Raw genomic sequence first — 56,170 nt, 5'->3', positions numbered from 1 at the left:
CGCCCAGCCACCGGACTCGAGACCGCGTTCCTCGGCCAGTTCCGGCGACACCTCGCAGAAGAACTCCGGCTGCAGTTCCGACAGGTAGGGCAGGAAGCGGCTCATCCCACCGGCGGTGTGGTGCTCGGTGAGCCGATAGGTGGTGAACACATACGGGAACACCTCCACCGCCCGCCGGTTGTTCACGAACTGGTTGTCGGGTCGCTTGAAGACCTCCTTGGCCGGGTTGCTCTGCTGGCCGTAGAGAGGGTTCTGCACCGGCGACTCGGCCGCCTCGTAGTGGGTCGGCAGCGGGCCGTCCACCAGGCCCTTCGGCGCGAACAGCCAGGCCTTTCCATCGGCCTGCATGATGAACGGGTCGTCACCGTCCAGTGCCTCCGGGCCGCCCCGGCCCTCGCCCTTGGTGCCGGGCGCCAGGGTGGCCGGGAAGTCGGGCACGTCGGGCCCGACCCAGCGTCCCTGCTCCGCATCCCACCAGATCAGCTTCTTCCGTTCGCTCCAAGGATTTCCGTCCGGATCGGCGGAGGCCCGGTTGTAGAGGATGCGGCGGTTCGCCGGCCACGCCCAACCCCATTCGGAGGCGATCTCGTCCTGCTCCCGACCGGGCTTGCGCCGGTTCGCCTGGTTCACGTCGTCGGCGAACACCCCGGTGTAGATCCAGCAGCCACCCATGGTGGAACCGTCGGCCTTCATCTCGGTGTACGCCGAGAGCAGCTGTCCGGCCTTCTCCCCGCTCAGGTGCCGACCGTTGATCTCCTGCAGCACCGCCTCGGGGATGATCTCGCCGTGCTCGTCGACCGGGTAGTCCCAGGTCAGCTCCAGCAGGCCGCGGTCGCGGGGATCGGTGGAGCCGGCCAGCTTCTCCCGGATCCGCTGTCCGAGCAGGTGGAAGAACTGCAGTTCGCTCTGCGCGTCACCCGGTGGTTCGACCGCCTTTTCCCGCCACTGCAGCAATCGCTGGGTCTGGGTGAAGGTGCCGGCCTTCTCCACATGGCTCGCCGCGGGCAGGAAGAACACCTCGGTGCCGATGTCCTCGGTGACCAGTTCACCGGTGGCGATCTCGGGGCCGTCGGCCCAGAAGGTGGCGGTCTCGATCAACCGCAGATCGCGCACCACCAACCACTTCAGATGTGCGAGCGCCTTGCGCTGGATCCGGCTGTGCGCCGATCCGACCGCCGGGTTCTGGCCCATCACGAAGTAGCCGTCGACCTTGTCATCGAGCATCGACAAGGTGGTCTGGTAGGTGCCGTGCGCACCGGTCAGCCGCGGCAAATGGTCGTAGCCGAAGTCGTTGTCGGCGGTCGCGTGATCGCCCCACCAGGCCTTCAACAGGTTGATCGCGTACGCGTCGGCGTTCGCCCAGTATCCCTTCTGCACCTTGGATCCCGCGGCCTGCAGGTATTCCTCCAGGGTGTCCTGCTTGCCGGCGAACGGCATCGGCAGGTAACCGGGCAGCAGGTTGTAGAGGGTGGGGATGTCGGTGGAGCCCTGGATCGAGGCGTGCCCGCGCAGCGCCATCACCCCGCCGCCGGGGCGGCCCATGTTGCCGAGCAGCAGCTGCAGGATGCAGGCGGTCCGGATGATCTGGGCACCGTCGCTGTGCTGGGTCCAGCCCACCGCATAGCAGAACGACGCCGTGCGCTCCCGACCCGAGTTGCTGGTGAGCGCGTCGGCGAGATAGCGGAAGTCCTCGACGCTGATGCCGGCGACCTCGGCGACCATCTCCGGGGTGTAGCGCTGGTAGTGCCGCTTGAGCCGCTGCAGCACGCACCGCGGATCGGTCATCGTCTCGTCGCGGATCACCTGGGTGTGATCGAGGGCGGGGCCACCCGAACCGTGCGACTCGCCGTGCGAGGCGTCGCCGATGCTGTCCCCGTGATCGGCCCAGGCGTCCCCGGTCTGCACCCCGTCGTCGGCCGGTTTTGCGGCATCCTCGGGAGAGGCGTACGCCCAGGTGGTCGGGTCGTAGGCCTTCAGCTCCTCATCGAAGCCGGAGAACAACCCGTCCAGATCCTCGGTGTCCTGATAGGCCTCGTTCACCAGGGCCGCCGCGTTGGTGTAGTGCTGCACGTAGTCGTGGAAGTACAGCTCGTTGCTGAGCACATGGTTGATCAGTCCGCCGAGCAGGGCGATGTCGGAACCGACCCGGATCGGGATGTGCCGATCCGCCTGCGCCGAGGTGCGGGTGAACCGCGGGTCGACGTGGATCAACCGGGCGCCGCGCTGCTGCGCCTCGGTCACCCACTGGAAACCGACCGGATGGCACTCCGCCATGTTGGAGCCCATCACGACGATGCAGTCAGAGTTCTTCAGATCCTGCAGCGATTGGGTGGCGCCGCCGCGCCCGAACGAGGTCCCCAGACTGGGAACCGTGGCGGAGTGTCATATCCGGGCCTGGTTCTCGATCTGGATCGCCCCGGCAGCGGTGAACAACTTCTTGATGAGGTAGTTCTCCTCATTGTCCAGCGTCGCGCCGCCCAGTCCGGCGATGCCCATGGTGCGGTTCAACCGGCGACCGGAATCGTCGGTGTCCTGCCAGTTGTTGCGCCGGGCCTCCAGGAACCGGTCGGCGACCATGTCGATCGCCCGCTCCAACGGCAGCGGCTCCCACTCGGTGCCGTGCGGGCGGCGGTAGAGGACGGTGGTCTGCCGGTTGGGCGCGTTCACCAACTGCTCGCTGGCAGAACCCTTCGGGCACAACCGACCGCGGCTGATCGGCGAGTCGGGGTCACCCTCGATCTGGGTCACCTGACCGTCGCGGACGAACACCCGCTGTCCGCAACCGACCGCGCAGTAGGGGCAGACGCTGCGCGCGACGTGGTCGGCGGTCTCGGTCCGCGGGGTGAGTTCGCGGGTGTGCGGGCTCGTCACCGCGGCACCGCGACCCAGGGGATCACCGCTGGCGAACTGGCGCAGCACCGGCCAGCTCAGCATCACCTTGCCCAGCTTCATCCGCACACCTCCTTCTGTCCGTCAGACCTTACGCAATACCCGAGCGGTGCGGCACACCCGGTCCGGGCGCGCCGCGTGGGGCGTACGCCCGCCGGGCCAGCAGCACGACCACGACGAGCGCCGGGACGAACCAGCCGGACCAGCCGAGCAGGGTCCCCTGGAGGGTGTCGACCGGCCTGCCGGGAGCGGCGAAGACGATGATCGCCGAACCGAGCAGGGCGTTCATCACCCCGTGTCCGTAGGCCGCGGGCCATACCGATCCCGAGCGTTGGCATACCCACGCCAGGGCGCCGTTAATCAGCACGCACATGCCGCACATGGCGATCAGGCCCAGCACCGGATGCAGCGGATAGTTGTAACCCAGCAGGACGATCGGGGCGTGCCACAGCCCCCAGATCACCCCGCCGAGCAGCACCGCGCCAGTCGCGCCGACACGTTCCTGCAGGCGCGGGAAGAGGAAGCCGCGCCAGCCGATCTCCTCCCCCGCCGCCGGGACCGTGTTGATCGCCCCGTTCAGCAGTGCCGAGAGCAGCGTGATCACCCCGAGCAGGTACACCGGCAGGCCGGGTGGCAGACCGGGCAGCCCGGCGATCCCGCCCATCGATGGATCGAACGGGAACCGGCCGAGCAGCGTCGAGGTGGCCAGGCTGGCGAAGACGAACAGATAGATGACCGCCGCGGCGAGCCCGAGCCAGACCAGGAATCGGGTCGGTGGCTGGACCAGCCGGAGCCGCAGCACGTCCAGCAGTTCGCGCCAATTGCGGCGCTCGACCAGCTTCAGCATCAGCACCGCCGCGATCGCCGGGGTGAACATCATCGCGACCACGCAGACCAGCGCATAGGGCGCACCGAGCTGCCGGGGGTCGAGCCACAACGGGAGGCAGATCAACCAGGCCAGGGCGTACGCCAGGGCGACGAAGACACCGATCGACAGCCAGCCGCGGTTCACCGCTCCTCCCGGGAGATCCGGGCCAGCCCGCTGCGCACCGGCAGCACGGTGGCGGCGAGCTCGGTCACCACCGGCGCGGCGAACACCAGCGGCCCCAGCCAGACGCGGGCTGCCGTGGGTTCCCGGTGCGCACGCAACCCGACCCACAGCACGGTGTCCGTGGTGGCGGCCACCGAGGCGGCCAGGGCCGGGCGGACCAGTACCGCGTCCTCGTCGGTGCCCGGGAGCCAGGCCCAGCCGGCCGCGGCGACGGCCACCGCGGAAGGGGCCAGCAGCCAGCGACGGTCGACCCAGCCGGTGACCCGACCGGCCGGGTCGAAGCGCGCGGGGACCCGATCCCCGACCCGCCAGGATCGCGCGGCGGCGACCACCGTGACCGTGGCCAACACGCCCGGCATCGTCTGCTGGAGCAGGCGGACACCGGCGGGGATCGCTGCCAGCACGTCGCGATCCGCGTCATCGGGTCGCAGCCAGCCGAGCCGGACCGCGAGCGCACCGACGTTGAGCCGCCACCCCAACCCGAGGGCGCGGGGCACGAACAGTCGAGGATCGGCCGGATTCCACACCCGGGCCAGCGTGGCCCGGCCCAGGCCGAAACCGCCCCAGCGACGGGATCGGCGGCCGAGTTGCTCGCTCAGGTTGGCGGCGTACACCTCGGGGGGACCCAGCTCGTCGGCGGTGACCGCACCGTCGCCGAGCAGGTCATCGAGATCGCTGAGCGCCTGTCGGCGATCCGCCGCGCGGATGCCCCGAAGGTGCCCGGAAACGGCACGGGTGTAGGGATTCATCGCTCCTCCAGGAGTTCATCGACCGAGCGGACCAGGGTCGCCCAGGACCGTTCCAGGCGGGCCAACTGCTGCCGGCCGGCGCGGGTGAGGGTGTAGTACTTGCGCGGCGGGCCGCTGGGTGATTCCTGCCAGCTGGTGTCCACCCAACCGGCGGTACGCAGCCTGGTCAGCAGCGGATAGAGGGTGCCCGCGCTGGCGGCCAGCCCCTCGCTGTCGGCCAGCGCCTCGGCGAGCTCACCGCCGTAGTGCGGTCGCCTACGCAGCAGCGCCAGCACCGCGAGCTCCAGCACTCCCTTGCGGAGCTGGGACAGATCCGCGGATCCATCGTTCGACCTGGCGGTCATCGCGCCACCTTTGTCCGACCTAGTACCTTGTCATGCAAGGTACTAGGCGATGCATCATCACGCAAGGGTACGGATCGGGCCTCAGAGCGCGGCGTACCCCGGGTCGATCTGGGTGCTGCGGATCTCCTCGGCGACCTGCCAGGGCAGGAAGGCCGCCTCGATGGAGTTCCGGGTGACGGCGTACAGCTCGCCTGCACCCCAGCCGAAAGCCTGTGCCAGTTGGAAAAGCTCGTTGCTGAGCGTGGTGCGGCTCATCAACCGGTTGTCGCAGGAGACGGTGATCGTGAAACCGAGATCGGCGAGCGGTTTGATCGGGTGGTCGGCGTACGCCTCGGCGATCCCGGTCTGCAGGTTGGAGGTCGGGCAGACCTCGAGCGGGATCCGGCGGTCCCGGACGTAGGCGGCGACCGGGCCGAGCACCGCCTCGTCACCGGTGCGGTCGATGTCCTCGATGATCCGGACGCCGTGGCCGAGCCGCTGCGCACCCTGCACCAGCGCATCGCGCACCGAGTCCACCCCGGCCGCTTCGCCGGCATGGATGGTGACCCGGCCCAGCTGCTCGCGGATCAGGTCGAAGGCGGCGGCATGGTTGCGCGGCGGGAAACCGTCCTCGGGGCCCGCGATGTCGAAGCCGGCGACCAGATCATCGGCATGCTCGAGGCCGAGCTCGGCGACCTCGGTGGAGGTGTTCGCCTGCCGCATCCCGGTGACCAGCTGCCGCACGGTGATCTGCCGGCCGGCCGCGGCCGCCTCGGCGACCCCCTCGCGCAGCCCCTCGCCGACCGCGTGGATCGCCTCGGTCATGGACATCCCGGCCTTCGTGTGCTGCTCCGGCGCCCAGCGCGCCTCGGCGTACACCACCCCGTCGGCGGCCTGGTCGACGACGAACTCGCGGGCCACCCGGCGCAGATCCTCGGGACGCTGCAGCACCGCGATGGTGTGGTCGAAGGTCTCCAGGTAGCGGACCAGCGTCCCGGAGTCGGCGGCCTCGAAGAACCAGTCGGCGAGTGCGTCGGCACTGTCGGCGGGCAGCGGGTGCCCGATCTCGGCGGCGATCTCCAGCACGGTCTGGGCGCGCAGGCCGCCGTCGAGATGGTCGTGCAGGGCCACCTTGGGCAGCGCGCGGATGGTTTCCAGATCAAGCTGAGCCATGTCCGACATTCTTCCGCGCCGCTGCCCGCCGCGCGAATCGGTGCGGCACGCCGAGGCGGAACTGCTGTTCGTGTTCCGTGGCGCGACCAAAGCGCCCAGCAACAACCGTCATCCCTGGCCAGCCGAGCAACCCGCGCTCCCGCCTGCCGCGCGAATCCGCTCAGCGCTCGGCGCGCCCCGCGACCCGGTCCAGATCGGCGACGCCGAAGGCCTGCGGCAGCACCACGGTCATCGGCTGTACGCCCTCAGGGGTGTCCACCAGCAACTCCGGGCCACCGTGCTCCCAGAGCAGCTGCCGGCAGCGCCCACAGGGCATCAGCAACTCCCCCTGCCCGTCGGTGCAGCTGAACGCGACGAGCCGGCCGCCGCCGCCGGCGATGAGCTCCGAGATCAGTCCGCACTCGGCGCACAGGGTCACCCCGTAGGCGGCGTTCTCCACATTGCAACCAACCACGATCCGGCCGTCGTCGACCAGCGCGGCCGCGCCGACCGGGAAACTCGAATAGGGGGCGTACGCCCGCTGCGCGACCTCACGCGCCCGGCGGCGCAATTCGGCCCAGTCGGGCTCATTTGTCATAGGGCACCCCATCGGCGGCGGGTGCGCGGACCCGGCCGATCAGCCCGGCGACAGCGATCACCGTCGCCACATAGGGCAGCAGCTCCAGGAACTGGCTCGGTACCGGGGTGCTCAGCGACTGCATCTGGGAGGCCATCTGGGTGACGAAGCCGAAGAACAGCGCCATCACCGCCGCCCAGACCGGGTGCCAGCGGCCCATGATCAGCGCGGCCAGGGCGATGAAGCCCTTGCCCACGGTGAAATCCTTGGCGAACGAACCGGTCGAGCCGATGGTGAAGAAGGCACCGCCCAGGCCGGCGAAGATGCCGCCGACGATGACCGCCTGGTAGCGCATCGCGCGCACCTTGATGCCGACGGTGTCGGCGGCCTCGGGGTGCTCACCGACGGCCCGCACCCGTAGCCCCCAGCGGGTGCGGTAGAGCAGGAACCAGACCAGGATCACCGAGGCGACGGCGAGATAGGCCAGCACCGTCTGCCGGAACAGGATCGGCCCGAGGAACGGGATCTGGGCCAGCCCGGGGATCTCGATCGGGGTCATGATCGGGGCGCTGTTCAGCGACCCGGAATCGGGTTGCACCAGCTGGTCGAACAGGAAGCCGGTCAACCCCGCGGCGAGCAGGTTGATCACCACACCGAGGACCACCTGATCGACCAGGTATTTGATCGAGAAGATCGCCAGCAGCGCGGCCATCAGCATCCCGGCGAGCACCGCACCGACCATCGCGGCGGGGATCGACTGGGTGATCGAGCCGACCACCCCGGCGGCGAACGCGGCGGTCAGGAACTGGCCCTCGATCGCCACGTTGACCACCCCGGCGCGTTCACAGAGCACACCCGCCAGGGCGCCCAGGATCAGCGGGGTGGCCAGGTTCAGGGTGCCGTTGAACTGGTTGCTCATCGGGAACGGCAGATCCCGCCCGGAGGCGGCCCAGGTGATGAACCCCAGCACCACAGCGATCCCGGCGACCGCGCCGAGCAACCGGCGTACCCGCACCGGCATCCGCCCGCCGAACAGCAGCACCGCGGCGATCAGACAGAGCAGCGCGCAGACCAGCACCACCGGCATCCCGGGCAGCGAGATCTCCGGCAGCTGGACCTCGTCGAAGGCGTCGCTGAGGGCGAAGCGGGCGGTGCCCGAGGCGTTGAACGCCAGCCCGAGCAGCAGCAGCCCGACGACCGCGATCAGCACACTGGTGGAGATCCGCTGGGCGCGGGCCTGCCGCGACTCGCCCCGGTGCGGGGCCTCGGTCGGCTGGGTCTCGATGCTGGTGCTCACTGCAGCGCTCCTGCCTGCGCGGCCCCGGCGACCGGGCGGGTACGCCGCCCCTTCAGCCAGGGGAAGACGGTTCGGACCAGGCCCGGTGCGGCGACGAACAGCACGATCAGCGCCTGCAGCAGGGTGGTCAGGGTGAGGGGGGTGCCCGCCATCGACTGCATCGCCAACCCGCCGGCGTGCAGACCGCCGAACAGCAATCCGGCGAGCACGATGCCGAGCGGGCGCGAGCGGCCCAGCAGGGCGACGGTGATCGCGTCGAAGCCGACGGTGCCGACCAGGCCCGCGGACAGCGGCACCGGCGTGCCCGCGACACCCGGGGCGAGGGCATACATCACCCCGGCCAGACCGGCCAGCGCACCGGCCAGGGTCATGGTGATCGTGGTGGTGCGGGCGACGCTCATCCCGGCGGTGGCGGCGGCGTGCGGGTTCTGCCCGACGGCCCGGATCGCGAAGCCGGTGGTGGAGCGGTCCAGCAGCCACCAGACGGCGACGGCGGCCAGCAGGGCGATGAAGAATCCCAGGTGCAGTTGGGATCCCTCGAGCCTGGGCATGGTGGCGTTCCAGTCGACGATCGGTGAGATCGGGTCGGTCCGGCCGGGTCGCTGGAAGGCCGGGGTGGTCAGCAGCCACTCCAGCATCTTGGCGGCGATGTAGTTCATCATGATCGTCACGATCACCTCGTGCGCACCGGTCCGCGCCTTGAGGACGCCGACGATGCCGCCCCAGATCGCGCCACCGAGCATGCCGAAGGCGATCGCCACGACCAGATGGATGACCGGTGGCAGGTGCCAGCCGAAACCGGCGTACGCCCCGAGCGTGGCACCCCAGATGGCCTGGCCCTGGGCGCCGATGTTGAACAGGCCGGCGCGGAAGGCGAGCCCGACACCGAGGCCGGCGCAGATCAGCGGCGCGGCCTGGGCGGTGGTCTCGGTGATCGGACCCCAGCCACCGAGGGCACCGACGAAGAGGGCACCGTAGGCGCCGGAGACCTTCTCCCAGGAGGCGGCGAGCGCGTCACCGGGGCGATAGATCAGGTAGCTCCACTTCGTCATCACCTCCGCATCGGAGACGATCATCACGATCGCACCGACCACGAAGGCCATCACGAAGGCGACCGCGGTGGTGATGATCTCGGTCCAGGCGGTCCGGGTGCTGCGGCGCCTCGCCGGCTGGTTCGGCCGCTTCCCCTGGTCCGGCGTCGTTTCGGGGGCAGTGGTGCTCACCGCAGCTCCTTCTCTCCCTGGCTCTGTGCGACGGCCTGTTCCGGTGGCGCCCCGGCCATCATCAGGCCGAGGGTCTCGCGGCTGGTCCACGGCGGCACGATGCCGACGATCCGGCCGCGATACATCACCGCGATCCGGTCGGCCAGTGCGGCGACCTCGTCGAGTTCGGTGGAGACGATGATCACCGCGGTGCCGTTGTCCCGCTCCTCGACGATCCGCTGGTGCAGGAACTCGATCGCGCCGACATCGACACCGCGGGTGGGCTGGGAGGCGATCAGCAGCGACAGCGGCCGGGACAGTTCGCGGGCCAGCACCACCTTCTGCTGGTTGCCGCCGGACAGCGAACCGACCGGGGTGTCGATCGACTGGGTGCGGATGTCGAACTCCGCCACCCGCTCGTCGGCGTTGCTGCGGATCTTCTTCAGCTGCAGGGAAAGCCCACGGGCGAAGGGTTTCTCGTCGAAGCTGTTCAGCACCAGGTTCTCGGCGACACTGAAGGAGGACACGAAGCCGTCGTGCTTGCGGTCCTCGGGGACGAATCCCATGCCCGCGTCGATGGTCTGCCTGGGAGTGGCCCGGGTGATGTCGCGGCCGTCCAGCCGGACGCTGCCTCCGGTGACCGGCACCGTACCGATGAGGGCCTCGGCCAGCTCGGTCTGCCCGTTGCCCTGGACCCCGGCGATGCAGAGGATCTCCCCACCGCGGACGTCGAAGCTGATGTCGTCGACCATCACCTGACCGCTCGGGCTGAGCACCTGCAGGTCCTGCACCTGCAGGCGCACCTCGGTCTCCTGGGGCGGTTCCTTGTCCACGGTGAGCTGCACCGCGCGGCCGACCATCAGTTCGGCCAGCTCGGCCTCGGAGGCGTCCGGGGCGGCCTCGCCGACGACCTTGCCGCGCCGGATCACGGTGATCCGGTCGGCGACCGCGCGGACCTCGCGGAGCTTGTGGGTGATGAACACGATCGCCCGGCCCTCACTCTTCAGCCGCTGCATCACCGCCATCAGTTCGTCGATCTCCTGCGGGGTGAGCACGGCGGTGGGTTCGTCGAAGACCAGGTACTTGGCGTCGTTGGCCAGGGCCTTGAGGATCTCCACGCGCTGCTGCACACCGACCGGCAGGTCCTCGACGACGGCGTCGGGGTCGACGTCGAAGCGGTACTCATCGGCGAGTTCGCGGACCTGGGAGCGCGCGGCCCGCATGTCCAGGGTGCCGAAGCCGCCCTGTTCGCGGCCCAGCGCGAGATTCTCGGCGACGGTGAAGACGTCGACGAGCATGAAGTGCTGGTGCACCATGCCGATCCCGGCGGCCATCGCCTGGCGCGGGTTGCTGAACGAGTGCGCGGTGCCGTCGACGAGGATCTCACCCTCATCGGGTTGCAGCAGCCCGTAGAGCACGTTCATCAGGGTGGATTTGCCCGCGCCGTTCTCCCCGAGCAGGCAGTGGATCTCACCGGGGCGGATGGTCAGGTCGACGGAGTCGTTGGCGACCAGGTCACCGAATCGTTTGGTGATGCCGACCAGTTGCAGGCCCTCACCGGGGCCGGTGGTCGGGTCAGTGTCCTGTGGGTCGGTGTGGGGCACGGAGGCATCCTTGCAGCAGAACCGTTGTGGGTCGAGGGCCGGACCGGGTCGGGCCCGAGGCTGGTCCACGTGGTACGCGGGGCAGGAGACCTGGTCTCCTCCCCCGCGTACCCGCGTGTCGATCAGTCGGTGATCACTTGGGCTGGCTGGCCGATTCGATCTTGATCTTGCCGGCCTGGATGTCGGCGGACAGCTGCTGCACCTCGGCCTTGGTCTCGGCGCTGACCTTCGACTCGAAATCGTTGTAGGGCGCGAGCTTGGTGCCCTCGTTGGCCAGGTTGCCGACGTAGGGATCGGCCTTGAAGCTGCCTTCCTTGCCGGCCTTGATGGCCTCGAACACGGCGACGTCCATGCCCTTCTCCACCGAGGTGACGATCGACTTGCAGTAGTTCTGCGCGGACACGCAACCGTCGGTGTCGACCCAGATCGCGCTGACCCGGCCACCGGAGGCCTGGGCGACCTGGAGGCCACCCTCACCGGCGGGGCCGGCGACCGGCAGGATCACATCGGCGCCCTGGGAGACCAGGTTGGTCGCGGTCTGCTTGCCGCCGTTGACGTCCTCGAAGGACCGCTCACCGGGGATGAACTGGCCGTCCTGCTTGGCGGCGTCCCAGCCGAGCACCTGGACGTTCTTGCCCTTGGCCTGGTTGTACTGAGCGACGCCCTGGGCGAAGCCGTCCATGAAGATGGTCACGGTCGGGATCTTCTTGCCGCCGAAGGTGCCGACCTTGCCGGTCTTGGACTGGGAGGCGGCGACGTAACCGGCGAGGAAGGAGCTCTCGGCGGTGTTGAAGACCAGCGGCTTGAGGTTGGTCAGCGTGTCCTCGGGCTGGGAGTCGACGATGGCGAAGTTGACGTTCGGATTCGCCTTCGCGGCGGCGACGGTGTCATCGGCGAGCAGGAAGCCGACGGTGACGATCATGTTGCAGTTGGCGTCGACCATCGACTTGATGTTCTTGGCGAAGTCCGCGGTGGTGGTGGACTCGACCTGCCCGGTCTCGATGCCGAGCTGGTTCTTGGCGTCGGTCAGACCCTTGTAGGAGGTCTGGTTGAACGACTTGTCGTCGAAACCGCCGGAGTCGGAGACCATGCAGGCCTTGTAGCCCGAGCCGCCCGGGGCCTGGCTGGCGGCGCCGCCGGGAGCGGCGGTCCCTCCCTCACCCGGGGGCTTCGCGCAACCACCGAGAGCGAGGGCGGCGGCACCCAGCAGTGCCGGTACGGCCAGAAGGGTCTTGCGAGTCACGATGTTGCCTCCTCGGGGCGTTCGGATGAGGTACGCCGTCGGCGACCGTGACGACTGTAACCCTGCGGCCACCCGTCCTTCGCCCCCCAGCCACCCGCGCGCCACCGGCGGTTACCGAAGCGTAATCATCGGCCCCCGGCTCACCGCCTCACCAGTCACACCCGTCACAGTGCCCACGCGCCCTACCCACGTTCCCCGAGTAGCACCGCAGGCGGAGCGCAGCGGAGCAATGCGGTGCGTGTCGAGGGGCACCCCCACCAGGACACTCACCCATCCAGCGCCGCCGCCAGCTCGAACCGCGCGGTGACCAGCGAGGGCCCGTACCAGGTCAACGCCCGCCCGGACAGCAGCACCGTCGGCAGATCCGGGAAGTCACCGGGCCCGTCGTCGGCGCTGAAGGCGTACGGCTCGTCGGGCAGCAGTACCCGGTCCGGCCGCAACGCGTGCAGCTCGTCGAGTTCGGCGTGCGGATAGCGGCCGGGGCCCGGGGTGAGCACGCGGACCCCCAGCCGGGCCAGCAGGTCGGCGGTGAAGGTGTCGGCACCGACCACCATCCACGGGTTCTTCCAGATCGGTACCACCGCGGTCCCCCGGTCCGCCGCGGGTTCGGCCCAGGCGGCCTCGGCGGCCCGCAACCAGTCGGGTACGCCGAGCCCGAGGGCCTGGGTGATCAGCCGGCGCAGCGAGGCGTACGCCTCCTCGAGGGTCTCGATCCGCGTCACCCAGACCGGGATGCCGGCCTCGCGGAGCCGCCGCACGTCGAGCTCGCGGTTCTCCTCCTGATTGGCCACCACCAGCTCGGGGGCGAGTTCGCGGATCACCGCCAGGTCGGGATTCTTGGTGCCGCGGACCCGGCGTACGCCGAGCGTGTCCAACTCGGCCGGATGGGTGCACCAGTCGGTCACCCCGACCAACCGATCCACCGCGGTGGCGGCCAGCGCCTCGGTCAAGGAGGGCACCAGGGAACAGATCCGCCGCACCGGGCCGGTGAGCGGGACGTCGGCACCGAGATCGTCGGCCGGCATCTCAACCGCCACGTCCCGGCAGCCAGCCGTTGTCGGTGGCGACCCGGACCGCCTCACCGCGATTGGCGACACCGAGTTTGCCGATGATCGCGGAGAGATGGTTGCGCACCGTGCCCTCGGACAGGAACACCCGGTGCGCGATGGTGGCCGTGCCACCACCCGCGGCGGCCGCGGTGAGCACCTCGATCTCGCGGTCGGAGAGCGGATTCGGCCCGGCGGACAGGCTGGCCGCGGCGAGCTCGGGATCGACCGCGCGGAGGCCGCCGTGCACCCGGCGGATCGCCTCGACCAGCTGCTCCACCGGGGCGTCCTTGACCAGGTAACCGACCGCACCGGCCTCCATCGCCCGGCGCAGCCAGCCGGCCCGGCCGAAGGTGGTCACCATGATCACCCGGGTCTCGGGCAGGTCGGCGAGCAGCGCGGCGGTGGTGGCGATGCCGTCGACCAGCGGTGGCTCCCCCGGCATCTGGACATCCATCAGCACCAGATCGGGGCGGTGTTCGAGTGCGAACCGGTACGCCTGTTCGCAGTCCCCCGCCTGGGCGACCACCGCCAGGTCCGGTTCCAGGTCGAGCATCGTGGCCAGCGCATTGCGCACCATCGCCTGGTCGTCGGCCAGCAGCAGCCGGATCATCCTCGTCCTCCGATCCGGGCCTCGACCGTCGTGCCCTCACCACCGGTGACGGTGAGGGTGCCGCCGGCCTGTTCCACCCGCTCCCGCAGACCGCGCAATCCGTTTCCTGGTTGGCCTTTCAGCCCGCCGCCGTTGTCATGGATGCGTACGCCGTCCTCGGCGAGTTCGATCTCGCACCATTCGGCCCCGGAGTGCCGGACCACATTGGTGACCGCCTCGCGGACCACATAGCCGAGCAGTTCGCTGCTGGCCTCATCGGTGAGTGCGGCGGCGGTGGTCACCCGGCATTCGATGCCGGCGGCCCCGAGCACCGACCGCGCGCTCGCGGTCTCGCTCGCCAGGCGCACCTCGCGGATCCCGGACGCGGTCGCACGCACCTCGGTGAGGGCCTGCCGGGCCAGCCGTTCGACCTCGGCCATCTCGGTCACCGCCGCCACCGGGTCGCGCTCGGCGATCCGGGCGGCCAGTTGCGCCTTGATCGCCACCGCCGTCAGCGAGTGACCGAGGATGTCGTGCAGGTCGCGGCCGATCCGCTCCCGCTCCGCCGCCACCGCCAGCACCGCATTGCGCGCTTCGGCCTGCACCAGTTGCTCGCGAAGTTCCGACTGCCGGATCGCCAGCGCGATCCAGATCCCGAACGTCCCACCCATCAGGGCGATCGAGACCGCCAGCCAGTCCCGGGCGAGCAGTGCGGTCGCGACCAGCACGACGGTGAGCACCGGGATGGCCAACCGGGTCACTCGCCAACCGAGCAGGGTGGCCAGCGGGATCATCACATAGGGCGTGAAATAGGTCGCGCCGACACCGAGCAGCGGAATGAAGGCCGCGACCCCGGCTGCCAGCAGGAACACCCAGAGCACCCGGATCCGGAACGGAAGTTCAAGCACCAGAGGGATCGCGAGATACAGCGCAGCGATCACGATGCTGACCCCGGTGACCCCGGCGCGGTACGGCCGTCCGGTTTCGGTGGTCCACGCGGGCACCAGCGCGAAGCCGAGGAAGACCAACCCACCGGCGTACATCGGCAGCCCGTTCTCGATCGCCCGGTGCCACAACCGGGACGTCCGGGAACCGCCTGGGTACGCCGGATCGGTCATCGCCTCGAGCTCCGCACGGCCCGACGGTACCCCAGCACGCCGAGCACGGCGAGGCCGAGCAGCCACACACCCAGCACCAGGACGCCGCGGGTCGGGAAGTCTCCGCCGAGGACGGGCCAGTTCGCGATCGTGTTCATCCAGTGGGTGGGCATGGCCTCCGCGAGCCGCCGCATCGACTCCGGCATCTGGCTCACCGGCACCCAGAGCCCACCGAGCATCGACAGCGCGAGCAGCAGGATCGTGGACAGGGCACCAACGGTGCTGGGTGCGAACCACAGGGCGATCACCACACCGAGGACCACCATCGGCAGCAGCGTGATCCAGATGAGCACGCCGATCAGCAACCACTGGGTGGCCGGCAGGCGTACCCCGGTGAGGAATCCGCAGACGAAGACCGCGATGATCGCGGGCAGCACCTGCACCATCGCGCCGACGATCTTTCCGGTCAGGAATCCCGCCGGGGTGAGCCCGCTGAGCATCAATTGCCGGAACCAGCCGGTGCGCCGCTCCACCTGGAGCTGGGCGCCGGCGCTGATCGCGGCACCGAACGCACCGTAGATCGCCATCGCGATCATCATCAGCGTGCGGACGTCGGTGGCACCGGCCGGGAGGTCGCCGAAGATCTGGGAGAACATCAGATACAGCCCGACCGGCATGGCGATGGTGAAGACCAGGAAGCCCACCTGCCGCATCGATACCGCCAGATTGCTGCGCAGATAGTTGCCGGTGACGGCGAGGGTGGTCATCGCGGATCTCCTTCGGTGGTGAGGGTTTCGTCGGTGAGCCGGAGGAAGGCGTCCTCCAGGCTGACCGTCTCGATGTCGATCTCGCTGGCCGGATGCGGGCTGGCCAGCAGCGCCCGGAGGGTGGCATCGGAATCGGTGCTGTGCAAGCGGATCCGATCACCCGACCGGGTCATCCCGGTCACCCCGGCCAGTGCGCCGAGTTCGGCGGAATCCTCACCCAGGAAGGTGATCGCGCGACCGGCGACCTGCTGCTTGATGGCCGCGCCGGTGTCGTCGGCGACGACCCGGCCGCGCGCCATCATGATGATCCGCTCGGCGAACTCGTCGGCCTCGTCGAGATAGTGGGTGGCGAAGACGACGGTCCGCCCGCTCGTGGCGACCTCGCGCATCTGCGCCCAGAACTCCCGGCGGGTGCCGACATCCATCGCCACGGTGGGTTCGTCGAGCAGCAACAACCGCGGGTCGGGCAGGATCGCCAGCGCGAACCGGACCCGCTGGGCCTGGCCGCCGGAGAGTTTCTCGGTGCGGGTGGCGAGGATGTCGGCGATGCCGGCGCGTTCGACCACTTCGGGCACCGGCAGTGGGTGGGTGTGCAGACCGGCCATCATCTGCAGCAGGCCGCGCACCGTGACACCTTCGAGCAAGGGGCCGCTCTGCAGCATCGCCCCGACCTCGCCGCGGCGTACCGCCTCGACCGGATCGCCGCCGAAGATCTCGATCGTGCCGGCATCGGGGGTGCTGAGCCCGAGAATCATCTCGGTGGTGGTGGACTTGCCGGCCCCGTTCGGACCGAGCAGGGCGACCACCTGGCCGGCGGGAATCGTCAGGTCGAGGTGATCCACCGCGGTGAGGGTGCCGAAGCTCTTGGTGAGCCCACTGGTGCGTATCGCGTCGTTCATGTCTCCAGCGTGCTGGTGGGCGGGCTCGGGCCACCAGCACTCGCCGTCACGATCCGCCGATGACAAAAGTCAGCCCGCCCCTGCCCCCGGGCCGCGATCCATCGAATCCTGAGTGCATCTCCCTCCCCCTGGAGGGAGCGCGGAATGCAGCCAGGATTCGATGGATCGCCGATGGGGGGCACACCGGGCGGGCCGACAAAAAGAACAGCGGGCAGACCCCGGAGGGTCTGCCCGCTGTCAACGAGCCGGGTGGCTCACTTCTTCTTGGCGGCCTTCTTGCCGGCCTTGGAGTCGGCCACGGTCGCCTTGAACTGGGTGGCCGGCTTGAAACCGGGGACGGAGGTCGCGGCGATCTTGATCTCCGCACCGGTCTGCGGGTTGCGACCGGTACGCGCGGAACGCTCGCGCTTCTCGAAGGTGCCGAGGCCGGGGATGGCCACGCGGTCACCCTTGGCAACCGAGGCAGCAATGGCGTCGACCAGGGCGCCGAGCGCCTTGTCGGCAGCCGCCTGGCTGATCTCGGCCTGGGCGGCCATGGCTTCCAGGAGTTCCTTCTTGGTCATTGGTGTCCTTCTCTCGGGAGCTTCCGTTGCTGTTTCAGCGTAGGGATATCGGCCCGGGCGCACGTGCGACACGCCGCTGATAACTGGGTTGCGCGTCGATTCTGCAGGGTTTTCACGCGCCGGGACGGTTCTGCTCCCTACTGATGCACCGCCGGGAACATCGTTGTTCACCAGCGGCTCCAGCCACGCTAGCAGCCGAAATCGGTGTGTCAACCATCACCTTTTGATAGCTTCCTGCCATCCAGCGCACACCCACCCTGAGAGGCGTTGCGATGACTGGTTACACCGTGATCGATGTCGAAACCACCGGTCTCGTTCCCGAGCGCCACGACCGCATCGTGGAGTTCGCGGTCACCTATGTGTCCCACGAGGGGCAGATCCAGGACCGGTGGAGCACCCTGATCGATCCCGGCCGGGACGTCGGACCCACCCGGATCCACGGGATCACCGCGTCCGATGTCCTCGGGGCACCCACCTTCGCCGAACTGGCCCCCTATGTGATGCGCTCGATCGCAGGTCGAGTCCTGGTCGCCCACAACGCATCCTTCGATCTGCGCTTCCTGGCCGCCGAACTGGGGCGGGTCGGGATCTCGCTGAGCCAACTGCCCATCGCGGGCGTCTGCACCATGCGGTGGGCGCCGAGCTTCGTCACCAGTCCCGGGCGTGGGCTGTCCGATTGCTGCAGCGCCATCGGCATTCCCAACCAGCGTGCCCACAGCGCCGGCGGTGACGCCGTCGCCACCGCGGGGCTGCTCTCCTACTACCTCGACCGTTGCGAATTCGAGCCACCGTGGCGACCCGAGTTGTCCTCGGCCCGCGCGTACCCCTGGCCGACGGATTGGGGGATGTGGTCGGAGTTCCGGTTGCAGCCGCGCGGTTCGGTGAGTCAGCACCGCCCCGATGAGTGGCTCGCCCGGATCATCTCGTTGATGCCGCGCGCCGCCTCCCCGCAGGTCGATGCCTACCTGGCTGTGCTGGAAATGGCCATGCTGGACGGGTTTCTCTCCGAGAGCGAGAAGGACGACCTCGTGCACACCGCGACCAGCCTGCGGTTGAATCGCGGTCAGGTGCTGGATGTGCATGCGGGATACCTGCTGACGATGGCTCGGGTCGCGTGGCACGACGGGGTCGTCACCGACGACGAGCATGCCGAACTCGTCCAGGCCACCCGGATGCTCGGTCTGAGCCCGGCCGATCTCGACACCGCGTTGGCGGATGCCGAGCGCTCACATCACGATGCCGGCATGACCGATGCGCTGATGCAGATGGTCGGACTCACCCTCAATCCCGGTGATCGCATTGCGTTCACCGGGGAGATGAAGCGTGAGCGCGGTGAATGGGAGGCGCTGGCACGCCGAGCCGGACTCGTCCCGGGTGGCGTGGCCAGGGCGACCCGACTGGTTGTCGCCGCCGACCCGAACAGCCTCAGCGGCAAGGCGGCCAAGGCCCGGGCGTACGGGATCCCGGTGATCACCGAGGACGCCTTCGCCAAGATCCTGGGTTCACTCGGCGGTTGACCCGTATTCGGCGAGCAGCACATCGCTGGCCTTCTCCGAGACCAGATAGACCGCCGAGGCGATGAAGAATCCGGGGATGTCGGGAAAGACCGAGGCGTCGACGACCCGCAGGCCCCGCACACCCCGCACCCGGAAATCACCGTCGAGCACGGCGTCGGGGTCGTCGTCGCGGCCGATGCGTGCGGTTCCACAGGCATGGTGGCCCCAGGCCTGGTCACGCACATACTCCGCCAGTCCGGCCCGGTCCTGCACCTGCTCACCGGGAAGTTCCTCGCGCGCGATCTGCACCTCGTCCAGGTGGGCCGCCACGTCCCGGGCGATCTCGATGCCGTCGACCACACCGTCGAGGTCGCGCTGCCAACCGGGGCTGCCCTCCTCGAAATAGCGGAAGCGGATCTCGGGGACCGCGCGCGGATCGGCCGAGCGCAGCGTGACGGTGCCGGCGCGGTTGTCGGTGTGCCCTTTCAACACCAGCAGGGAAAGCTGGTCGTGTCGGGCCACCGCGTCATGCGAATAGCCGGGATAGTAGCCGTGGAAATCGATCGGCAGCGAGAAGATGATCAGATCCGAGGCCTCCCCCGCGACCGAGGAGCGGGCGATGATGGCGGCCAGCGAACCGTTCGTCGAGTAGGGCCCACCGGCGTCGTCCTGCCATTCGGAGAACAGCGCGTCGCCGGATTGCCCGTCGGCCGGGATGTCCAGCGAGGAACCCGCGAAGATCGGATAGTCCTTGCTCACTTGGAAATTGACCGACACCTCGTAGCGGTCATGCAGGTTCGCCCCGACCCCGGGCGCGGCCACCCGGGTCTCGATCCCGTGGCGGTCCAGCTCATCGGGTGGCCCGATACCCGACAGCATCAGCAACTGCGGGGTGTTGTACGCCCCACCGGCCAGGATCACCTCGTGCCGGGCCCGGACGGTACGCCGCCGCGGCTCGGTCGGCGCCGAGTCGGCCGCGGGCGCTGCGGCGTACAGACCCGGGCCATCGAGATATTCCACCCCGACCGCCCGGTCGCCCTCGAAGAGCACCCGCGTGACCAGCGCGTCGAGCCGGATCTCCAACCGGTCCGGACGCATCCCGGCGACCTGTTGCAACCGCTCCCGGCTGCCGTTGCGGTGACCGTCACGGACCGCCACCGGGATGAACGTCATCCCCTGGAAATCCTGGGAAGTGTCGGCAGCATTGGGATCGCGGGGCAGCGAGACCTCCTCGGGGATGCCGAAGCGGTCCCGCGCGGTGCGCTCCATCGCGCCGATGATGTCGAGGAACATCGGCTCCCGGCCACCGACCTTGGGATCGGCCCGGGTGGTGCCGAACCAACCGTCGAGACCGTGCCCCGCCTTCGCGTCCCGGGTCGCGGCATCGTCACCGGGCAACGGTTCGGCGTCGACCCCGCGCCACGCCTCCAGCCGGCGGAACAGGCTACGCATCGCCTCGGCACCCCAGCTCGGGTCGCCGGTCAGCTCGGCCAGACGTTCCCAGTCGCTGGCGTGCGGATAGATGGTGACCATCGCACTCACCGCGGTGCTGCCACCCAGCGTCGAACCGCGCGGATAGAGCACTCCCGGGCGATCGCCGACACGCTGGGGATCGCTGACCAGCTTGGGATCGCGGGCCTGCTGGGCGGGATCGTCATAGTGCTGGACGAAGAAGTCCCAGCGCAGATCGGCGTCCTCGCTGGCGTACGCCTGCATGATCGGAATCGAATAGTAGGGGCAGGCGTGATCGCCGCCCGCCTCGAGCACCAGCACCGAACGCCCGGCGAGTGCCAGGTTCGCCGCCAGCGGGCCGCCACCGGCGCCGGAACCGACGACGATGAAGTCGAACTCTTCCGGCGCGTCCGTCGTCTGGTCGCTCATCGTCGCCTCAGCGGTGGATCAACGACATCCAGTTGTCCGGCACCCGGTCCGCGGGCGCCGGTGCCCCCTGGTCCTCCGGGTGACTGGTGGGCGGGGCGAGCTCGGGTCCGTCACCGCCCTCCTGGGTGGTGAAGTCGTAGAACCAGTCCTCCCCCGGCTCGAAGCTGGCCATCACCGGATGCCCGGTCTTCTTGAAGTGAGCGGTGGCGTGCTGGGAGGGCGAGCTGTCGCAGCAGCCGATGTGACCGCAGGCGGCGCAGCGGCGCAGGTGCACCCACCAGCCGTCCGGGGTGGCCAGGCACTCGACACAGCCGGTACCGCTCGGCGGCACGCTCGGATCGATGGCGGGGATGTCTTTGTTGTCGCTCATGCACTCACGCTACGCGATGACCCCCGGCCCCTCCGGGCCACCCCGTCTCCGGTGCCGGGCGGCCCTCAGAAGTCCCGGCTGCCGCGTTGGCGTACCTTGCGAACCACCGTCCAGACGATCGCGAGTGCCAGCAGGACATAGATGGTGATCGTGATCGGCTCCGAGGCGAGCACCGACCAGTCGTTGTCCGAGTTCTGCATGGCGGCCCGCAACGAGGTCTCGGCGAGCGGGGCGAGAATGATGCCGATCATCACCGGTGCGAGCGGCACATCGTAACGGCGCATGCAGAACCCGACCAGGCCGAGGCCGATCATCAGCCACAGATCGACGGTGGAGCTGCTCGCCGAGTAGACACCCAGGCAGGCGAAGACGGTGATCCCGGAATACAGGTAGGGCTTGGGAATCCGCAGCAGCTGGGCCCAGAGCGGCGCGAACGGCAGGTTCAGCACCAGCAGCACGATCAGGCCGATGAACAGGCTCGCCAGCAACGCCCAGACGACCTCACCGTTGCGTTCGAAGATCAGCGGGCCGGGCTGCATGCCGTACTGCTGGAATGCCGCCAGCATCAGCGCAGCGGTCGCGGAGGTCGGCAGGCCGAGGGCGAGCAGCGCACCCATCGCCGTGCCCGCGGTCGCGTTGCCGGCGGCCTCGGGTGCGGCGACGCCGCGGATGGCGCCCTTGCCGAACTCGGGATCCTCCGATCGCTTGTCGATATTGCGTTCCAGGCCGTAGGAGAGCAGCGTCGGCACCTCGGCGCCACCGGCGGGGATCACCCCGAACGGCAGCCCGATGGCGGTGCCCCGCAGCCAGGCGGGCAGCGTCTTGCGGAACTCGCTCCGGGACAGGAACGGGCGCCCCTTGCTCTTGATCAACGAGTTGTCATCGGCTTGGCCGACCCGGGAGGCGAGGTAGAGCACCTCACCGAGGGCCAGGATCGAAACCGTGATCACCACGATGTGGATCCCGTCGAACAGCGCCGGTACGCCGGCGGTGAAGCGTTGGGTGCCGGTGATCTGGTCGATCCCGACGAAGGACAGCGTGATCCCGATCAGCAGTGCGCAGAGGCCGCGGATGGCGCTGTCGGAGACCACCGCCGAGATCGCGATGAAGGCGAAGACGGCCAGCGCCAGGTATTGCGGCGGACCGAAGCTGGTGGCGAGCCCGGCGAGCAGCGGCACGGTGAAGACCACCACCACGGTGGCCAGCAGGCCACCGATGAATGCGCCGATCGCGGAGGTCGCCAGCGCCTGCGGGGCGCGTCCGGACAGCGCCATCCGGTGGCCCTCGAAGGTGGAGGCGATCGCGGTGGAGTTGCCGGGGGTGTTCATCAGGATGCCGGAGATCGAATCGCCGAACAGGCCACCGAAGTAGACCCCGGCGAACATGATCAGTGCCGCGATCGGTGACAGGGTGAACGTCATCGGCAGCAGCAGGGCGACAGCCATCGAGGAGCCCAGTCCGGGCAGGACCCCGACGGCGGTGCCGAGCAGGGCACCGAGGACGAGCCAGAGCAGATTCTCCAGGGTCAGCACCGCACCGAAGCCGGCCAGCAGATCCGGCAGTTGTTCCATCACGAACCTCCCAGGAGCATGCCGACCGGCAGGCTGAGGCCGAGCAACCCCGCGAAGATGAGCTGCACGATCGCCGAGAACGACAGGGCCAGCAGCGCGTTGAACAGGGGCCGGCGCGCGGCCCGATCCCCGAGCCCCAGCGCCATCGTCATGCCGAAGAACAGCACCGCACCCGAGAGCAACCAGCCGATGGGCTCGAGGATCAGCGCGAAGACGATCAGGCTGGCGACCGCGATCCCCACGCTGCGCCAGTTGATCGGTGTCGGATGGGTGCTCTCCCCCGCGTGTTGGTCGCCCGGATTCCGCAGGATGTCGATGGCATAGATCACCGCCAGCACGATGAGTCCGATGGCGGCGGCCCACGGCATCGCCGTCGGGCCGAGCAGTTCGTCACCCTCGACCACCTGCATGGTGAGCAGGCCGTAGATCAGATAACCCGCCGCCCCGAGCATCAGCAGCGGCATCACCAGCGCGCCATGACCACGGGTGCTGCGGTCACCGTCGGCGGCGCGGTCAGCGCGGTCGGCGTCGGTCTGCTCGACCTTCGATGCCGGGCTCATGCCAACCCCAGATCACGCAGCAGGCCATCGATCCGGGCCTGTTCGTCGACCAGGAAGGCGCCGAACTGATCACCCGAGAGATAGGAGTCCTTCCAACGATTGCGTTCGACCGCCGATCGCCAGGCCGGGGTCGCGATCATCTCCTCGGTGATCCTGATCAACTCCGCTCGTTCCTCGGGGGTCACCCCGGGCGGTGCGACGATCCCGCGCCAGTTCACCAGATCGACCTCGGGGTAGCCCAGCTCGATCATCGTGGGAATGTCGGTGTTCGGCAGCCGTTCCGGGGCGACGACGGCCAGCGCGCGCAGGTCGCCACCTTCGAGCAGATCCCGGAAATCGTTGTAGCCACTGATTCCGACGTCGACGGTGCCGGCCTGCGGGGACAGCAGGGACAGCGTCAGCTCACCGCCACCGCTGTACGCCGAGTAGACGATCCTGGCCGGATCGATGTCGGCGCTGCGGGCGAGCTGTGCCGCGACCATGTGGTCGATGCCGCCGGCCGAACCACCGCCGATCGGCAGTGCGGCCGGGTCCTCGCGCCACTTCCGCAGCAGGTCGTCGAGCGTCTTGAACTCCGAATCGCGCGGGACGGCGACCACCTCGAAATCCTCGGCGAGCCGGGCGATCGGGGTCGTGTCGGCCAGCGTGAAGGTGGACTTGTTGCGGACGATGCTGCCCATCATCACGGTCCCGGTGACCATCACCGTGCCCGCATCACCGGTCAACCGTTCCAACTGGCTCAACCCGATCGTGCCGCCCGCGCCGGGCACGTTCACCACCTGCACGTTGTTGACCATCGCCGGCAGCTCGGTGCCGGAGTCGCCACCCGGGGTTCGCAGTGCTCGTTGGGTTTCCCGGGCCACCAGGTCCCAACCGCCACCGGCGGCCGCCGGCGCCACCACGGTCAACCGGGTCCGCAGGTCCGAGTTCTGGGCCGATCCCGCCGCCTGGGTCAGGGCTGCCGTCACCAACCCCATGGTCACGATGATTCCCACCGCCCAGGTGAGGACGCGGGGCACCCTGAAAGGGAGTTTCAACTCGACTCCTGTGTCGGATTCACGGTTTCACGGTTGGTGAATTGTGCCACGGCAGGTCATCCCTGCCCAAGCCGGCGTGGTGCGCACGGTTATGATTCACGGCCATGAGTGTGGTTGCGGTGGCCTACAACAGCAGTGACGCGGGGCGCGCCGCGCTCCGGTCCGGAATCGCCGAGGCGAAGCGGGACGGACGAGGACTCGTCGTCCTGCACGTCGTGGAGGACCTCAGCGTCGACGCGCGGGACCATGCCGAACGCGAGACCCGAGCCGCGGTCGACGCTGCCGGGGGTGATTCGGACCAGGTCCAGGTGGTGGTGGGTGCTCAGGGCATGGACCCGGCGGGCGCGCTGATCGATCAGGCGGTGCAGGCCGGTGCGGAACTGCTGGTGATCGGCGGCCGACATCGCAGCGCCGTCGGCAAACTGCTGATGGGCAGCACCGTGCAGCGCATCCTGTTGGACGCCCCGATGCCGTTGCTGTTCGTCAAGCCCGACAACCGCTGACCGCCCGCACCCGATCGGGCGGTCGGCCGGATTCGTCGTGCTGGTTGGGTTTCGTGCCGGTGGGTTTCAGGCCACCCAGACGGTCTTCAGATTGCAGAACTCGCGGATGCCCTCCGCCGACAGTTCGCGGCCGTAGCCGGAGTGCTTGATGCCGCCGAAGGGCAGCTCCGGATAGGAGATGGTCATCCCGTTCACGAAGACTGCGCCCGCCTCGATCCGGCGGACCGCCTGATCGATCTCGGCCTGGTCGGTGCTCCAGAACGCCGACCCGAGCCCGAAGTCGCTGTCGTTGGCGATCTCCAGAGCCGCCTCCAGTGAGTCCACCCGGTAGAGCGAGGCCACCGGCCCGAAGGCCTCCTCGGCGAACAATCGCATCTGATCGGTGATTCCGGCGATCACGGTCGGTTGATAGAACCAGCCCTCGGTGTCCGCGGGGCGGCCACCGCCGGTGAGGATGTCCGCACCCTTGTCGCGGGCGTCATCGACGAGTTCCTCGATGTCGCGGCGGCCGCTCTCGGTGGCCAGCGGGCCGATCTCGGTGCCCGCCTCGACCGGATCACCGATGGTCAGCGCCGCCATCCGGGCGGCGAACTTCTCCGCGAACTCGTCATAGATATCGGTGTGCACGATGAAGCGCTTCGCGTTGATGCAGGCCTGACCGTTGTTCGAGGTCCGGGCCTTCACCGCGATCTCCACCGCATCGTCCAGTTTCGCCGACGGCATCACGATGAAGGGATCGGAACCACCGAGTTCCAGCACCGCCTTCTTCAACACGTCGCCAGCGGTGGCCGCGATCGATCGTCCGGCCCCCTCGGATCCGGTCAGCGTCACCGCGGCCACCCGCGGATCCCGGATCACCGCCTCGACCCGTTTGGAGCCGATCAGCAGGGTCGAGAACGCTCCCTCGGGGAAACCGCCGCGGGTGAACAGCTCACCCAGATAGAGCGCCGACTGCGGAACATTCGAAGCATGCTTGAGAATCCCGACATTCCCGGCCATCAGCGCCGGGGCCGCGAAGCGCACCACCTGCCAGATCGGGAAGTTCCAGGGCATCACCGCCAGCACCACGCCGAGCGGATCGAACTCGGTCCGGGCACCGGAGGCCGAGACCACCGACGGGTCGGCCAGCTCGGACCCGGTGAGGAATTCCCGCGCCTTGTCGGCATAGAAGCGCATCGCGTACGCCGACTTCGCGACCTCGGCCTTCGCCTGGGTCAGCGGCTTGCCCATCTCTGCGGTGATCATCGCCGCGACCTGCTCGGTCTCGGACTCCAGCAGGTCGGCGGTGGCACGCATCCAGTCCGCCCGCAGGTCCCAGCCGGCCGCCTCCAGAGCGTCGACCGCCGCCGCTGCGGCGTACAGCTTCTGCTCGACGACCTCGTCGGTGTCCTCCTCGAAGGCGGCGAGCTCCGCGCCGGTGGTCGGGTCAATACTGCGGATGGTGGCCATGGGTGGCTCCTTGGCTGGTTCGGTTCGGGATTCGTTGGGCGGGTCAGGTGAGGGACTCGGCGGGCACATCGCCGACCCGCTTGCCGAGCGCGAGCAGCGAGACGATCGTGACGACGAAGCAGGCACCGATGAAGATGGCAGCGGTGTAGGGGCGCCCGCCGGCCGCCGCGACCAGCGCCGCGGCGATCAGTGGCGTCGGGCCGGCGACGGCGGCGGCGTTGATCTCCTTGGCGACGGCGACACCGGAGAAGCGGTACTCGACCGGGAACAGATTGGTGGTCACCGCACCGGCGCTGGCCTGGGTGGCGCCCCAGATCAGGCAGGAGGCGATGAACATCGCGATCGACACCAGCACGACGTTTCCGGTGGACAGCATCCAGAAGTAGGGGACCACGGCGACCACGCCGAAGACCATGATGCCGAGGTATTGCCGCTTGTAACCGATCCGGTCGGCGACCAGTCCCCAGATCGGGGTGGCCGCGCCACCGAGCAGCGCCGCCGTCACGGTGATCACCAGGGCCGTCGGCCGGTCCATGCCGACGGTCGTGGTGAGGTAACCGAGGGCGAAGGTGATCACCACATAGGTGTTGGCGTTGTGGCCCGACCAGAGCAGGATGGCCAGCACCGCGCGCTTCGGGTCGGCGCGGAAGACCTCCGCCACGGGGGCGCTCTGTTCGACCTCGGATTCGTGCTTCCGCTGCGCAGCCACGTATTCCGGGGTCTCCTCGAGCCGCTTGCGGATGTAGAGCGCGAGCAGGAAGAGCACGCCCGACAGCAGGAACGGGATCCGCCAGGCGCCACCGAGCAGCACCTCCTGCGGCAGTGCCGAGACCGCCAGGAAGGCGAGCATCGCCAGCGCGCTGCCGATGCCCGAGGACATGTTGATGATGCTGGTGAAGAAGCCGCGTCGATGTTCGGGGGTGTATTCGGCGGCGACCGTGAGAGCACCGGAGAGTTCGGCCCCGGCGCCGAAGCCCTGCAGCGCCCGCAGCACGACCAGCAGGATCGGCGCCCAGACCCCGATCGTGGCGGCCGTCGGCAGCAGGCCCATGCCGACCGTGGCGACACCCATCAGCAGGATGGTGAGCAGCATCGCCGGGCGGCGGCCGTAGCGATCGCCGATGTGGGCGATCATCAGTCCACCGAGTGGGCGGATCAGGAAGCCCACCGCGAAGGTGGCCAGCGCCAGCAGCAGTCCGCGGCCGGCGACCTGCCCGGGGAAGAACAGCGGGCTGATCACCAGGCCGGCGGCGACCCCGTAGAGGGCGTAGTCGTACCACTCGATCACGGTGCCGAGCGTCGAGGCGAAGATCGCGCGGCGGGCGCCCGGGGTGATCCGTTGCCTCTCCGGGGCACCGGCCGGGCTGACTGGCATGTTGTCGGTGGTCATCCATTTTCCGTTTCGTCGTTGAAACTCGGGCGTGCTGAGGGTCAGATGAGGATGGTCAGCGGGTTCTCGATCCGCCGCTGGAAGGCACGCAACCACTCGGCTGCGACCGCGCCGTCGAGGACGCGATGGTCGGCCGAGAGGGTGACCGTCATCACGGTCGCGGCTTCCAGCTCACCCTGATCGTTGACCACCGGCATCCTGCGGGCCGCGCCCACGCCGAGGATTCCGGACTGGGGCGGGTTGAGGATCGCGCTGAACTCGGTGATCCCGTACATCCCCAGGTTGGAGACGGCGAAGCTGCCGCCCTCGAGCTCGTGCTGCTTGAGCTTCCCCGACCGCGCCCGCTCGGCCAGATCGGCCACGGTCGCGCTCAGTTCCGAGAGCGGGGTGCGGGCGACATCGCGGGCCACCGGTGTGAGCAACCCCCCGTCGGTGGCCACCGCGACGGAGATGTCGGCCGCGTCGAACCGCCGGATGCTGTCGCCGTTCCAGATGGCGTTGGCCGCCGGGATCTCCGTCAGCGCCCCCGCGACCGCCTTGATGACGAAGTCGTTCACCGACAGCTTGCGCGGTGCCGCCTCGTTGAGCTGGGTACGCAGTGCGAGCAGAGCATCGACGCGGCATTCGGCAACCATGTAGAAGTGCGGGACGGTCGACTTGCTCTCGGTGAGTCGCCGGGCGATGGTGCGCCGCATCCGATCCAGCGGCACGTCCTCGTGACCGGCACCGAGCGGGCTGGCCGCTGCTGCCGGTGGCGCCGCCGGAGCCGGGGTCTGCCGGGCCGGCGCCTCGTCCGTGTCGGTCTCGGGCGGGGTCGACAGGTGCTTCTCCAGGTCCCGTCGGGTGACCCGTTGATTCGGCCCGGTGCCGGGCACCGCGCGCAGGTCGATGTCCTGCTCCTTGGCGAGCCGGCGGACGAGCGGGCTGGCGAAGAGCCGGTCCCGGGCGGGCTGATCCTGCTGTGTCGGTGCGGAATCCGAGTCACCGGCCGCGTCGCCCACCGCGGTGCCGGCCGTGTCGGCGGCCGGTTCGGCCGCCCCCGTCGAGGTGCGCGGCGCCGGTGCCCCGGCAGTGTCCGGCAACTCATCGGTGTCGGAGCCCGAGGGGGCCTCGAGCTGCTCGTTCTGCTGCTCGGTGACGTCCTTCGGTTCCGGTTCGTGCCGGGCATCGGCCCCGTCGGATTCCTCAGCACCGAGCAGGCCATCGACCGCGGACTCGTCCTCGCCCTGGGCGAGCAGCACCAGAATGGGGGCGCCGACCGCGACGGTATCGCCCTCACCGGCGAGCAGGCGGCCGATCACCCCCGCGGACTCCGACTGGAACTCGACGTTGGCCTTGTCGGTCTCGATGTCGGCCAGCGGTTGCGCCTCGGCGATCGTGGTCCCCGGTGTCACCAGCCAGCTCTGGATCACCGCCTCGGTGGCACCGGCCAGGACCTCTGGCATGCGAATGATCTGGGCCATCTCAGCCTCCGAATCCTGCGCGCACCGTTTCCAGCGCTTCGACGATGTCATCGGTGCCGGCGATGCCGGCCTTCTCAAGGATCAGGGAGATGCTCGGTGAGGCCTCCCCGCCGGTCACCCGGGCAACGGGCTGGTCCAGCCAGTCGAAGTAGCGGCGCTGGATCTCATCGGCCAGCCAGCCGCCGTAGGAGCTCCCCCGGTTGCCCTGTTCGACGATCAGCACGGCGTTGGTCTTCTTGATGCTCGCACCGATGGTGTCCCAGTCGATCGAGGCGGCGTCGAGCCAGCGCAGGTCGATCAGTTCGGCGTCCACGCCGGTCTGGTCGATCGCCTCGGCGGCCCGCCTGGTCATGGACAGGTAGCTGAGCACCGTGACGTCGTCCCCCTCGCGGACGACCGAGGCCGATCCCGGTGGGATCACCCAGTCGAGGTCCCCCTCGGGCAATTCTTCCTTGAGCCCGTAGAGATCGACATGTTCGATCACCAGCACCGGATCCTGCAGCGCGAGCGCGGCGTTCATCAGGCCGACGTAGTCGGTGGCGGTCGAGGGGGCGACGATCCGCCAGCCCGGATTGGCGGCGAAGATGCCGGCCGGGTCCATCGAGTGCTGGGACCCGTAGCCGGTGCCCATCGCGACCTTGGTACGCAACACCAGCGGCATCGGGTTCTCCCCACCGAACATGTGCCGGGCTTTGCCGACCTGGTTGAAAACCTGGTCGGCGGCGACCCAGAGGAAGTCGGGATACATGAACTCGACCACCGGCCGGTAGCGGCCGTCCATCGCCAGGCCGCCGGCGAGTCCCATGAAGCCGTTCTCGCTGATCGGCGTACCCAGGATCCGGTCGGTGCCGTACTTCTTGACCAGGCCTTTGGTGGCGCCATTGGTGCCGCCATTGAGTTTGTGCACGTCCTCGCCGAGGACCACGATCCGGGGATCGACCTCCATCCGCCGATCCATCACCTGCGCGACCGCGTCGACGAATTTGACCGAGCGTGTTCCGGGGGCGGCGGACTCCAGCTCCGGCAGGCCGTCGAGCTCGCTGGCGTCACCGCGGATACCGACGTCGACGAAGCTGGGTTCGGGCCACAGTTCGGGGCGGATCCGGCGCTTGCCGGGGTTGTCCGGGTCGTCCTCGACGAGTTCGGCGATCGCCCTGGTCATCGCGGCCTGCGCGCGTTCGCGCAGCTCGGTGACCTCCTCGGTGGTGATCAGGTCCCGTTCGATCATCCTGGTGGCGACGAGATCCAGCGGATCCCGGGCCTTCCACTCGGCTTCCTCCTCCTTGGTGCGGTAACCGAAGGCGCTGCCCGGGTAGGGGCCGTTCTGGTGGAAGAAGCGGTAGACCTCGGCCTCGATGATGGTCGGGCCGTCACCGCTGCGCATCCGCTCGGCCGCTTCCAGGGTGGCCAGATGCACCGCCAGCGGATCCATCCCGTCGACGCGCCAGGAGGGGATCCCGAGTCCCTGTCCACGCACGGAGAATCGCGGATCGGCGGTGGCCTCATCGGCCCGGGTCGAGACCGCGTAGAGGTTGTTCTCGATGAAGAAGCAGGTCGGCAGCTGCCAGGCCGCGGCGAGGTTCATCGCCTCGAGCACGGAGCCGATCTGGGAGGCACCGTCACCGAGATAGTTGATCGTGAGGTCGGTGGTGCCGCTGTGCTTCTGAGCCCAGGCGTTGCCGGTCGCCATCGGGGCGCCGCCACCGACGATCGCGTTGGTGCCGAGTGCGCCGGCGGCCATCCACTGCAGGTGCGGGGATCCGCCACGCCCGTTGCCGAAGCCCTGGGCGAGACCGAGGATCTCGGCGAGGGTCTGCTGCAGGACCGCCTGGATGTCGGGCGCATCGGCCTTCGCCGGTTCGATCACCCCGCCGGTGATGTGGTTGAGCGCCTTGGCGAGGAACTGATGGTGTCCGCGGTGGGAGCCGTTGATCCCGTCGCTGGTCCGCAGCCCGACGATCGAGCCGACGGCGCCGCCCTCCTGTCCAATGCTGGAGTGCGCGGGCCCGTGCACCAGGCTCTCACCGGCCAGCTCGAGCACCGACTCCTCGAAGGCTCGGATCAGATGCAGCTGGCTGAGCATCGTGCCGAGCAGTTCCGGGTCAGCGTCCTCCCAGTCCTGGTCGGTGGTCGACAGTTCGAACCAGTCGACCCCGGTCTGCAGTCGCTCCTTCTTGGGCATCCTTGCCACTCCCCTGTCGTCGGGCGGCCGGTGCGGCCGGTGCGGCCGTGCGTACATCCACCGTAGATGCTGATTTGATCCAATGCAACCGCAGATCGGCGTATCGGTAGCGTAGAACGGGGCTGATCTGGTTAGACTGGATACATTCATCGCCCGTCGACAGAGGAGTCGCACATGCCTGAAGGATCGCGGGGCATCCCCGGCCTGCGTGGTACCGACCACATCGGATTCAACGTTCCGGACATGGCGGCGGCCCATGAGTTCCTGGTCGACATCCTCGGTTGCGAACACATCTACGACCTGGCCGGCAAGCGGGCCGACGACGACTGGATGACCCGCCACCTGGGCGTACACCCGCGCACCGAGATCCGCGACATCCGCTTCTATCGGCTCGGCAATGGCGCGAACTTCGAGGTCTTCGTCTACCAGTCCGCCGACGACGACCCGGTACGGTTCCCGCGGAACAGTGATCCGGGTGGCTTCCATCTGGCCTTCTATGTCGATGATCTGGACCGCGCGGTGGATTTCCTGCGGGCCAACGATGTCGAGGTGATGGGTGATCCGGTGGCGAGCGCCCAGTCGGCCACGGGGCAGCGCTGGGTCTACTTCCGCGCTCCGTGGGGACTTCAGTTCGAGTTGGTCAGCTTCCCCGAGGGCAAGGCATACGAGAATGGGGCCGAACGGGTGCTCTGGCACCCCGCACATCCGCATCGATGAGAGAGGGCCACGCGTGACCACGACAGCGCAGCACGGAGCAACCGGAGCCCGGATCGCCGAGACCCTGCGGGCCGACATCCTGGCCGAGCGGTACGCCCCCGGCGAGCGGCTCCGTCCCGACGAGATCGCCGAGGCGTCGGGCGCGAGCCGACTGCCGGTCCGCGAGGCGCTGCGGATGCTCGAGGGCGAGGGCCTGATCACCCTGGTCGCCAACACCGGCGCCTGGGTCTCCAGCCTCAGCCCCGAGGAATACCAGGAGCTGTATCAGATGCGCGAGCGGCTCGAACCGCTGCTGCTGCGGCTCAATGTGCCCGCGTTGGGCGACGACCAGATCGACGAGCTGGAACGGCTGGCCGAGACCATGGAGCGCTCCGACGACGTGGAGACCTTCCTCGAACTCGACCGGGCGTTCCACCTGTCCTGCCTGGAATCGGTGCCGACGATCGTGCTGCACGAGACCGTCGTCTCGCTGTGGAACCGCACCCAGCACTATCGCCGGCGCGCGACCCGGCTCTTCTACGAGGAGAACAACCGGGTCGTGCACCACGACCACTTCCTGATCGTGAACGCCATGCGACAGCGCGACGCCGAGGAGGCGGAGCGGGTGCTGGCCGGCCACATCCGGCGCAGCCGGCTGCAACTGGCCAAGCACCCCGAGGTGTTCACCTCGAACTGAACCCGCGCGAGCCGCTCATCGAGCAGGCCGCCATGCCGCCGCGCCTCCACGGTCATCGAGTAGGCCGCCATGCGCAGCGAAGCGGAGCAATAGCGGCCGTGTCGAGATGAGCCACGTACGCCGGCTGAGCGAGCGCCAGCGAGTCGAAACCCCCAGGACATGCGCCATCAGCAACTCCCACTCTGCGGCCCGAGTTGCACTCCGCGGACCGCATGCAGGCCGCTGAGTGAGAGTCGAGCCGCGAAGTGGGTGAGCCGGCTGCGGAATTTGCGGCTCGATCGCGGAATCGGCCGATCTGGGCACCGATCGCGAAACGAGCCGCAAATTTCGGTGGGCCGAACGAGACGGCCGCGATGCCCGGGGCGCGGGCCGTCTCCGCCGAACCAGGTCCAACTCGACACGCAATGACCGTGCCGCGCGTCACTCCGACGGTGGGTACGGCAGCAGGCTGCTGGCGTGTTCGTCGACGCGCAGGGCCTTGCCAATCGCGGGGAAGGCGCGCTGCGGGCAGGCCGGACGTTCGCAGACCTTGCAACCCATGCCGATCTCGGTGATCGCGGCATCGACCCCGAGTTCGAGCCCGTCGGAATAGACCAGCCGATGGGCATGGCGCAGTTCGCAGCCGAGACCGATCGCGAAGGTCTTGCCGGGGTCCCCGTAGCCACCGGTCGAGCGGTGCACGGTGCGCGCCAACCAGAAATACTTCTTCCCATCCGGCAGTTCCGCGATCTGGGTGACGATCCGGCCGGGCGAACCGAACGCCTCATAGACCACCCAGAGCGGGCAGGACCCACCGACCCGGGAGAAGTGGAACGGGGTCGCCGACTGCCGCTTGGAGATGTTCCCGGCGCGGTCGACCCGCACGAACGCGAACGGCACCCCCCGCGTACCCCGCCGCTGCAGCGTCGACAGCCGATGGCACACGGTTTCGAAGCCCACATCGAAATGCGCCGACAACCGGCTGATGTCATAGCGGTAGCGCTCGGCGGCCCCCAGGAAGACCCGGTATGGCAGCACCAGCGCCCCGGCGAAATAGTTGGCCAGTCCGATCCGCGCCAGTCGGCGACCCGTGCCACTGCTGAACGATCCCCCGTCGACCAGCGCGTCGATGCTCTGCCCCGCTTCCAGCATCGCCAGCTCCGAGGCCAGCCGGAACGCGGCCTGTCCCGGTCGCAGCGACGGGGACAGCTGGATCACCCGGCGTTCCGCATCGAAGCGGTGCTGATCGGCACCCAGCGACTCGGTCACCACCTCGATCCCGTGCCGCTCCCGCAGGCCGGTGGTCAACCCGTCACGAGCCTGGCCGGGGATCAGCCGCAGCTCGGCCGACAACCGTTCGGCGGCGACATCGAGTTCGGCGACGTGATTGTGTCGGCGATAGAACCAGTCGCGGATCTCCTCGTGCGGTTGTTGCGCGCTGGTCCGGTCCAGCCCCTGTTCGGCCACCAGGGTCGCGATGTTCTCCATCGCCTCGCGATAGCGGTGATGCAGGGAAACCAAGGTGCGTGCGACATCCGGCAACTGGGTGGTCAGCTCGTCGACCTGGAAACCGTCCAGGCTGCCCTCGACGGTGTCGTCGGCGAACACCTCGCGGACATCGGCGACCAGCCGGGCGGTGTCCTGCTCGGCGAAGAACTCCGCATCCACCCCGAAGTGCTCGGTGAGTCGGAGCAGCACCGGCATGGTCAACGGGCGCCCATTGTGTTCGAGCTGACTGACGTAGCTCGGCGAGAAGTCCAGCAGCCGGGCCAGGTCGGCCTGGGACATCCCGCGGTCCTCGCGCAGCTTCCGCAGCCGCACCCCGGCTTTCATCCTCTGCACAAGCCCACGTTAACAATCTTCACACGAAGGGATCCAACGTGTACACGATGTGACACCACACGAGCATTGATTCAACACCTCGACCCAGTGACCCTGTTTGACAGCTGCACAAGCTTCACAGACCGGCATCAACGAGGAGCCCGATGATCGACCACACCGTTCGCACCTACCGCTCCGCCGAGCCGCTCCCCCGCGAGCAGCAACTGGCGTGGAAGCTGGCCGCCGTGGCGACCGACCCGGTGCCGGTGACCGCCGAGGTGACCGAGATGGTGATCAACCGGATCATCGACAACGCCGCCGTGGCCGCCGCCTCCCTCAACCGTCGCCCGGTCCGCGCGGCCCGCGACCAGGCGGTCGCCCATCCGGGTACGCCGGGTGCGACCGTCTTCGGCATCACCGGGCGGTACGCCCCCGAGTGGGCGGCCTGGGCGAACGGTGTCGCGGTCCGCGAGCTCGACTACCACGACACCTTCCTGGCCGCGGAATACTCCCATCCCGGTGACAACATCCCGCCGATCCTCGCCGTGGCCCAGCACACCGGCCGCAACGGTGCCGACCTGGTGCGCGCGATCGCGGCCGGTTATGAACTCCAGGTCGACCTGGTACGCGGGATTTCCCTGCACCAGCACAAGATCGACCACATCGCCCATCTCGGTCCGTCGGTGGCCGGCGGCCTCGGCGCCCTGCTCGATCTGGACACCGAGATCGTCTACCAGGCGATCGGCCAGGCGCTGCACACCACGACCACCACCCGCCAGTCCCGCAAGGGTGAGATCTCCTCCTGGAAGGCGTACGCCCCCGCTTTCGCCGGCAAGGCCGCCATCGAGGCCGTCGACCGGGCGATGCGCGGTGAGGGTGCACCGAGCCCGATCTATGAGGGTGAGGATGGGGTGATCGCCTGGCTGCTGAGCGGCCTGGACGCCAGCTACACGGTGCCGCTTCCCGTGCCGGGTGAGGCGAAGCTGGCGATCCTGGACACCTACACCAAGGAGCACTCGGCCGAATACCAGAGCCAGGCGCTGATCGACCTGGCGCGGCGGCTGGGACCGCGGATCGGTGATCTGGACGAGGTCGCCAGCATCGTCATCCACACCAGCCACCACACCCACTACGTGATCGGTTCGGGTGCCGGGGACCCGCAGAAGTACGATCCGCAGGCGAGCCGGGAGACCCTGGACCACTCGATCCCCTACATCTTCGCGGTGGCGCTCGAGGACGGCCTGTGGCACCACGTCGATTCGTACGCCCCGGAGCGCGCGAACCGCCCGGCCACCGTCGCGCTCTGGCAGAAGATCACCACGGTCGAGGATCCCGAGTGGACCCGGCGCTACCACGAACCCGAGCCGGCCTTCGGCGGTCGGGTCGAGGTGACGATGAACGATGGCAGCACGATCACCGATGAGATCGCGGTCGCCGACGCGCATCCGGCGGGCGCCCGGCCCTTCGCCCGCGAGCAGTACGTGGCGAAGTTCCGCAATCTCACCGAGGGTGTCATCGCCCGGGCTGCCCAGGACCGGTTCCTGGACACCGTCACCCGGCTCCCCGAACTGAGCGCCGCCGAGGTGCACGAGCTCGCCCTGCCGGCGGGTATCGACCCGGCCCCGACCACCAAGGGGATCTTCTGATGCTGCAGGCCACCAGCACTCCCGCCGAGAAGCGCAGGAAGTTCCGTGCGGGACTGGAATCCGATTCTCTGCAACGGTTTCCGGGCGCCTTCAACCCGCTCAGTGCCAAGCTGATCGAGCGTCAGGGATTCGAGGGTGTCTACATCTCCGGCGCCGTGCTCTCGGCCGACCTCGGATTGCCGGACATCGGCCTGACCTCGGTCACCGAAGTGGCGGGCCGCGCCCAGCAGATCGCCCGGATGACCGAGTTGCCGACCCTGGTCGACGCCGACACCGGCTTCGGGGAACCGATGAACGCGGCCCGCACCGTGCAGCTGCTGGAGGACGCCGGTGCTGCCGGGATGCACCTGGAGGATCAGGTGAATCCCAAGCGCTGTGGACATCTGGACGGCAAGGACGTGGTCGAGGCGGACATCGCGGTACGCCGGATCAAGGCCGCGGTGGCCGCCCGCCGCGATCCCGATTTCGTCATCGCCGCCCGCACCGATGCGGCCGCGGTCAACGGCCTCGACGACGCGATCGACCGCGCCAAGGCGTACGCCGATGCGGGGGCGGACCTGATCTTTCCCGAGGCGATGCGCGGTCCATCCGACTTCGAGGCGATGCGGGCCGCGCTCGACGTGCCGATCCTGGCCAACATGACCGAGTTCGGAAAGAGCGAACTGCTCGACGCGCAGACGCTGGCCGACATCGGGGTGAATCTGGTGATCTATCCGGTCACCCTGCTCCGGTTCGCGATGAAGGCGGCCGAGAACGGGTTGCGTGCACTCGCCGACCAGGGCACCCAGCAGGGCCTGCTCGATGACATGCAACACCGCCGCGAGCTCTACGACCTCCTCGACTACTCCGACTACAACGCCTTCGACGAGAACGTCTTCAACTTCCGCGTCTAGGTCCGTCCGACGCCCGACACACCGACAGACAAGGGGACCACCATGTCCACGCCCACCATTCACAAAGGCCTGGCCGGCGTCGTCGTCGACACCACCGAGGTGTCGATGGTCAACCCGGATACCAACTCGCTCACCTATCGCGGTTACGCGGTGCAGGATCTCGCGGCACACTGCAGCTTCGAGCAGGTGGCGTATCTGCTCTGGCACGGTGAGCTGCCGACCCCGCAGCAGCTGGCCGAGCAGAACGAGGCCGAGCGCAGTCAGCGCGCCCTGTCCGCCGACCTGGCCGAGACCCTGCTCACCCTGCCGGACACCGCCCATCCGATGGACACCCTGCGTACCGCGGTGAGCATCCTGGGCGCGACCGATCCGACCGAGGATGTCAACACCGTGGAAGCCAACCAGCAAAAGGCATTGCGGCTGTTCGCGAAACTGCCGGCGGTGGTCGCACTGACCCAGCGTCGCCGGCATGGCCTGCGGCCGTTGACCCCGCGCGACGACCTCGGTTTTGCAGAGAACTTCCTCTACGTGACCCTGGGCGAGGTGCCCGAACCGGAGATCGTGCGCGCCTTCGAGACCTCCCTGGTGCTCTATGCCGAGCACAGCTTCAACGCCTCCACGTTCACCGCGCGGGTGGTGACCTCGACGCTGTCGGATCTCTACAGTGCCGTCACCGCGGCGATCGGTGCGTTGAAGGGCCCCCTGCACGGTGGTGCGAACGAGGCCGTGATGGAGATCTTCACCGAGATCGGCTCCGCCGACCGGGCCGAGGCCTGGCTGCAGCAGGCGCTCGCCGAGAAGCGCAAGATCATGGGTTTCGGGCATCGGGTCTACAAGAACGGCGACTCCCGGGTGCCGACGATGCGCCAGGCCCTGCAGGAGGTCGCCGAGCTGCGCAACGGCCAGCAGCTGCTCGACCTCTACGAGGCGCTGGCCAAGCCCATGTACGCGGCGAAGGGGCTGCATCCCAACCTGGACTACCCGGCCGGCCCGGCGTACCACCTGATGGGTTTCGACACCCCGGTGTTCACGCCGATCTTCGTGGCCGCGCGGATCACCGGCTGGACCGCGCACATCAACGAACAGCTCGCCGCGAACAGCCTGATCCGCCCGACCAGCGTTTACAGCGGTCCGGCGCAGCGGGCGGTCGCGGTCGCCTGAGTTCACTTCCGCGATCGATCGGTGCAGGTACGCAGCAGCCCGAAGATCAGGGAGAGCAGTGCCAGGCCGGCACTCCCCCACAGCAGCGGCAGCAACCCGGCGCCCTCGACAACCACGCCACCGAGGAAGGCGCCGAGCGCGATGGAGGCGGTGAAGAAGCCGACATAGAGGCCGGTGACGTGCTCGACGCGGTCCGGCGCGGCGGTGGTCATCCACAGCTGGCCGCCCACCGACAGGCCGCCATAGGCCACACCCCACAGGGCCACCGCCAGACCGGCGATCAGCGCGCCGGTACCGGCCAGGGCGAGGGTGGCGAGTGCGACCACGATGCTGACGGCCAGCAGCAGCACCGTCGGCCGGGGCCGCCGGGCCGCCAGGGCGCCGGCGGCGAAGTTGCCGATCAACCCGAAAACCCCGTAGAGCAACAGAAGCAGGGCGATGGTGTTCGCCGACAGCCGCGGCAGCTCTTCCAGCATCGGGCGGACATAGGTGTACGCGGCGAAGTGCGCGGTGACCAGCAGCACCACCACGATCAGCCCGGTGACGACCTCGGGGCGGGCCAGCGATCGCGGCCCCGTGTCGTCGGTGCCGTCCGTGGCCGCGGCCGGTCGCGGCAATCGTGGCAGCGCCAGAATCAGCGCCACGGCAAGGATTGCGGCCAGTGCAGTGAGGGTGGCGAAGGCGGCGCGCCAGCCGGCGGCGTTGCCGAGCAGGGTGCCCAGCGGTACGCCGAACACCGATGCCGCCGCGACACCGCCGACCGCCAGCGAGACGGCCCGGGCGCCGTGCACCGGTGCGACCAAGCGGCCCGCCACCGCGGCCGCCAGTCCCCAGACAGTGCCCATGCCGAGGCCGAGGACCACCCGGGCCAGCACCAGCGTGCCGAAGCCGCCGGCGAACGCGGTCAGCAGGTTGCCGACGGCGAGCACCACCATCGCCGCCGCCAGCACCAGCCGCCGATCCAACATCCCGAGCAGCCGAGGTACCAGCAGGGCGGTGACCGCGGACACCAGCCCGGTGACGGTCAGGCTGGAACCGGTCAGCCCGGCCGAGATGGCCAGCCCATCGGCCATCGGGGTGAGCAGTCCGACCGGCAGCATCTCGGAGGTGACGACCAGGAAGGTGGCCAGGCTCAGTACGCCGACGGCGATCCAGCCAGCGGTCGAGGTGCGCTCCGGGCGTACCGCCTGGGAGCTCGCTGCGGGAGAATCCATGCCGCCATTCCAGCGCCGCGGCAGCGCGGGAACAACGCCGATCTGCTCAATGATCGATCAGTCCAGCTCATCGATCCGCGGGTTACGGTGGTGCCATGACCACGGTTTCGGCGACCATGCATCAGGCGCATCTGCAGCAGCTGGAGTGCCTGCTCACCCTGGCCGAGGAGCTGCATTTCGGCCGGACCGCGGATCGGCTCGGTTATTCGCAGTCGCGCGTCAGTCAGCTGATCGCCACGCTGGAGTCCCGGGTCGGTGCGCGGCTGGTGGAGCGAACCAGCCGGCGGGTCGGCCTGACCCGTGTCGGCGCGCAGTTCGTCCAGGAGGTGCGCCCGGCGTACCGAACACTGCAACGGACCTTCGATCGCGCCCGGGACCGGGCCATGCGCGGCGCGCTGGCGGAGCTGCGGATCGGTTTCACCGGGATGGTGTACGAGGAGATCACCGGCACCTTCCGGGCCCTGCACCAACAGCACGGGGTCGCGGTGCACACCCATGACCTGCCGCTGGGCTCACCGTTCACCGCGCTGCTGGACGGTGAGGTGGATGCGGTGATCGCCGAGCTGCCGGTGCATGAGCCGGAGCTGACCGTCGGATTCCGTTTCCCGGCCCAGGATCAGTTCGTCCTGGTGCATGCCGACCATGGGTTGGCCGACCGGGATTCGCTGGAGGTCGAGGAGCTGGCCGGGCTCGATCTGCTGCATCGGATCGGGGATGCGCCGCACTACTGGAAGGCGGCACGTACGCCCCCGGCGACCCCGGCCGGGGTACCGATCCTTTCCACCGCGGGAATCACCAGCATCCAGCAGGGGTTGGCGCTGGCCGCCTCCGGCGAACACGCGATGCTGGTCTGCCGGCCGCTCGTCGAGCATCATGCCCGCGCCGACCTGCGGGCCCTCCCGGTACGCGGGTTGGAGGCGACCAGTCAGCTGGGGTTGATCTGGCGGACCGATCATCGGACCCCGGCGTTGGCCGCACTGGCCGAGTTGTTGGAGCAGGCGGGCCACCGATGATGCGCCATGACCCACATGTGCCGTGCACTGTTGCGCGCCCGCACAGGGGTCCTGCGAAGGTTGGCCTGATGTCGCGCTCCGCGCTGGTCTAGTCGAGGGTGCCGAGCAGGTCGCCCAGGCGACGCAGCACGTGGCTGCGCCAGCCGCCGTCCATGAACCGGCGGGCGAGCTGCTGGTTGGCGTCGTCCGGATCGAAACCCGTGTGCTCGAGGAACACCCGCGTCCCGCTGCCTTCGGCGACGAGCGTCCAGGTGACCTCGGTGGCCAACTGGTCGGGGTGCTCGGCGTCGGTCCAGCTGATCCGCAGCCGCTGCTGCGGTACCAGGTCGAGCACCTCGCAGGCGATCGTTCCGGAGAAGCCGGTCTGGGCGACCGGGCGAGTCTGGAAGGTGAAGTGGTGGCCGATGGTCGGTTCGAAGTCGTTGGGCATCAGCCACTGCGCCATCAACGCAGGCGTGGTGAGCGCCCGCCATACCTTGGCCGGCGGGTGCGAGAAGAACTGGTCCACCTCGATGGCCTGCAGATTCTCAACGGTCATTGGTCTTCCTCCATTTGTTCGAGTACGTCACCGAGTGCGGTCAGCCGGTCGCGCCAGAACCGCTCGTAGGGGGTCAGCCAGTCGATCAGCTCGGCCATCGGTGCGGCCGTCACCCGATAGAACCGGTGCCGCCCGTCCTGGCGCTCGGTGACCAGGCCGGCTTCGCGGAGCGCCCGGAGATGTTCGGAGACACTCGGGCGGGCCATGTCGAACCGGGCCGCCAGCTCACCCGCCGTCAGTTCCCCGCCCAGCAGCGCATCGAGGATGTCGCGACGAGTGGGATTCGCCAGGGCACCGAACACCTCATCCAGTGGCTCGGTCTTCGATCGGCGTGGCATGCCGACAATCTACGTAGGTTTTTTCCTACCTGTCAATGGCCCCGTCGCCGCCCCCTCAGGCGGTTGAGGCCGGGCGATTCCGGCCGCGCGGCTCCGCGAGCATGTCGGGACTGCTCGATCACGATGTAGGTGCGGTCGAGTCGCCGAGGTCCTCCACCCGACCAGTCCTGGAAGGCGCACCGCGGCCGATCAGGCGGCGTGAACCGTCTGCTGGTGAGGGGTGAATGGCCTTGTCAGGCCGGGATCGTGCAGGTGGTGGAGCTAAGGGGATTCGAACCCCTGACCTTCTCATTGCGAACGAGACGCGCTACCAACTGCGCCATAGCCCCATGCTCTGTGAGCCCATTCAGACTAGCACCGACCCCGCGATGGGTGAAATCGCGTTCCCTGCCCCGGGGTGCGTGCACTGGGACATGCAGTAGTCGCGGAGTTCCATGATCAAACCCAGTGGGACTGGGTTTGGCGGAGGCCGGGTTTCGGGTACTGCATGTCCCAGCGTTCGGGCGGCTGGTTCATCTCGACACGGCCGCCATTGCTCCGCTGCGCTCCGCATGGCGCCTACTCGATGAACGGTAGGCAGCTGCGCGCATAGGCTGGCGATATGGCGAACAACCAACTGACCCTGCGAGACGCCGACGATGTCCAGACCGCGCCGGTGGTGGCGCTGGGACTGATCGGCGGTTATCTGGTGGCCCGCGAATCCGGGATCCGCGCGCTCGGCGGTGTGGTGCTCGGTGGGCTCGGACTGTTGGCCGGTCGGACCTGGCTGGCGCGTCGTGGGCCGGCTGTGGCGGCCGGCCTCGGCGCCGGCTATCTGCTGGCCTTCGGAGCCTCGCATCCGCTGGCCAAGAAGATCGGGGCCTGGCCGTCTGTGCTCACCGTGACCGCGGCGGCCGCCGGGGCCGCATACGTGGTCAGCGACCGCGACTGACGGGGTTTCGACTCGCTGCGCTCACTCACTCGCCGACCGCGCGCGGGCGGGGGCGCTGTTCCTCGGCCTCGACGACGGCGGCGACCTCGGCGCCCGGGCCGTCGGCGGTGACCGGGGGCTCACTGGCCGAGACCGGGGCCGCCAGGTCGATGGTGCGCACGGTGCGCGGTGCGACCGGCGCCTGCACATAGGTGGGCCGGGTCACCGGCAGCGGATCCCAGAGCGTCCCCGGCGCCCCCTCGGGCGCGTCGATCTCCACCCGGTTCACCGAACCGGCGTCCTTGCCGGACATCGCCTTGGCGAGTTCCTCGCGGCTGATCCGGACCGTGTCCTCCTCATCGCCGCGCTCGATACGAGCCAGCCGAGCCTCGAACCCCTGATGCATCGCTCGCACGCTGACCCGGGCGATCGCGACGAAGGCCGCGATCAGCACCACCGGGATCGTCACGCTCCACCACGGCGTACGCCCGATCGCGCTCAGCACGATCAGCGTGACCAGGCCCAATCCCAACACACCAAGGACATTTCGCCGCCGGGCCGCCATCCGCTTCTCGGTCCGGCAGATCTCGGTGACCGCCGCACGCCGGGTCAACGGCGTGGAGATCTGCACATCGTCGATCGGATTCAGGTCCTGGTCCACCGCCGGCGCCGAGCCGTCGCGGATGATCTGCACCGAATCGGAGAACCGGGATTCGGGGTCGCTGACCGGCCGCGCCGGCTGCTGGTTGCGGCGCAGGTACATCGGCACCAGATACGCCAGCCAGGCCACCACGATCGCACCGAAGATCAGCCCCGTCGTTCCCACGAGGCAGACGCTACGCAAGCAGCCGTCCCAACGCGCTGACCCTAACCGGAGTGTCGTCACATCCGTTGCGGACAAGCCCAAATCGACTCATGTTTGATGGCAGGACCGAAGGTGAGGAGTCCAGATGGCGCAGGTCGTAGGGAGTGGCGCCGCCGGCTACTCGATGAACGTCAGGTCGCGGTGCTGCTCTGCTCCCAGCGATGCACCAGGCCCTCACCGACCTCGTCGGCGTTCAGCGCGAACACCTCGTGATCCCGCCAACCGCCGTTGATGTGCAGATAACCCGGCCGCAACCCCTCGTATCGGAAGCCGAGTTTTTCCACCACCCGCAGGGACTTCCCGTTCTCGGGGCGGATCGCGACCTCCATCCGATGCAACCCCATCCCGAAGAAGCAGTAGTCGGTGGCCATCGCCACCGCCGTCGGGACGATGCCGCGGCCGGCCAGCCGCTGGTCGACCCAGTAACCGATCTGGGCGAAGTTGGCCGATCCGCGGGTGATCCCCGAGACCGTCACCTGGCCGGCGAGCACCCCTTTGGCGTTCGGGTCCTCCCCCAGCGATTCGTCCCAGACCAGCAGCCAGGGCAGCATCCGGCCCTGCCGCGCCTGGTGGTTGAGCAGGCGTACCAGCGACCCGAAGCTCGGCGGGCCCGGCTCACCACCGGGCGGCACGGTCGCCTCCCAGGGCAGCAGCCAGTCCCGATTGACCCGGCGTACCGACTCCCACGCGGCCCGGTCCCGCACCCGCATCGGCCGCAACCGGACCCCGCCGTGCTGCAGGGTCACCGGCCAGCGGTGCGAACCCTGGCGGCTGATCTCGGTGCGGAAACGGTTGGCCATCTCAGTGATCGCCACCTCGGAGCTGGGACACCGCGTGCGGCAGGATCGGCGCCAGGACTTCCATCGCATCGCGTGCGCCGCCGCTCGACCCGGGCAGGTTGATCACCAGGGTGCGACCGGCCACCCCGGCCAGCCCCCGGCTCAGCAGTGCGGTCGGGATTCCCTTGTCCAGACCGAAACGGGCGATCGCCGCCGGGATCTGCGGCACTTCGTAGTCCAGCAGCGGCGCGGTCTGCTGCGGGGTGACATCGGTCGGGGTGATCCCGGTACCGCCGCTGGTCAGCACCACATCGTGCTCCCCGATCGCGGCCCGCAGGGCCTCCCCCACGGCGTCCCCGTCGGGTACGACGACGACCTCGGAGACCTGGAATCCCAGCCCGGACAGGGATTCGCTGAGGATCGGGCCCGACTTGTCCGGATAGACACCGGTCGCCGCCCGGGTGGAGGCGACGACCACGCAGGCCCGGCTCAGGTCAGTCACGACGCCAGTCCCCACTGCGACCGCCGGACTTGGCGGTGACCCGGATGTCGGAGATCACCGCACGCTTGTCGACCGCCTTGACCATGTCGACCAGCGCGAGACCGGCGACCGAGACCGCGGTCAACGCCTCCATCTCCACCCCGGTGCGCTCATTGGTACGCACGGTCGCGGTCAACTCGACCCCCTCGTCGACGATCTCGACGCCGACCTCGACACCCGAGACCATCAGCGGATGGCACAGCGGGATCAGTTCGGGGGTCTTCTTGGCGCCCATGATGCCCGCGATCCGTGCCACGGCAAGAGCATCGCCCTTGGGGATGTCCCCCGAACGCAGCAGTGCCACGCACTCGGCCGACAGCAGTACGCGGCCGGCGGCGGTCGCGGTACGGACCGTCACCTGCTTGGCGGAGACATCCACCATCCGGGCGTTGCCGGCGGCATCCAGGTGGGTGAGGGCGGGGTCAGTCATCGGTCAGCATCCAGGTGGTGACGGTCTGGCCGGCGGGGACCACCTCGGTGCCGGGTTCCAGCACGACCAACGCATTGGACTTCTGCAACGAGCCGAGCAGATGCGAACCGGGGCCGCCGACCAGGTCGACGGTGTGCCGGCCGCCGGGATCGGTGCGCACCTCACCACGGAGGAACTGGGCCTTGCCGGGTGCGGAGCGGATGATCGTGTTGGTGACCGCACGCACCGGTTCCCGGAACAGCGGTTCGACCCCCATCAGCTTGCGCAGCACCGGGCGTACGAACACCTCGAAGGAGACGAACGAGGACACCGGATTGCCGGGCAGCATCAACATCGGCACCTGGTCCTCACCGATCAGGCCGAAGCCCTGCGGCTTGCCGGGCTGCATCGCGAGCTGGGCGAAGTCGACCAGACCGAGGCTGGGTGCGACCGCCTTGACCACGTCCCAGTCACCCTGCGAGATGCCGCCGGAGGTGACGATCAGGTCGGCGCGCACCAGCTGGTCGGAGATGATCTGGGCCATCTCCTCCTCGTCGTCGCCGACCGCGCCGACCCGGAACACCTGGGCGCCGGCGGCCTTGGCCGCGGCGGCCAGCATGTAGGAGTTGGAGTCATAGAGCTCGCCCTTGTCGCCCAGCGGCAGTCCCGGTTCGACCAGTTCGGTGCCGGTGGCGATCACCACCACCCGCGGCCGCGGCCGGACCAGCACCTTGTCGATGCCCACCCCGGCCAGCAGCCCGACGGTGCGGGAGTCGATGCGGGTGCCGGCCGACATCAGGTGCTCACCGTCCTCGATGTCGGAGCCGCGCAGCCGGATGTTCTTGCCCTGTTCGATCTGCGCGAAGATCTGCACATCCTCGACACCACGATCGGTGAGCTCGTACTGCACCACCGCGTCGGCACCCTCGGGCACCGGGGCCCCGGTCATGATCTTCATCGCCGTGCCCGGGGCGAGCGCCCGGTCGGCGACCGAGCCGGCGGCGATCTCCCCCACCACGGCCAGCGACGCCGGCGCGTTCTCGCTGGCGTTCCAGGTGTCGGCGGCCTGCACCGCGTATCCGTCCATCGCCGCGTTGTCGAACCCCGGCAGGGCGATATCGGCCTCGATGTCCTCACACAGGCTCAGCCCGAGCGCATCCAGCACCTGCATGCCGAACGGCGGCAGCGGTTCGATCTGGTCGAGCACCCACTGCCGATGCGCCTGCCACTCCCGCAGCCCGGCGTCATTGGCGGCCGGGGGTTCCGGCAGGGTCGGGACTTCCTCCACCACCTCGGGCGCGGGGGCAGCCTTCTTCTTTCGACCGAACAGAGCCATGGCCCATACGATAGGCGAATGAACCTGCCCGGACCGCCCAGGCGCCCCGGTGACACCGGATCCGCAGCGGACCAGGAGGCATTGCGGTCCGCCAAGGAGATGCTGCGCGGCGCGATCCGCACCCGTCGCCGGGCCCGGCCGGAGGCCGCACGGCTGGCGGATGACCATGCACGTTTCCTGCTGCTGCAGGATTTCTGGGGTACGCCCCAGCCGGATTCGGTGGTGGCGGCGTACCTCTCCCATGCTGACGAACCGGGCACCCTGGAGACGGTCGGGTGGCTCACCGCCCACGGGGTCCGGGTGCTGTTGCCGGTGCTCGATCGGCGCGCCGACGGGTCGGTACGCCGGGAACCGGACTGGGCGCCCTATGCCGGCCCGGACCGGTTACGGGCCGGGCTGTGGGGCATCCCCGAGCCCACCACCGACCCGGTCGGCGCCGAGGGACTGGCCGAGGCGGGCGTGATCGTCTGCTCCGGGCTCGCCGGGACCACCGCCGGCGAGCGGCTCGGGATGGGCGGCGGTTGGTTCGACCGCGCCCTGGAGTACGCCGCAGCGGATGCGGTCACCGTCATGCCGTTGAACGACGACGAGGTGCTGCCGAGCCTGCCGGTACAGCCCTGGGACCGGCGGGTGGATGTGCTCATCACCCCGACCCGGTTGGTCCCACCACCCGACTGAGCCCTCGCGAATGCAGGATTGGCCCATGAATGCCATGAGCGCACCGATTCGGCCACAGCCCCGGAGCCGTTGGCTGCTGTCCGAGCAACGTCGGGCGTACCTGGCCATGTTCATCATCCTGATACCCGCCGGCGCGGGTTGTCTGGCGCTCGCGTTCACCAACCGGCAGCTCCTGCGCTACTCGTGGCTGGTCGGTCTGGTCGTGTCGTGGGCGATGTACACCGTGGTGCATTCGCTGCTGACCATGCGCACCTTCGGCGTGCTCAGCGGGGCCGCCCTGGGCGCCGCGGTCACCGCCGATCCCAAGGCGCAGCCAGAGAAGGAGCCGCGACGGCGCGGTCTGCTGCACCGGCTCCGGAATGACGATTCCGGCCCCGCCTGGTCGATCCAGATCTCCTTGTTCGCGCTGGTCGGACTGGTCGTGATGGTCTTCATTCCCCAGCTCCGCGCTTCGATCCCGCTGCTGGCGCTCGGGTTGGTGATGGTGGCCGGGGCCTGGGCCAACATCGCGATCATGTACGCGGTCCACTATGCCCGCTTCGATCTGCTGCATGGCGGCTTCGAGTTCCCCGGCGACCGGGACAGCGAACGCGAGTTCACCGACTATCTCTATCTGTCGCTGGCCGTACAAGCCACCTTCGGTACCACCGACACCGCCATCACCAGCTCCGCGGCGCGCCGGGCGGTGATGACCCAGGGGATCCTCGCATTCGTCTTCAACTCCGTGCTGGTCGCGATGATCGTGTCCCTGATGCTCGGCTCTGCCCAATGACCTCACGCCCGGGGGCGGTGGTGCGAACGGTTCAGCTGCCGGGGAGGAGTTCCAGGCGTTCCTCGGCGGCGGCTTCGACGGCCTCGCGGCGATAGGGCCAGAGCGGCATCTCCCCACGGGCCAGCAGCTCCAGCTGGTCGTCGTAGTTGGGATGGAAGGGGTGCCCGGACTGCCCCGACTGGTTCACCCACCGCGAATTGTCCAGATCGGACAGGTCGACGACCATCCGCATCGTCGGCCCGGAGGTGACCTCGAAACCCCACTTGCGGTCATCGAAACCGAAGGCCTGGACGATCGCCGTCCCGCCGCCGACCGGTTCGTCCCCGCGGTTGAAGATCGCTTCCAGGGCACCGATCCCCGAGGATCCGAAGGTCTGGTTGCGCAACCGCAGCCGATGCGACTTGCCCCACTGCCAACCCGACGGATCCCGGCTCATCAGCACCGTGATGTCGCGGCGGGCGTCCACCATCGCCTGGGCGATGATCGTGTCCCGGTCCTCGACGATCACGGTGTTCTTGTCGTCCCACCACGGATTGCGGGGATCGCGCAGCAGCTCGGCCAGCACCCCGTACCAGCGATCGGAATTGCCGGTGCGCAGTTCGGGCGGCACCTCGTCATCGAAGGTGAGCCGCAGCAGATGCTTCATCACCAACTGGAAATAGGCCGCGCCGGCCGAATCCGGACCGGCCTGCAGGTCCCAGTCACGCAGCACCTGCTGCCCGTCCCGCACCCAGTCCTCCGCCGGTGGCACGCGCAGCAGCGAGGGCACGATCCGGTCGGCGAACCGGACGCGGTTGTCGGTGAAGATCGCCTGGCTGTCCTCGACGGTCATCGGCCGTTGCAGGGCGTTGATCCGCTCACCGATCTGCTGACTGCGCCAGCCCATCGAATAGTCCGATCCGAGCACCCCTGGATAGTTGGCGATGATCTGCTGGTTGGCGGCGACGATGTAGTTCCGGGGCGGGTTGTAGGCGTACGGCAGTTCGGCGAACGGCACCCGGCCCTGCCAGTCGTAGGCCGGATCCCAGCCGGGCATCGGGACGGTGCCGTCACCGGCCCCGCGGCGCGGCAGGTCACCGGGCAGCTGATAGCCGATGTTGCCCTGGGTGTCGGCGTAGATCAGGTTCTGCGAGGGCGCCTTGAGACGTTCCGCGGCCTGCCGGAACTCGGTGAAGTTGCGTGCCTCGTTGACCCCGAACACCGCATCCAGGGAGGCGCTCGGGGTGAGCGCGGTCCAGCTCAACGCGACCGCGCTCTCCACCCCGTCGGGGGTCTCGGGCGCCGGCACACCCCGCAGTTGCGCATCCACATCGGAGAGCAATGGGCCATGCGATCCGGTGCGTACCGTGATCGTGCGTGGTTCCTCCCCGGCGACGTCGATCGTCTCGGTGCGGGTCTCCAGCTCGACCCAGTCCTCGCCGCGGCGTACCTTGCCGCCGCGCACCTGTTCCAGATAGAGATCCTGGGTGTCGACGTAGGGGGTGGTCATCCCCCAGGCGATGTCGGCGTTGTGGCCGATCATCACCCCGGGCATGCCGGAGAAGGAATATCCGGTGACATCGAACGGGCAGCCCTCGCTGACATTGCGGCAGTGCAGCCCGACCTGGGTGAAGACCGACGGGATCGAGGTGGCCAGGTGCGGATCATTGGCCAGCATGGGTTTGCCGGAGGCGGTGCGCTCCCCGGAGACCACCCAGGAGTTGGAGCCCAGACCACCGCTGTCCCGGTCCGCGACCATCGCCGGCAGCTTGCCGTCCAGTTCGGCGATCGCCCGCAACTGCGGTACCGCGGCCGCGGGAAGTTCCGGAGCGGTGCGCTGCTGCCCCTGGCGGGCGTTCGGGTCGAACTCCCCCGCCACCGGCGCTCCCCGACCGACGATCGGTTCGAACACCTGCGGGTCGAAGGGCGGGCGCAGCTCGGCGGCCCGCTGCGGGCCGACCACCTGCCGCATCACCGCGTTCTCGATCTCGGAGGTGCGGTTGCCGTCCAGCTGCCAGGCCATCGCCTTCAACCAGGCCAACGAATCCACCCCGGACCACGGTTCGGGCCGGGCGCCACGGCCCTGCAGGCCAAGGATGGTGTACTCGACCCCGAGGTCGCTGGGCTGTCGCGAGGTGAGATAGGCGTTCACCCCGGCGGCGTACGACTCCAGATAGCGCCGGCTGCTGGAGCTGAGCATCGCGAACTCCTGCTCGGCCACCCGGCGCCAACCCAGGGTGCGGACATAGCGGTCGGTCGCGACCTGGGAGGGGCCGAACCATTCGGCGAGCCGGCCCGCGGTGACGCGGCGGCGGAAGTCCATCTCGAAGAACCGGTCCTGGGCGGACACCCAGCCCTGCGCCGCGAACAGGTCCTCGGGGGTGTCGGCATAGATCTGGGGTACGCCGCGGGCGTCGCGGAGCACGGTGACCGGGTTGGCCAAGGGGGTCACCGTCGTGCTGCCCTCGGTCTGCGGGAAGGATTCCCGGATCGTGACCACCGCCAGGCTCGCCAGCGCCGCCAGCACCAGCGCAACGGTGATCAGCAGGTTGAACAACCAGCGCGGCAGATGTCGCAAGTCAATCCTTCGGGCGGGGTCGGTGCGCGGTGGCCGGGTCCGGCCGAGACCCACCCGAGCCTAACGAGCGAGGTGGGCCCGAGACAGCCGACCGGCTGTCGGAATGGCGAAATTCACACCTGCGCATTAGCAGTCGCTATGCTTGAGTGCCAGAAGGAGACACGATGCCCACGTATCAGTACCGCTGCAAGGACTGCGGGTCCGACCTCGAGGTCCAGCAGAAGTTCACCGACGATGCCCTGACCGAGTGCCCCAACTGTGACGGTGGGCAGCTGCGGAAGGTCTACAACGCCGTCGGCGTGCACTTCAAGGGTTCCGGTTTCTATCGCACCGACTCCCGCAAGGACGCCGGCGCGAAGAGCTCGTCGGGCGGGTCCTCCTCCGGGGAGAAGAAGTCCGATTCGCCCAGCAGGGCCGACTCGGGCTCGGGCGGTTCGGGCAGCTCCGGCAGTTCCTCCAGCGACTCGAAGTCCAGCTCCAGCAAGGCCGCCACCTCCGCCTGATACCGGACGCCACCGGCCACGGTGCGCTGGACCCGCCCCACCAGCGCTGCCTGCGAAAGGGTGCGTCCGCGGGGTGTTCCCGTAACCGACCGTGGTGGTCCGCTCCGCTGCGGATGGCGGCCCACTCGATGAGCGTGGGGCCTGTGGACAACTTCTCGGTGCGGTCGGTGCCTGTGGACAGCGGTGCACGATTCCGGCACGCGATACCCATGGTGGGGCATGCCTGCTGAGTCCAGTTCCGTCTTCCGCCCCCGCCGCACGCGCCCGCCGCGGCGTACGCCCCTGGCGAGCTTCGGCCGCTGGTTGCTCTGGCACCGCCGCGCCCTGGCCGTGGTCTGTGCGGTGGCCGCGGTGCTCTGCACCCTGCTCGCCGCCCGTCCCGCTCCCGACCCCGGCGTACCCGTGGTGGTCGCCGCGAAACCGTTGAGCGGCGGCGCCCCGCTGAGCGCGGCCGATCTCAAGGTCGTCAGCTATCCGACCCGCCTCGCACCCACCGAACGCAGCACCGACCCGGCCGCGCTGATCGGGCGGGTGCTGACCGCGCCGGTCTCCGGGGGTACGCCGCTCTCGGATCTCTCGGTGGTCAGCCCGCGGGCCGGCCGCGGTGCCGACGACCAGGTGCTGGCACCGGTCCGGCTCACCGATCCGGGGGTGGCCACCCTGCTCCGGGTCGGTGATGCCGTCGACGTGCTGGCCACTCCGATCGACCAGGGCACCGCCCGGGTGGTGGCCCGCGGTGCCCGGGTCGCGGCCCTTCCGGGCACGGGAACCGGTGCCGGCCCGTTCGCCACCGAGGACAGTCGGGGTGCGCTGCTGCTGCTCGAGGTCCAGGCCGATGCGGCGCCGAGTCTGGCCCAGAATTCGGGCCGGCTCTCGATCGTGTTGCGCTGAGCGCGACACGCGTGGAAAAGCCGGGACGCCGGTTACCGGCTGATAGATTGCGAGCCGTTCCGGCCCAAGGTGGGCCTACGAACTGATTGGAGAAGAAGTATGAAGGGCTTCAAAGACTTCATCATGAAGGGCAACCTCATCGAGCTTGCCGTTGCCTTCATCATGGGCACTGCCTTCGCCGCCGTGGTGAAGAGCTTCGCCGCCCTGCTGATGGATCTCGTTGCTCGCATCCTCGGTTTCGACCCCAGCCAGGCCTTCAGCTCCGCCGTCGTGTGGGGCCTCAAGATCGGTGACTTCCTGAGCACCCTGTTCAGCTTCGTCGTCACCGCTCTGGTTCTCTACCTCGCTGTCGTGAAGCCTTACGAGCAGTACAAGAAGATGCGCGGGATCACCGACGAGAAGACCGCCACCGAGACCGAGCTGCTGGCCGAGATCCGCGACCTGCTCGCCGGTCGCTGATCCTCACCCTCGACCACCCCCGACCCAGAGCAGCAGAAAACCCCGTCACGGTGCGGTGACGGGGTTTTTCTCTGCCCACACGAGATTTCTCCGATCAACCCCAGTGCTCCGATCAGCCCCAGTGCGGTGGCCGGTCGGCGAGCAGGCGGCGATCGGCTGCGTCCAGCCCGGTACGCCCGGAACTCACCCGGGACACCGCGCCGGTGGCACCGAGCAGCCGGCGCACCTCGGCCATCGCCGCGGCGTACTGGGCCGCACCCAGACCCGCCCGCATCTGCTGTGTCGGTTGATGATTGCGCCGCGCGGCCTCCCGGAGCCGGTCACCGGACCAGCCCAACCCGGCCAGCTCCGCCAGCAGCACCGCCGGCTGCGGGGTGTCGTGATCCGGCAGGTCGAGTTCCTCACCGGTGAGCGTGAAGCCGAGCACCCGGTGCCAACCGGTGCTCATCCGCCGAGCACGGTCCCGGGTTCGATGCGCTGCTGTTCGGCACCGCCATCGAGCTCGACCTTCCCCCGGACCACCACATCGGCACCGAAGGAGAAGTCACCCTGCACCTGCAGCGAGGTGGCCTCACGCAGCGAGGGGGCACCGTCGGCGAACCGGGCGTCGAAGTCGCCGATCTTCTTGTAGTAAGCCGAATCCAGGCTCACCGCCGGCGTGCTGTCGGTGGTCGCCTCGAGGGTGCCGTCGGTCCGCACCCGGTAGCAGTCCGAGCGCAGCAGCAGCAGCTCATTGGTGGTCTTCACCGGCAGGAACCGGCTGCGGTCCACCACGATCGCGGTCGCCCCCTCGAAGACCTCGATCGCCGCCCCCATCGCGGTCTCCACCTGGAAGACCTCCGGGGAATCGGAATCGGCCGGGTCGACGGTCTTGGTGTTGCGGATCAGCGGCAGGCCGAGCACCCCGCGGCGCTCGACGAGCACCTCCCTCAGTCGCTGCAGGTCCCACCACAGATTGTTGGTGTGGAAGAACGGATGCCGGTGCTCGTCGGTGAAGAAGTGCATCTCGTCATCGGCGGTCTGGGCCGTGTCCCGCAGGATCAACCGACCATCGCTGCGGCGGACCGCGAGATGCCCACCCTTGCGGTCGTTCACGGTCCGCCGGCACAGCTCGGCGGCGTACGGTGCACCGCTGGCGGCGAACCAGCCGGCCAGCACCGGGTCCGGGGCCGCGCCCAGGTTGTCGGAGTTGGATACCGACGCATAGCGGAATCCCTGCTCCAGCAGGCGATCCAGGATCCCGGAGCCGAGCAGCGCCGGATAGATGTCCCCGTGCCCCGGCGGGCACCACTCGAGCGACTCGTCGGCCGGCCAGGACACCGGGGTCAGGTCGTCGGTGCGCAGCTTCGGCTCGAAGTTCTGCAGGAAATCCGGCGGCAGGTCACCGACCGGCAGATCCGCCTGGTCGGCCAGCACGGCGAGCGTGTCCGCACGAGTGCGGAAGCTGTCCATCAGCAGCAGCGGCAACCGGGCGCCATGGGTCTCCCGGGCGCTGCGCACCTGCTGCAGGATCAGATCGAGGAAGGTCTTCCCGTCGCGCACCGGCAGCAGCGACTTCGCCCGGTCCATCCCCATCGAGGTGCCCAGGCCACCGTTCAGCTTGATCATCACCGTCTGCGCGAGCGCCTCACGGGACTGCTCCGGGTCCGGGTGCTGATCGGCGAGCCGGTCCACCTCGGTCAGCGGGCTGATGCTGTCCTCGGCGATCAGACCGGTCGCACCGGACTCCAGTTCGCTGTAGTAGTGCCGGAAGACCTCGATCTCGACCGGGTCGACCCCGGCTTCGGTCATCTTGTCGATCGCGCTGCGCAGTCCCTCGGCGCTCACCCTGCCTCCTCGGCGGTATCGGTCATCTGTCTGGTCAAACCTAGCGAGGGCGGGCCGGGTCGCTGCAGCTGGCCGGTTCAGTTCGGCGCGGTGGCGAACAGCACGATCGCCACCACGCACACCAGCACCGCGACGATGCCGGTCAGCAGGACGTGGCCGTGGTCCTTGCGCATCGCGAAATGGGAGGCGCCGGCGCCGACACCGAACAACAGGGCGGCACCGAGATATTGCCAGTGCGGCAGATAGAAGAAGGTGAACAGCAGCGCCAGCGCCAGCACCACCAGGCTGACCGGAACCGTCACCGGAGCATGGCGGTCACCGAACCCGGCCAGCGGGCCGCGGCGGCGATTGGGCCGGATGCTCTCCATCAGCGACTCCGGCTGCTCCCTGGGATCCATGGTCCCACTCTAGGCGCAACCCGACGCTCGCCCTAGGCTGCCCGGATGAGCACCTGGAGCGATGCCGAGGCCCGCGTTCTGACGGCCCTGGACGAGGAGCGGCTGGTCCGGACCCTGGTCGAGCTGGTGCGGGTGCCGTCGGTGACCGGCAGCGATGCCGAGTCCGAGCTGCAGGCGATGCTCGCCGGCCGGCTCACCGAACTCGGGCTGGAGGTGGACAGCTGGCGGTTGGCGCTGGACGAGTTGTACGCCGCCGACGACTTCCCCGGCGTGGAGGCCGAGCGCGGTGAGGGTCACGGGGTGGTCGGCAACGCCGCCGGGACCGCCGGCGAGGAGGTCCCGGCGCTGGTCCTGCAGGGCCATGTGGACGTGGTACCGGTCGGTGATCCCGCCAAGTGGGGTCAGGCCGATCCCTTCCAGGCAACGATCTCCGGGGACATCCTGCACGGTCGCGGGGCCTGCGACATGAAGGCGGGGCTGGCCGCCAACCTGGCCGTCGCCCAGGCGCTGCGGGACAGCGGGCTGCGGTTCGAGCGCGGCTTCGCGCTGCACTGCGTGGTCAGCGAGGAGGACGGTGGGCTGGGTGCGTACGCCACCCTGCGGCGCGGTCACACCGGTGAGTTCGCGGTGATCCCCGAGCCGACCAGCGGCCGGCTGGTCACCGCCTGCGCCGGTGCGCTCACCTTCACCCTCGAGGTGCCCGGCCGGGCGGCACACGGATCGGCCCGGCTCAGCGGGGTCTCCGCGATCGAGAACTTCCTCACCCTGCATCCGGCGCTGGCCGGGCTGGAGGCCCGCCGCAACGCCGATCCCGATCCGCTGTTCGCCGGGAATCCGTTGCCCTACGCGATTTCGGTGGGCACGGTCCGCGGTGGCGACTGGGCGAGCAGCGTGCCGGACCTGCTGACCGCCGAGGGGCGGATGGGCGTACGCCTGGACGAGGACCCGGCGACCGCCCGCGCCGAGCTGGAGCAGGTGGTCGCCGAGGTCTGCGCCCGGCATCCGTTCCTGCGTGACCAACCGATCCGGGTCAGCTGGTCCGGCGGGCAGTTCGGCTCCGGACGGATCGAGGCCGACCACGCCTTCATCGGTGAGACCCAGCAGGCGATCGCGGCGGTGAGCGGACGCGCGGCGGCACTCGGGGCCGCACCCTATGGCTCGGATCTGCGGCTCTACACCGGCGTCGGTGGGATCCCGACCCTGCACTACGGTCCCGGCGATGTGGCGATGGCACATGCACCCCGGGAACAGGTGTCGATCGCCGAGACGATCCAGGTGGCGCGGACCCTGGCCGTGCTCGCGGTCCGCCGGCTCGGTGGTCACGCGGCGCGCTGACCCCCGGGATAGCCTGACCGGCATGCTGCTCCAGGAGGTCGCCGACACCTCGGCCGCGGTGGCCGCGACGCGTTCCCGCAACGCCAAGCGGGACCTGCTGGCCGAGCTGCTGCGCCGTACCCCGGCCGAGGACCTCGAGATCGTGGTCGTCTGGCTCGCCGGCGAACTGCGGCAACGGCGTACCGGGGTCGGCTGGGCCTCGCTCAGCACGCTGCCCGATCCGGCCGCCGAGCCGAGCCTCGAGGTGACCGCGGTCGACGCCGAGCTGGAACGGGTCGCCGGGCTGGCCGGGCCGGGCTCGCAGCTGGCCCGCCGAGAGGCGATGAGCCGGTTGTTCGGTGCCGCGACCGCGGGCGAACAGCGGCTGCTGCGCGGCCTGCTGTCGGGTGAGGTGCGTCAGGGTGCGCTGGACGCGGCGATCCTCGATGCGGTCGCCGCCGCCTCCGGGGTGCCGATGACCGAGCTGCGGCGAGCGGTGACGGTCCGCGGCGCGACGGCCCCGGTGGCCGTGGCCGCGCTCACCGGCGGCAGCGAGGCGGTCGCCGCGTTCGGCGTACAGGTCGGTCAGGGAGTACGCCCGATGCTGGCCTCCTCGGCCCCGGATGTTCCTGCTGCATTGGAAAAACTCGGCGACCGGTGGAGCCTGGACACCAAGCTGGACGGCATCCGGATCCAGGCGCACCGCGGTGCGGACGGGGTGCGCCTGTTCACCCGCAGCCTGGACGACATCACCGACCGGCTGCCCGAGGTGGCGGCGATCGTGGCCGCGCTGCCCGGTGGGGATCTGGTGCTGGACGGGGAGGTGCTGGCCCACGATGCGGCCGGGAAACCGCGGCCCTTCCAGGACACGGCCGCGCGCAGTGCCACGCTGAGTCCGGCACCGGAGGCCGGCGCCGGGCTGGTACCGGCGTTCTTCGACGTGCTCCACGCCGACGGCGCGTCCCTGCTGGACCGCCCGCTG

54 protein-coding genes and 1 tRNA gene (2 of these 55 running past the window's edge) are annotated in these 56,170 nt (G+C 69.1%); 16 read left to right on the top strand and 39 right to left on the bottom strand.

The window, feature by feature from the left end; all coding sequences use genetic code 11:
- The 16 genes from fdh to BI335_RS20790 all read right to left on the bottom strand — a co-directional run.
- Positions 1-2,952 carry the 5' portion of a formate dehydrogenase gene (gene fdh / locus BI335_RS20870; RefSeq protein WP_267489876.1) on the bottom strand. 357 nt of this gene lie to the left of the window's left edge, so only the first 2,952 of its 3,309 coding nucleotides appear in the window; the start codon lies at positions 2,950-2,952; the stop codon falls past the left edge of the window.
- Between the two features lie 28 nt (positions 2,953-2,980).
- Positions 2,981-3,901: a CPBP family intramembrane glutamic endopeptidase gene (locus BI335_RS20860; protein ID WP_094433363.1), complete on the bottom strand. Its 921-nt coding sequence runs from the start codon at positions 3,899-3,901 to the stop codon at positions 2,981-2,983.
- On the bottom strand, positions 3,898-4,689 hold the full coding sequence (locus BI335_RS20855; RefSeq protein WP_094433360.1) for a DUF5808 domain-containing protein: 792 nt from the start codon (positions 4,687-4,689) through the stop codon (positions 3,898-3,900). Before BI335_RS20855 ends, BI335_RS20860 begins: the two co-directional genes overlap by 4 nt.
- Positions 4,686-5,033, bottom strand: coding sequence for a PadR family transcriptional regulator (locus BI335_RS20850; RefSeq protein WP_094355593.1), 348 nt, complete (start codon positions 5,031-5,033; stop codon positions 4,686-4,688). Before BI335_RS20850 ends, BI335_RS20855 begins: the two co-directional genes overlap by 4 nt.
- A gap of 81 nt (positions 5,034-5,114) precedes the next feature.
- Positions 5,115-6,185 (bottom strand): adenosine deaminase, encoded by a 1,071-nt coding sequence (locus tag BI335_RS20845; protein ID WP_094433401.1) that lies wholly within the window; start codon positions 6,183-6,185, stop codon positions 5,115-5,117.
- A 160-nt stretch (positions 6,186-6,345) separates the two neighbouring features.
- Positions 6,346-6,762: a cytidine deaminase gene (locus BI335_RS20840; protein ID WP_094433358.1), complete on the bottom strand. Its 417-nt coding sequence runs from the start codon at positions 6,760-6,762 to the stop codon at positions 6,346-6,348.
- Entirely contained in the window at positions 6,752-8,038 is a 1,287-nt protein-coding gene (locus BI335_RS20835; protein ID WP_229117999.1) for an ABC transporter permease, read from the bottom strand. Before BI335_RS20835 ends, BI335_RS20840 begins: the two co-directional genes overlap by 11 nt.
- Entirely contained in the window at positions 8,035-9,141 is a 1,107-nt protein-coding gene (locus BI335_RS20830) for an ABC transporter permease (RefSeq protein WP_094355756.1), read from the bottom strand. Before BI335_RS20830 ends, BI335_RS20835 begins: the two co-directional genes overlap by 4 nt.
- A gap of 116 nt (positions 9,142-9,257) precedes the next feature.
- The gene (locus tag BI335_RS20825; RefSeq protein ID WP_094433356.1) at positions 9,258-10,844 is read right to left on the bottom strand and encodes an ABC transporter ATP-binding protein; all 1,587 of its coding nucleotides are present in this window, start codon (positions 10,842-10,844) and stop codon (positions 9,258-9,260) included.
- 133 nt (positions 10,845-10,977) lie between these two features.
- Entirely contained in the window at positions 10,978-12,087 is a 1,110-nt protein-coding gene (locus BI335_RS20820) for a BMP family lipoprotein (RefSeq protein ID WP_172421995.1), read from the bottom strand.
- A 266-nt stretch (positions 12,088-12,353) separates the two neighbouring features.
- Positions 12,354-13,112: a helical backbone metal receptor gene (locus BI335_RS20815; RefSeq protein WP_094433354.1), complete on the bottom strand. Its 759-nt coding sequence runs from the start codon at positions 13,110-13,112 to the stop codon at positions 12,354-12,356.
- 1 nt (position 13,113) lies between these two features.
- Entirely contained in the window at positions 13,114-13,746 is a 633-nt protein-coding gene (locus BI335_RS20810) for a response regulator transcription factor (protein ID WP_094355601.1), read from the bottom strand.
- Positions 13,743-14,843: a sensor histidine kinase gene (locus tag BI335_RS20805; protein WP_094433352.1), complete on the bottom strand. Its 1,101-nt coding sequence runs from the start codon at positions 14,841-14,843 to the stop codon at positions 13,743-13,745. The genes BI335_RS20810 and BI335_RS20805 overlap by 4 nt, the downstream gene beginning before the upstream one ends.
- A complete protein-coding gene (locus BI335_RS20800; protein WP_094433350.1) occupies positions 14,840-15,589 on the bottom strand; it encodes an ABC transporter permease in 750 nt (249 codons plus the stop codon). The genes BI335_RS20805 and BI335_RS20800 overlap by 4 nt, the downstream gene beginning before the upstream one ends.
- Positions 15,586-16,488: an ABC transporter ATP-binding protein gene (locus BI335_RS20795; protein ID WP_094433348.1), complete on the bottom strand. Its 903-nt coding sequence runs from the start codon at positions 16,486-16,488 to the stop codon at positions 15,586-15,588. The genes BI335_RS20800 and BI335_RS20795 overlap by 4 nt, the downstream gene beginning before the upstream one ends.
- Positions 16,489-16,742: 254 nt before the next feature.
- The gene (locus tag BI335_RS20790) at positions 16,743-17,051 is read right to left on the bottom strand and encodes an HU family DNA-binding protein (RefSeq protein ID WP_094355605.1); all 309 of its coding nucleotides are present in this window, start codon (positions 17,049-17,051) and stop codon (positions 16,743-16,745) included.
- Positions 17,052-17,323: 272 nt separating this feature from the next.
- Between BI335_RS20790 and BI335_RS20785 the strand changes: the two genes are divergently transcribed.
- Positions 17,324-18,568, top strand: a complete 1,245-nt coding sequence (locus BI335_RS20785; protein WP_094433346.1) for an exonuclease domain-containing protein — start codon at positions 17,324-17,326, stop codon at positions 18,566-18,568.
- Here the strand turns inward: BI335_RS20785 and BI335_RS20780 are convergent.
- The 5 genes from BI335_RS20780 to BI335_RS20760 form a co-directional block, all read right to left on the bottom strand.
- Positions 18,554-20,428 carry a GMC family oxidoreductase gene (locus BI335_RS20780; RefSeq protein WP_094433344.1) on the bottom strand — a complete coding sequence of 625 codons (1,875 nt, stop codon included), beginning with the start codon at positions 20,426-20,428 and terminating at the stop codon, positions 18,554-18,556. The two genes, BI335_RS20785 and BI335_RS20780, sit on opposite strands and share 15 nt — an antisense overlap.
- A 7-nt stretch (positions 20,429-20,435) precedes the next feature.
- Positions 20,436-20,798 (bottom strand): UBP-type zinc finger domain-containing protein, encoded by a 363-nt coding sequence (locus BI335_RS20775; RefSeq protein ID WP_094406054.1) that lies wholly within the window; start codon positions 20,796-20,798, stop codon positions 20,436-20,438.
- A gap of 65 nt (positions 20,799-20,863) precedes the next feature.
- Entirely contained in the window at positions 20,864-22,369 is a 1,506-nt protein-coding gene (locus tag BI335_RS20770; RefSeq protein ID WP_094433342.1) for a tripartite tricarboxylate transporter permease, read from the bottom strand.
- Positions 22,369-22,929 (bottom strand): tripartite tricarboxylate transporter TctB family protein, encoded by a 561-nt coding sequence (locus tag BI335_RS20765; protein WP_094433340.1) that lies wholly within the window; start codon positions 22,927-22,929, stop codon positions 22,369-22,371. Before BI335_RS20765 ends, BI335_RS20770 begins: the two co-directional genes overlap by 1 nt.
- Positions 22,926-23,906, bottom strand: a complete 981-nt coding sequence (locus BI335_RS20760; RefSeq protein ID WP_094433399.1) for a Bug family tripartite tricarboxylate transporter substrate binding protein — start codon at positions 23,904-23,906, stop codon at positions 22,926-22,928. The genes BI335_RS20765 and BI335_RS20760 overlap by 4 nt, the downstream gene beginning before the upstream one ends.
- A 164-nt stretch (positions 23,907-24,070) precedes the next feature.
- On the opposite strand from BI335_RS20760, the gene BI335_RS20755 reads away from it, so the two are divergent.
- The gene (locus BI335_RS20755) at positions 24,071-24,469 is read left to right on the top strand and encodes a universal stress protein (protein WP_094433338.1); all 399 of its coding nucleotides are present in this window, start codon (positions 24,071-24,073) and stop codon (positions 24,467-24,469) included.
- Positions 24,470-24,535: 66 nt separating this feature from the next.
- Here BI335_RS20755 and BI335_RS20750 read toward each other — a convergent pair whose 3' ends face one another.
- Genes BI335_RS20750 through BI335_RS20735 form a run of 4 tightly spaced genes read right to left on the bottom strand, consistent with a single transcriptional unit; the run spans position 24,536 to position 30,953 of the window.
- On the bottom strand, positions 24,536-25,918 hold the full coding sequence (locus BI335_RS20750; RefSeq protein WP_094433336.1) for an aldehyde dehydrogenase family protein: 1,383 nt from the start codon (positions 25,916-25,918) through the stop codon (positions 24,536-24,538).
- A gap of 43 nt (positions 25,919-25,961) precedes the next feature.
- Entirely contained in the window at positions 25,962-27,308 is a 1,347-nt protein-coding gene (locus tag BI335_RS20745; protein ID WP_208109412.1) for an MFS transporter, read from the bottom strand.
- A gap of 41 nt (positions 27,309-27,349) precedes the next feature.
- Positions 27,350-28,753, bottom strand: coding sequence for a dihydrolipoamide acetyltransferase family protein (locus BI335_RS20740; RefSeq protein WP_208109411.1), 1,404 nt, complete (start codon positions 28,751-28,753; stop codon positions 27,350-27,352).
- Between the two features lie 19 nt (positions 28,754-28,772).
- Entirely contained in the window at positions 28,773-30,953 is a 2,181-nt protein-coding gene (locus tag BI335_RS20735) for an alpha-ketoacid dehydrogenase subunit alpha/beta (RefSeq protein ID WP_094433332.1), read from the bottom strand.
- A 174-nt stretch (positions 30,954-31,127) separates the two neighbouring features.
- Here BI335_RS20735 and BI335_RS20730 point away from each other — a divergent pair, with 174 nt between their 5' ends.
- Positions 31,128-31,670, top strand: a complete 543-nt coding sequence (locus BI335_RS20730) for a VOC family protein (protein ID WP_094433330.1) — start codon at positions 31,128-31,130, stop codon at positions 31,668-31,670.
- 13 nt (positions 31,671-31,683) lie between these two features.
- Entirely contained in the window at positions 31,684-32,346 is a 663-nt protein-coding gene (locus BI335_RS20725) for a GntR family transcriptional regulator (RefSeq protein ID WP_208109410.1), read from the top strand.
- A 420-nt stretch (positions 32,347-32,766) separates the two neighbouring features.
- On the opposite strand, the gene BI335_RS20720 is transcribed toward BI335_RS20725, so the two are convergent.
- Positions 32,767-34,158 carry a short-chain fatty acyl-CoA regulator family protein gene (locus BI335_RS20720; RefSeq protein ID WP_229119717.1) on the bottom strand — a complete coding sequence of 464 codons (1,392 nt, stop codon included), beginning with the start codon at positions 34,156-34,158 and terminating at the stop codon, positions 32,767-32,769.
- 152 nt (positions 34,159-34,310) lie between these two features.
- Between BI335_RS20720 and BI335_RS20715 the strand changes: the two genes are divergently transcribed.
- The 3 genes from BI335_RS20715 to BI335_RS20705 are packed head-to-tail and all read left to right on the top strand — an operon-like array spanning position 34,311 to position 37,846.
- A complete protein-coding gene (locus BI335_RS20715) occupies positions 34,311-35,792 on the top strand; it encodes an MmgE/PrpD family protein (protein ID WP_094433326.1) in 1,482 nt (493 codons plus the stop codon).
- Positions 35,792-36,685, top strand: coding sequence for a methylisocitrate lyase (gene prpB, locus BI335_RS20710; RefSeq protein ID WP_094433324.1), 894 nt, complete (start codon positions 35,792-35,794; stop codon positions 36,683-36,685). The genes BI335_RS20715 and prpB overlap by 1 nt, the downstream gene beginning before the upstream one ends.
- Before the next feature lie 42 nt (positions 36,686-36,727).
- Positions 36,728-37,846 carry a bifunctional 2-methylcitrate synthase/citrate synthase gene (locus BI335_RS20705; RefSeq protein WP_094433322.1) on the top strand — a complete coding sequence of 373 codons (1,119 nt, stop codon included), beginning with the start codon at positions 36,728-36,730 and terminating at the stop codon, positions 37,844-37,846.
- Positions 37,847-37,848: 2 nt separating this feature from the next.
- Here the strand turns inward: BI335_RS20705 and BI335_RS20700 are convergent, their stop codons facing one another.
- On the bottom strand, positions 37,849-39,060 hold the full coding sequence (locus tag BI335_RS20700; protein ID WP_094433320.1) for an MFS transporter: 1,212 nt from the start codon (positions 39,058-39,060) through the stop codon (positions 37,849-37,851).
- 95 nt (positions 39,061-39,155) lie between these two features.
- Between BI335_RS20700 and BI335_RS20695 the strand changes: the two genes are divergently transcribed.
- Entirely contained in the window at positions 39,156-40,073 is a 918-nt protein-coding gene (locus BI335_RS20695) for a LysR family transcriptional regulator (protein ID WP_208109409.1), read from the top strand.
- 88 nt (positions 40,074-40,161) lie between these two features.
- Here the strand turns inward: BI335_RS20695 and BI335_RS20690 are convergent, their stop codons facing one another.
- The 3 genes from BI335_RS20690 to BI335_RS20680 form a co-directional block, all read right to left on the bottom strand.
- Positions 40,162-40,611 carry an SRPBCC family protein gene (locus tag BI335_RS20690; RefSeq protein ID WP_094433318.1) on the bottom strand — a complete coding sequence of 150 codons (450 nt, stop codon included), beginning with the start codon at positions 40,609-40,611 and terminating at the stop codon, positions 40,162-40,164.
- A complete protein-coding gene (locus BI335_RS20685) occupies positions 40,608-40,949 on the bottom strand; it encodes an ArsR/SmtB family transcription factor (RefSeq protein WP_094427639.1) in 342 nt (113 codons plus the stop codon). Before BI335_RS20685 ends, BI335_RS20690 begins: the two co-directional genes overlap by 4 nt.
- Positions 40,950-41,202: 253 nt before the next feature.
- A tRNA-Ala gene (locus BI335_RS20680) sits at positions 41,203-41,278 on the bottom strand.
- Positions 41,279-41,565: 287 nt separating this feature from the next.
- Between BI335_RS20680 and BI335_RS20675 the strand changes: the two genes are divergently transcribed.
- On the top strand, positions 41,566-41,880 hold the full coding sequence (locus BI335_RS20675; RefSeq protein WP_208109415.1) for a hypothetical protein: 315 nt from the start codon (positions 41,566-41,568) through the stop codon (positions 41,878-41,880).
- Positions 41,881-41,905: 25 nt separating this feature from the next.
- On the opposite strand, the gene BI335_RS20670 is transcribed toward BI335_RS20675, so the two are convergent.
- The 5 genes from BI335_RS20670 to glp form a co-directional block, all read right to left on the bottom strand.
- Entirely contained in the window at positions 41,906-42,685 is a 780-nt protein-coding gene (locus BI335_RS20670; RefSeq protein WP_094433316.1) for a hypothetical protein, read from the bottom strand.
- Positions 42,686-42,855: 170 nt separating this feature from the next.
- Entirely contained in the window at positions 42,856-43,524 is a 669-nt protein-coding gene (locus tag BI335_RS20665; protein ID WP_094355632.1) for a GNAT family N-acetyltransferase, read from the bottom strand.
- Between the two features lies 1 nt (position 43,525).
- Positions 43,526-44,005, bottom strand: a complete 480-nt coding sequence (locus tag BI335_RS20660; protein ID WP_094433314.1) for a MogA/MoaB family molybdenum cofactor biosynthesis protein — start codon at positions 44,003-44,005, stop codon at positions 43,526-43,528.
- On the bottom strand, positions 43,998-44,474 hold the full coding sequence (gene moaC, locus BI335_RS20655; protein WP_094427646.1) for a cyclic pyranopterin monophosphate synthase MoaC: 477 nt from the start codon (positions 44,472-44,474) through the stop codon (positions 43,998-44,000). Before moaC ends, BI335_RS20660 begins: the two co-directional genes overlap by 8 nt.
- The gene (gene glp / locus BI335_RS20650; protein WP_094355635.1) at positions 44,467-45,789 is read right to left on the bottom strand and encodes a molybdotransferase-like divisome protein Glp; all 1,323 of its coding nucleotides are present in this window, start codon (positions 45,787-45,789) and stop codon (positions 44,467-44,469) included. Before glp ends, moaC begins: the two co-directional genes overlap by 8 nt.
- An 18-nt stretch (positions 45,790-45,807) precedes the next feature.
- Here glp and BI335_RS20645 point away from each other — a divergent pair, with 18 nt between their 5' ends.
- Complete coding sequence (locus BI335_RS20645) at positions 45,808-46,467, top strand: 5-formyltetrahydrofolate cyclo-ligase (RefSeq protein WP_094403573.1); 660 nt, start codon at positions 45,808-45,810, stop codon at positions 46,465-46,467.
- 34 nt (positions 46,468-46,501) lie between these two features.
- The gene (locus tag BI335_RS20640; protein WP_172421994.1) at positions 46,502-47,239 is read left to right on the top strand and encodes a DUF1345 domain-containing protein; all 738 of its coding nucleotides are present in this window, start codon (positions 46,502-46,504) and stop codon (positions 47,237-47,239) included.
- A gap of 31 nt (positions 47,240-47,270) precedes the next feature.
- Here BI335_RS20640 and BI335_RS20635 read toward each other — a convergent pair whose 3' ends face one another.
- On the bottom strand, positions 47,271-49,796 hold the full coding sequence (locus BI335_RS20635; protein WP_229119713.1) for a penicillin acylase family protein: 2,526 nt from the start codon (positions 49,794-49,796) through the stop codon (positions 47,271-47,273).
- A 164-nt stretch (positions 49,797-49,960) separates the two neighbouring features.
- On the opposite strand from BI335_RS20635, the gene BI335_RS20630 reads away from it, so the two are divergent.
- The 3 genes from BI335_RS20630 to BI335_RS20620 all read left to right on the top strand — a co-directional run bounded on the left by BI335_RS20630 (position 49,961) and on the right by BI335_RS20620 (position 51,649).
- Positions 49,961-50,299: an FmdB family zinc ribbon protein gene (locus tag BI335_RS20630; RefSeq protein WP_094433310.1), complete on the top strand. Its 339-nt coding sequence runs from the start codon at positions 49,961-49,963 to the stop codon at positions 50,297-50,299.
- Between the two features lie 219 nt (positions 50,300-50,518).
- Positions 50,519-51,190, top strand: coding sequence for an SAF domain-containing protein (locus BI335_RS20625; protein WP_094433308.1), 672 nt, complete (start codon positions 50,519-50,521; stop codon positions 51,188-51,190).
- A gap of 99 nt (positions 51,191-51,289) precedes the next feature.
- Positions 51,290-51,649 carry a large conductance mechanosensitive channel protein MscL gene (locus tag BI335_RS20620; protein WP_094403569.1) on the top strand — a complete coding sequence of 120 codons (360 nt, stop codon included), beginning with the start codon at positions 51,290-51,292 and terminating at the stop codon, positions 51,647-51,649.
- 112 nt (positions 51,650-51,761) lie between these two features.
- Here the strand turns inward: BI335_RS20620 and BI335_RS20615 are convergent, their stop codons facing one another.
- From BI335_RS20615 to BI335_RS20605, 3 genes are all read right to left on the bottom strand, one after another.
- Entirely contained in the window at positions 51,762-52,097 is a 336-nt protein-coding gene (locus tag BI335_RS20615) for a hypothetical protein (RefSeq protein ID WP_094406081.1), read from the bottom strand.
- Positions 52,094-53,476 carry a UTP--glucose-1-phosphate uridylyltransferase gene (locus BI335_RS20610; protein WP_094406082.1) on the bottom strand — a complete coding sequence of 461 codons (1,383 nt, stop codon included), beginning with the start codon at positions 53,474-53,476 and terminating at the stop codon, positions 52,094-52,096. The genes BI335_RS20615 and BI335_RS20610 overlap by 4 nt, the downstream gene beginning before the upstream one ends.
- A 77-nt stretch (positions 53,477-53,553) precedes the next feature.
- Positions 53,554-53,874, bottom strand: a complete 321-nt coding sequence (locus tag BI335_RS20605; protein WP_133626645.1) for a hypothetical protein — start codon at positions 53,872-53,874, stop codon at positions 53,554-53,556.
- A 45-nt stretch (positions 53,875-53,919) separates the two neighbouring features.
- Between BI335_RS20605 and BI335_RS20600 the strand changes: the two genes are divergently transcribed.
- Both BI335_RS20600 and BI335_RS20595 read left to right on the top strand, forming a co-directional pair.
- A complete protein-coding gene (locus tag BI335_RS20600; protein WP_094433306.1) occupies positions 53,920-55,209 on the top strand; it encodes an ArgE/DapE family deacylase in 1,290 nt (429 codons plus the stop codon).
- A gap of 22 nt (positions 55,210-55,231) precedes the next feature.
- Positions 55,232-56,170, top strand: partial view of an ATP-dependent DNA ligase gene (locus BI335_RS20595; protein WP_094406084.1) — the 5' portion only. It continues 597 nt past the right edge of the window; 939 of the gene's 1,536 nt are visible here — the first part of the coding sequence; its start codon is at positions 55,232-55,234; the stop codon falls past the right edge of the window.

Origin of the sequence: Enemella evansiae (genome assembly GCF_002250705.1) — a bacterium.
GTDB lineage: Bacteria > Actinomycetota > Actinomycetes > Propionibacteriales > Propionibacteriaceae > Enemella > Enemella evansiae.
This window is presented reverse-complemented; position numbering and strand designations above follow the sequence as displayed.

Excerpts from the sequence above, each read along its gene's own strand:
- BI335_RS20855 (WP_094433360.1), bottom strand. The coding sequence starts at position 4,689 with ATGAATCCCTACACCCGTGCCGTTTCCGGGCACCTTCGGGGCATCCGC.
- BI335_RS20850 (WP_094355593.1), bottom strand. The coding sequence starts at position 5,033 with ATGACCGCCAGGTCGAACGATGGATCCGCGGATCTGTCCCAGCTCCGC.
- BI335_RS20845 (WP_094433401.1), bottom strand. The coding sequence starts at position 6,185 with ATGGCTCAGCTTGATCTGGAAACCATCCGCGCGCTGCCCAAGGTGGCC.
- BI335_RS20840 (WP_094433358.1), bottom strand. The coding sequence starts at position 6,762 with ATGACAAATGAGCCCGACTGGGCCGAATTGCGCCGCCGGGCGCGTGAG.
- BI335_RS20830 (WP_094355756.1), bottom strand. The coding sequence starts at position 9,141 with ATGGCCTTCGTGGTCGGTGCGATCGTGATGATCGTCTCCGATGCGGAG.
- BI335_RS20815 (WP_094433354.1), bottom strand. The coding sequence starts at position 13,112 with ATGCCGGCCGACGATCTCGGTGCCGACGTCCCGCTCACCGGCCCGGTG.
- BI335_RS20810 (WP_094355601.1), bottom strand. The coding sequence starts at position 13,746 with ATGATCCGGCTGCTGCTGGCCGACGACCAGGCGATGGTGCGCAATGCG.
- BI335_RS20805 (WP_094433352.1), bottom strand. The coding sequence starts at position 14,843 with ATGACCGATCCGGCGTACCCAGGCGGTTCCCGGACGTCCCGGTTGTGG.
- BI335_RS20800 (WP_094433350.1), bottom strand. The coding sequence starts at position 15,589 with ATGACCACCCTCGCCGTCACCGGCAACTATCTGCGCAGCAATCTGGCG.
- BI335_RS20795 (WP_094433348.1), bottom strand. The coding sequence starts at position 16,488 with ATGAACGACGCGATACGCACCAGTGGGCTCACCAAGAGCTTCGGCACC.
- BI335_RS20790 (WP_094355605.1), bottom strand. The coding sequence starts at position 17,051 with ATGACCAAGAAGGAACTCCTGGAAGCCATGGCCGCCCAGGCCGAGATC.
- BI335_RS20785 (WP_094433346.1), top strand. The coding sequence starts at position 17,324 with ATGACTGGTTACACCGTGATCGATGTCGAAACCACCGGTCTCGTTCCC.
- BI335_RS20780 (WP_094433344.1), bottom strand. The coding sequence starts at position 20,428 with ATGAGCGACCAGACGACGGACGCGCCGGAAGAGTTCGACTTCATCGTC.
- BI335_RS20775 (WP_094406054.1), bottom strand. The coding sequence starts at position 20,798 with ATGAGCGACAACAAAGACATCCCCGCCATCGATCCGAGCGTGCCGCCG.
- BI335_RS20770 (WP_094433342.1), bottom strand. The coding sequence starts at position 22,369 with ATGGAACAACTGCCGGATCTGCTGGCCGGCTTCGGTGCGGTGCTGACC.
- BI335_RS20765 (WP_094433340.1), bottom strand. The coding sequence starts at position 22,929 with ATGAGCCCGGCATCGAAGGTCGAGCAGACCGACGCCGACCGCGCTGAC.
- BI335_RS20760 (WP_094433399.1), bottom strand. The coding sequence starts at position 23,906 with ATGGGGTTGGTGACGGCAGCCCTGACCCAGGCGGCGGGATCGGCCCAG.
- BI335_RS20755 (WP_094433338.1), top strand. The coding sequence starts at position 24,071 with ATGAGTGTGGTTGCGGTGGCCTACAACAGCAGTGACGCGGGGCGCGCC.
- BI335_RS20750 (WP_094433336.1), bottom strand. The coding sequence starts at position 25,918 with ATGGCCACCATCCGCAGTATTGACCCGACCACCGGCGCGGAGCTCGCC.
- BI335_RS20745 (WP_208109412.1), bottom strand. The coding sequence starts at position 27,308 with ATGACCACCGACAACATGCCAGTCAGCCCGGCCGGTGCCCCGGAGAGG.
- BI335_RS20740 (WP_208109411.1), bottom strand. The coding sequence starts at position 28,753 with ATGCCAGAGGTCCTGGCCGGTGCCACCGAGGCGGTGATCCAGAGCTGG.
- BI335_RS20735 (WP_094433332.1), bottom strand. The coding sequence starts at position 30,953 with ATGCCCAAGAAGGAGCGACTGCAGACCGGGGTCGACTGGTTCGAACTG.
- BI335_RS20730 (WP_094433330.1), top strand. The coding sequence starts at position 31,128 with ATGCCTGAAGGATCGCGGGGCATCCCCGGCCTGCGTGGTACCGACCAC.
- BI335_RS20720 (WP_229119717.1), bottom strand. The coding sequence starts at position 34,158 with ATGAAAGCCGGGGTGCGGCTGCGGAAGCTGCGCGAGGACCGCGGGATG.
- BI335_RS20715 (WP_094433326.1), top strand. The coding sequence starts at position 34,311 with ATGATCGACCACACCGTTCGCACCTACCGCTCCGCCGAGCCGCTCCCC.
- prpB (WP_094433324.1), top strand. The coding sequence starts at position 35,792 with ATGCTGCAGGCCACCAGCACTCCCGCCGAGAAGCGCAGGAAGTTCCGT.
- BI335_RS20705 (WP_094433322.1), top strand. The coding sequence starts at position 36,728 with ATGTCCACGCCCACCATTCACAAAGGCCTGGCCGGCGTCGTCGTCGAC.
- BI335_RS20700 (WP_094433320.1), bottom strand. The coding sequence starts at position 39,060 with ATGGATTCTCCCGCAGCGAGCTCCCAGGCGGTACGCCCGGAGCGCACC.
- BI335_RS20695 (WP_208109409.1), top strand. The coding sequence starts at position 39,156 with ATGACCACGGTTTCGGCGACCATGCATCAGGCGCATCTGCAGCAGCTG.
- BI335_RS20690 (WP_094433318.1), bottom strand. The coding sequence starts at position 40,611 with ATGACCGTTGAGAATCTGCAGGCCATCGAGGTGGACCAGTTCTTCTCG.
- BI335_RS20685 (WP_094427639.1), bottom strand. The coding sequence starts at position 40,949 with ATGCCACGCCGATCGAAGACCGAGCCACTGGATGAGGTGTTCGGTGCC.
- BI335_RS20665 (WP_094355632.1), bottom strand. The coding sequence starts at position 43,524 with ATGGCCAACCGTTTCCGCACCGAGATCAGCCGCCAGGGTTCGCACCGC.
- moaC (WP_094427646.1), bottom strand. The coding sequence starts at position 44,474 with ATGACTGACCCCGCCCTCACCCACCTGGATGCCGCCGGCAACGCCCGG.
- glp (WP_094355635.1), bottom strand. The coding sequence starts at position 45,789 with ATGGCTCTGTTCGGTCGAAAGAAGAAGGCTGCCCCCGCGCCCGAGGTG.
- BI335_RS20645 (WP_094403573.1), top strand. The coding sequence starts at position 45,808 with ATGAACCTGCCCGGACCGCCCAGGCGCCCCGGTGACACCGGATCCGCA.
- BI335_RS20640 (WP_172421994.1), top strand. The coding sequence starts at position 46,502 with ATGAGCGCACCGATTCGGCCACAGCCCCGGAGCCGTTGGCTGCTGTCC.
- BI335_RS20630 (WP_094433310.1), top strand. The coding sequence starts at position 49,961 with ATGCCCACGTATCAGTACCGCTGCAAGGACTGCGGGTCCGACCTCGAG.
- BI335_RS20625 (WP_094433308.1), top strand. The coding sequence starts at position 50,519 with ATGCCTGCTGAGTCCAGTTCCGTCTTCCGCCCCCGCCGCACGCGCCCG.
- BI335_RS20620 (WP_094403569.1), top strand. The coding sequence starts at position 51,290 with ATGAAGGGCTTCAAAGACTTCATCATGAAGGGCAACCTCATCGAGCTT.
- BI335_RS20615 (WP_094406081.1), bottom strand. The coding sequence starts at position 52,097 with ATGAGCACCGGTTGGCACCGGGTGCTCGGCTTCACGCTCACCGGTGAG.
- BI335_RS20605 (WP_133626645.1), bottom strand. The coding sequence starts at position 53,874 with ATGGATCCCAGGGAGCAGCCGGAGTCGCTGATGGAGAGCATCCGGCCC.
- BI335_RS20600 (WP_094433306.1), top strand. The coding sequence starts at position 53,920 with ATGAGCACCTGGAGCGATGCCGAGGCCCGCGTTCTGACGGCCCTGGAC.